The organism is Bradyrhizobium sp. CCBAU 53415 (assembly GCF_028128735.1).
GTDB lineage: Bacteria > Pseudomonadota > Alphaproteobacteria > Rhizobiales > Xanthobacteraceae > Bradyrhizobium.
The window spans coordinates 168,556-226,226 of sequence record NZ_LBJF01000002.1; the positions used below are offsets into that span (position 1 = coordinate 168,556).

The window sequence follows — 57,671 nt, forward strand, 5'->3', positions numbered from 1 at the left end:
TGTTCTTCATGGAAATTCCTTGGCGTTTCTTGTGGGTGGGGCAGACACTTCAAAAAGAAAAGCGCCCGCGAGGGGCGCTTCGATCAGGCACTGGCGACCTTCTTGTCGACTTCGGAAGCCACCGAGAACTCCTTGCGCAGGGTCGGTTTGTGGATCTTGCCGGTGGCGTTGCGCGGTAGCGCTTCGACGAAGCGGATTTGGCGCGGGCATTTGAAACGCGCCAGATTGGCCGCGCAATGGGCGAAGACCTGTGTCTCCGTCAGCTTTTGTCCGGGCTTGACCGCAACGATGGCAAGGCCCACCTCGCCCCATTTCGGATCGGGAATGCCGATCACGGCAGCCTCCGCGATGGCCGTGAGCTGGTGCAGGACGTTCTCGACCTCGGCCGGGTAGACGTTCTCGCCACCTGAAATGTACATGTCCTTCCAGCGATCGACGATGTAGTAGAAGCCTTCTTCGTCGACGCGGGTCGCATCGCCGGTGTGCAGCCAGCCGTCGGTGAAGGAGATCCTGTTCGCTTCCGGCCTGTTCCAGTAGCCCGGCGTGATGTTGGGTCCCTTGACCCAGAGCTCACCGAGCTCGCCGACATCGGCATCGCTGCCGTCGGGACGCACGATGCGCACTTCGGTATGCAGCACCGGCTTGCCGGCGGAGCCGGCCTTGCGCGCCGCATCCTCGCGATCGAGCACCAGCACCGCCGGCGAGGTCTCGGTCATGCCGTAGCCCTGCTGAAGCGCCACGCCGCGCGCCTCCCACACCTTGAGCAGGGGCACCGGCATCGGAGCACCGCCGACACCGCCGACGATCAGCCGGCTGAGATCGGTCGTTGCGAAGGCGGGATGCTGCGCCATGAACTGGTAGATCGCGGGTACGCCGAAGAACACGTTGATGCCCTGCGCGGGATCGTTGATCAGCCCGAGCGCCGTGCCGGGATCGAAGGCGCGCATGATCATCGCGGTGCCGCCGGCATGCAACACCGGGTTGGTGTAGCAATTGAGCCCGCCGGTGTGGAACAGAGGCAGCACGGTAAGCAGCACCGAGGATGGTCCGATGCAGGCGGGGCCGCCGAGATTGACGCAATTCCAGAACGTCATGCCATGGGTGATAGTCGCGCCCTTGGGATGCCCGGTCGTGCCCGACGTGTACATGATGGTCGAGACGTCATCGAGCGTGACTTCCTCGGCTCGGTCGAGCGGCTTTGCGGCCGCGGTGCCGGCTTCGTAGGTGCCGCCGGGGCCGAGCAGCAGGCTCGTCGTGACGCCGCAGAGCTTTGCAACGGCAAGCGCCGTCTCGGCGAGATCGTTGTCGTGGATCATTACCTTCGGCGCGCAATCGCTGGTGATGAACTGAAGCTCCGGAACGGTCAGCCGGGTGTTCAGCGGTACGAAGATCGCACCCAGGCGGCCGCAGGCGAACTGCACCTCCAGCGTATCGGTCGTGTTCAGCGCCAGCACCGCGACGCGGTCGCCGCGGGAAACGTTCAGGGAGTGACGCAGGAAGGAGGCGAGGCGCGAGACGCGGGCATCGAGCTGCGAATAAGTAAACCGGCGCTCGCTCGCGAGGTCGATCAGCGCGACCTTGTTCGGCGTGCGTCGGCCATGATGGGCGATCCAATCGTAGTAACGAACGGCCAAGAATTCCTCCCTCGACGGTCTGTGCCGCCCTCCTTCTTGCTGCCCGTGCACCATGCCCGGCGGCGCACTGGCGCCAGCCGGAGTCTGTGCAGCAACGTCTTTTTGAGCCAGAGTTAGCCTGTGTGGGACGAAAATCGTCTTGCGTGGAGTTGCTAGGCCATAGGCTGCGGTGGAGCGGCTCCTATGGTCAGCCACTCTGCGCAAGTGAATCGCAATTGTTCCAGCCATGGTGGACGAGCGAATCCGCCAACAGGGCGAGACTAATGAAGAGCCCGTTCTATACCGCCGAGCATGACGCCTTCCGGGACGTCATGCGCCGTTTCGTCGAGAAGGAGATCACGCCGTTCGCCCATGAGTGGGACGAGGCCGGTGAATTCCCGCGCGCGCTCTATCGCAAGGCGGCCGAGATCGGCCTCCTGGGGCTCGGTTTCCCCGAGGAATATGGCGGGATCGCCGCCGACCAGTTCATGAAGATCGTGGCCAGCCAAGAGCTGGCGCGCGCCGGCGCCGGGGGCGTCAGTGCCAGCCTGATGAGCCACACCATCGGATTGCCGCCGATCGTGCGCGCGGCTCGGCCCGAGGTGAAGGCGCGCGTGCTGCCGCAGGTGCTGTCGGGCGAGAAGATCTCCGCGCTCGCGATCACAGAGCCGGGCGGCGGCTCCGATGTCGCGAACTTGAGCACCCGGGCCCGGCGCGACGGCGATCACTACGTCGTGAGCGGCGAGAAGACTTTCATCACCTCGGGCATGCGCGCCGACTATCTGACCGTTGCAGTGCGCACTGGCGGCGAGGGTGCCGGCGGGGTCAGTCTGCTCCTGATCGAAGGCGACACGCCCGGCCTGTCGCGGACCAGGCTGAAGAAGATGGGTTGGTGGGCCTCGGACACCGCGACGCTGCATTTCGACCAATGCCGCGTGCCGGCAGAAAACCTGATCGGTGAGGAGGGTCAGGGGTTCAAGATCATCATGCAGAACTTCAACAGCGAGCGCATGGGCATGGCGGCAAGCTGCACCGCCTTCGCCCGGGTCTGCCTCGACGAGGCGATTGCCTATGCCAGGGAGCGCAAGACCTTCGGCAAGCCGCTGGCCCAGCACCAGGTGATCCGCCACAAGATCGTCGACATGGCGCAGAAGGTCGCAGCCTCGCAGGCGATGCTGGAGATGCTGGCCTGGCGGCTCGAGCAGGGCGAAAGCCCGGTCGCGGAAATCTGCATGATGAAGAACCAGGCGACGCAGACCATGGCCTTCTGCGCCTCGGAAGCCGTGCAGATCTTCGGCGGCGCCGGCTTCATGCGCGGCATCAAGGCCGAGCGCATCTACCGCGAGGTCAAGGTCAACGCCATCGGCGGCGGCACCGAAGAGATCATGAAGGATCTGGCCTCAAGGCAGATGGGGTTGTGAGAATACATGCGTCGTCCCGGGGCGCGCGCAGCGTGAACCCGGGACCTGGAGCTGAGTCCCAGACATATCGAGGTTCTCAGGTGCGGAATTGCGCACCATAGTTCGACGCTGCGCGCCGCCCCGGAACGACAGGAAAGAACATGCTGTTCACCGCCGACCATGACGACATTCGCCGTAGCTTGCAAAAGTTCATCGCGAACGAGATCAATCCTCATGTCGATGAATGGGAGAAGGCTGACATCTTCCCGGCGCACGAGCTGTTCAAGAAGATGGGTAGCCTCGGCTTTCTCGGCCTGAACAAGCCGGTCGAATTCGGCGGCTCTGGTCTCGATTATTCCTACGCGCTGATGATGGCGGAGGAGTTAGGGGCCATCACCTGCGGTGGCGTGCCGATGGCGATCGGGGTGCAGACCGACATGGCGACGCCGGCGCTGGCACGATTCGGCTCCGACGAGGTGCGTCGCGAATTTCTGGCGCCCTCGATTGCCGGAGATTACGTCGCCTGCATCGGCGTGTCCGAGCCCGGCGCGGGCTCCGACGTCGCCTCGATCAAGACCCAGGCGCGCTCCGACGGCGACGATTACGTCATCAACGGCGGCAAGATGTGGATCACCAACGGCACGCAGGCCGACTGGATCTGCCTGCTCGCCAACACCGGCGACGGGCCGGTTCACCGCAACAAGTCGCTGATCTGCGTGCCCATGAAGAGCAAGGGTGTCACCGTCGCGCGCAAGCTCGACAAGATGGGCATGCGCTCCTCCGACACCGCGCAAATCTTCTTCGACAACGTCCGCGTGCCCAGGCGCAACCGGATCGGCGAGGAGGGCAAGGGTTTCACCTACCAGATGATCCAGTTCCAGGAGGAGCGCCTGTGGGGCGCGGCCGCCTGCCTCAAGGCGCACGAATACATCATCAACGAGACGATCGAGTACACCCGCAACCGCAAGGCCTTTGGCCAGAGCATCCTCGACAACCAGGTCGTGCACTTCAAGCTTGCGGAGATGCAGACCGAGGTCGAGCTGCTGCGCGCGCTGATCTATCGTGCCGCGGAACAGCTGGTGGCGGGCGAGGACGTGACGCGGCTTGCGACCATGGCCAAGCTGAAGGCCGGCCGCCTCGGCCGCGAGCTCACCGACGCCTGCTTGCAATATTGGGGCGGAATGGGCTTTACCAACGAGACGCCGGTCAGCCGCGCCTATCGCGACAGCCGCCTGACCTCGATCGGCGGCGGTGCCGACGAGGTCATGCTGATGGTCCTGTGCAAGATGATGGGCACGCTGCCCGGCAGCAAGGGAAAGTCCTGATGATCACGCTCTATCACTGCGACGCCGCGCGCTCGTTCCGCCCGCTCTGGATGCTGGAGGAGATGGGGCTGCCCTATGAGCTGAAGATGCTGCCGTTCCCGCCGCGCGTCTTCGCCAAGGAATATCTTGCGCTCAATCCGCTGGGCACGATTCCCTTCATGGTCGACGGTGAGACCAAGATGACCGAATCCTCCGGCATCTGCCACTATCTCGGCGTCAAATACGGGCCGACGCCGTTGATGGTTGGACCTGAGGATCCCGCCTATGGCGCCTTTCTGAACTGGATGTATTTCAGCGATGCCACGTTAACCTTCCCGCAGACGCTGGTGCTCCGATACACCCAGCTCGAACCGGAGGAGCGCCGCAACCCGCAAGTCGCCACCGATTACGCAAAATGGTTCTTGGGGAGACTGCGCGCCGTCGAGGCAGCGACGGCGAATGCCGAAACATTGTGCGCGGGCCGCTTCACCGCCGCTGACATTGTCATCGGTTACGCGCTGCGCCTCGCGAGCGACATTGGGCTTGCCAAGGATTTTGGGCCAAATGTCGCAGCCTATTGGGCGCGCCTGCAGCAGCGCGACGGTTTCAAGCGTGCCGTCGCTGCGGAACGGAAGGCCGGCGCCGAGCAGGATGTTGCGCCGAGGGTGAGGGCGTAAGGGAGGCCGTCATTCCGGGGCGATGCGCAGCATCGAGCTCCGGTGCGCCCTTGCGCACCTGAGAATCTCGAGGTTCCCGGCTCGGTCCTGCCGACCGCCCCGGAACGACCGTGCGTGTTTCCATGACAGCGCTATCCCATCGTGACAGCGCCCAAATTTCCGCTAAGGTGACCTCCGTCCGCAGCGGCCAGAGAGCCGCGCGAGGAGGATCCCAATGGAAGATAAAGGTCGCGAATCCGACCATCTGATGCTGATCACGCCGGAGCGGGTGTTTTATGCCGGTTTGCTTGGCCGCCCCCGCAAGAGGACCCCCGGTTGCTGCCACGTCTATGTCGCGGTGAAGGGCAATTTGCACCTGACGATCGACGACGTCCTCGCCATCGGTGAGCTGTTCGTCACCCTGCCGAACCAGCGGCATTCCATCGCCAGCGACTATCGCACCGTCATCAGCGTGACGCTGGAGCCGGAAAGCATGCCGGATGGCGTGATCGAGGCCCTGGCCGAGCGGCTGCGCGGACCGGACAAGGCCGCCTATGCCCGCAACATCCTCGCCGCCTACGCGCTGCTGCGCCAGCGTCGCTATGGTGACATCACCACCGCCGAGTTCGACGAGATGTGCTTCGGCGAGGCGCTTCCGCGCCGCGTGCTCGATCCGCGTGTGACCCGCGCCGTCGCCCGCATCGAGCGCTTCTCCGGCGAACCGGTGACGGCAGATGCCTGCGCGGCTGAAGCAGGGCTGTCGGCTTCGCGCTTCCTGCACCTGTTCAAGGAGGAGACCGGCATCTCGTTCCGCTCCTTCCGCGCCTGGAAGCGCGCGCGGCATTTGCTGCACTTCGCCAATCAGGACCTCAACCTCGCCCATCTCGCGCAGGACATCGGCTATCCCGACTCGACCCATTTCAGCCACTCGATCCGCCGCTTCTATGGATTGAAGCCGCGCGCGATCTTCGTCGGCTCGCGCGATCTTGCTATCTACCGCAGCACCGAGACGGTGCGGGAGCTTGCGGAGGCGAGCTAGCACTGCTCCCGTAGGGTGGTTAGCTGGCGGCTGCGCGAAGCGCAGTCCGCCAGCGTAACCCACCACTGACCATCCGCGGTGAGGAAAGTTGGTGGGTTACGCCTGCGGCTAACCCACCTACGATTCGTCGTTTTTCCCAGCTTCTCCGCGCAAGAAGCCGCATGCCCCGCATCACATGATCGCAAGCGTTGAATTCTCAACGTGCGAGATATTTTTGGCATGAGCGACAAGGCCGTCATCACCTGCGCGCTGAACGGCGTGCTCACCGACCCCAAGCAGCACAACGTGCCCGTGACGCCCGAGCAGATGGCGCGCGAGGCCAAGGCTGCGTTCGATGCCGGCGCGTCCATCATGCACATCCATCTGCGCCAGCAGGCGCCGGGCAAGGGACATCTGCCGTCCTGGGAGGTCGCTGTCAGCAAGGAGATCCAGCAGGCAATCCGCGAAGCCTGCCCTGGCGTCATCATCAACCACACCTCGGGCGTGTCTGGGCCGAACTACTCTGGCGCGCTCGACTGTATCCGCGAGACCAAGCCGGAGATCGCTGCCTGCAACGCCGGCTCGCTGAACTACCTGAAGGTGAAGGCCGACAACAGCTGGGCCTGGCCGCCGATGATGTTCGACAACGCGGTCGAGAAGGTGAAGGACTATCTCGACGTCATGAATGCGGTCGGCACCATCCCCGAGTTCGAGTGCTTCGACGTCGGCATCGTCCGTTGCGTCGGCATGTATCGCCAGGTCGGCATGTACAAGGGCCCGCTCGAATATAACTTCGTGATGGGCGTGGCGTCCGGCATGCCCGCTGATTCCGAGCTGCTGCCGATCCTGATCAAGCTGAAGCGCCCCGAGGCGCATTGGCAGGTCACCGCGATCGGCCGCGAGGAGATCTGGCCGCTGCACCAGCGCTGCGCCGAGCTCGGCGGTCACTTGCGCACCGGTCTCGAGGACACCTTCTATCTCGCCGACGGCAGGAAAGTGACGTCGAACGGCCAGCTGATCGAGGCCGTCGCCGCCTGCGCAAGGCGTGCGGGCCGCGAGATCGCGAGCCCCGCCGAGGCGCGGAAGATCTTTGGGACGAATCGCTGAACGCAGTTTCACCCGTCATTGCGAGCGAAGCGTAGCAATCCAGAATCTTTCCGCGGAGGCAGTCTGGATTGCTTCGTCGCTTCGTTCCTCGCAATGACGAGCAGGATAGACTCATGTCCATTCTCGAAAACACCATTTCCCCCGGCAGCGCGGCCTACCACGCCAACCGCGACGGCATGCTCGCGCTGATCGACCGCATGCGGGCGCTGGAAGAGCGCACGCGTGCGGCATCGGCGGCAGCGAAGGATCGTTTCCACAAGCGCGGCCAGCTGCTGCCGCGCGAGCGCGTCGCGCTGGTGCTCGATCCCGGTGCGCCGTTCATCGAGCTGTCGACGCTCGCCGGCTACATGTTCGACGTATCAGATCCCGCCAAGAGCGTGCCGGGTGGCGGTGTCATCGCCGGCATCGGCTTCGTCTCGGGCATCCGCTGCATGGTGAGCGCCAGTGATTCCGGCATCGATGCCGGCGCGCTGCAGCCTTTCGGCCTCGACAAGACGCTGCGGGTGCAGGAGCTCGCGCTGGAGAACAAGCTGCCTTACGTCCAGCTCGTCGAAAGCGCCGGCGCCAACCTGCTGCGCTACCGCGTCGAGGACTTCGTCCGCGGCGGCAACATCTTTCGCAATCTCGCGCGGCTTTCGGCCGCGGGACTCCCGGTCGTCACCGTCACGCACGGCTCCTCGACCGCCGGCGGGGCCTATCAGACCGGCCTCTCCGACTACATCGTCATGGTCCGCGGCCGCACCCGCGCGTTTCTCGCTGGTCCCCCATTGCTGAAAGCGGCGACCGGCGAGATCGCGACCGAGGAGGAGCTCGGCGGCGCCGAGATGCACACGCAAGTGTCGGGCCTCGGCGACTACCTCGCCGAAGACGACCGCGACGCGCTGCGCATCGCGCGCGAGATCATGGCGGCGTTGGAATGGGAACGGCCGGGCAAGACGGTCGCTCAATTCAGGCCGCCGCGCTACGACCAGGACGAGCTGCTCGGCATCATGCCGATGGACCACAAGCGCCCTGTGGACATGAAGCAGGTGATCGCCCGTATCGTCGATGATTCCGACTTCACGGAGATGGCGCCGAATTACGGCCCGGCCACCGTCTGCGGCCATGCGCGTATCGAGGGCGGGGCCATCGGCATCATCACCAACAACGGCCCGCTCGACCCGGCCGGCGCCAACAAGGCGACGCATTTCATCCAGGCCTGCTGCCAGACCCGCACGCCGATCCTCTATCTGAACAACACCACCGGCTACATGGTCGGCAAGGCCTACGAAGAGGCCGGCATGATCAAGCACGGCTCGAAGATGATTCAGGCGGTGACCTCGGCGACGGTGCCGCAGATCACCCTCTACTGCGGCGCGTCCTTCGGCGCCGGCAATTACGGCATGTGCGGGCGCGGCTTTCATCCGCGCTTCTGCTTCTCCTGGCCCAATGCCAAGACGGCGGTGATGGGCGGCGAGCAGGCCGCCGAGACCATGGCGATCGTGACGGAAGCGGCCGCCGCGCGCCGCGGCAAGCCGATCGAGAAGCACAAGCTGGACGCCATGAAGGCTGAGATCATCGGCGTGTTCGACGGCCAGATGGACGTGTTCTCGACCAGCGCCCGCGTGCTCGACGACGGCGTGATCGATCCGCGCGACACCCGCGCGGTGCTGTCCGAAGTGCTCGCGGTCTGCCGCGAGGGCGATGCGCGCACACCGCAGCGTATGCAGTTTTCGGTGGCCCGCCCATGAGGAACGGATCAGCGCAGCACCGGCCGTTTTTCAAGGTCCTGATCGCAAATCGTGGCGAGATCGCGCTGCGCGTGATGCGCAGCACGCGGCGGCTCGGCCTCGGCGTCGTCGCGGTCTATTCGGACGCCGATCGCGATGCCCTCCACGTGCGGCAGGCCGACCAGGCCGTGCGCATCGGCGAGGCGCTGCCCGCGCAATCCTATCTCAACATCCCCGCGATCATTGCCGCGGCGAAGGCCAGCGGCGCGGATGCGGTGCATCCCGGCTACGGCTTCCTCGCGGAGAACGAAGACTTCGCGCAAGCCTGCCGGGATGCCGGCCTCGTCTTCATCGGCCCGTCGCCGCAGGCGATCGAGGCGATGGGCAACAAGGCCGGCGCCAAGGAGATCATGAAAAAGGCCGGTGTCCCCATCGTGCCCGGCTATCAAGGCGCCGATCAAGGCGATGAGGTCATGCTGGGGGAAGCCAAAAAGATCGGCTTTCCCGTGATGATCAAGGCGGTGGCCGGCGGCGGCGGCCGTGGCATGCGGCTCGTCACCGATGCGGGCTCCTTTCCCGATGCTCTCCGCAGTGCGCGGTCGGAGGCAAAGGCGGCGTTCGGCGATGCCACGGTCATTCTCGAACGCGCCATCCAGAATCCCCGCCACATCGAGATCCAGGTGTTCGGTGACAGCCACGGCAACGCCATCCATCTCGGCGAGCGCGACTGCTCGGTGCAACGGCGGCACCAGAAGCTGATCGAGGAGGCGCCGTCCCCCGCGGTCACGCCGGAGCTGCGCGCGAAGATGGGGGAGGTCGCGGTCGCGGCGGTGAAGGCGCTGCGCTACGAAGGGGCGGGCACGCTGGAATTCCTGCTCGATGCGCGCGGCGGGTTCTACTTCATGGAGATGAACACGCGTCTCCAGGTCGAGCATTCCGTGACCGAGGCGATCACCGGGCTCGATCTCGTCGAACTGCAACTCCGCATCGCGCGCGGCGAGCCGTTGCCGGTGAAGCAGCACGATGTCCGCTTCGAGGGCCACGCCATCGAGGTACGGCTCTGCTCGGAAGACGCCGCGCATGATTTCATGCCGCAGTCCGGCCGCATGGCGCGCTGGCAGGTGCCCGACGGCATCCGCGTCGAGCACGCGTTGCAGTCAGGCTCGGAAATTCCGGCGTTTTACGACTCCATGATCGCCAAAATGATCAGCCATGGCGCGACGCGCGAGGAGGCGAGGGGGCGGCTGATCGTCGGCCTCGAGCAGCTCACGGCGTTCGGCGTGACCACCAATCAGGCGTTCCTGATCTCCTGCCTGCGCCATCCCGGCTTCGCCAAAGGCGAGGCGACGACGGCCTTCATCGGCGCGCATCGCGACGAACTGCTGGCATCGCGCGCGGACGCGGCATTCGACATTGCGCTGGCGGGCCTCTTGCTCTACGTCACGAACCCGCGCGCGCCGTCTTGGCAGAGTGGCCGCAGCCTGTCGGCAGCATTCCCGCTGCCTGCGAAGATCGAGATCGCCGGACACGCGCACGAACTTGAAATCACTCGCGAGCACGATGGCGGCTACACTGTCGCCGCCGAAGGCCGCAAGGACAAGTTCGAGATCGAGCAGCTCGATGCCAACGCGATCCGCTTCCGCCACGACGGTCTCATGGACAGCGCCAAGTTCCTGCGCGACGGCGACCGGCTCTACCTCCAGCATCGCGGCGTTCCGTTCGCCGTCACCGATCTCACCCTCGCCGCGCCGAAAGCGGCGGCAACGAATGGCGGCGACGGAAAGGTCCGCGCCGCCATGAATGGCCGCGTCGTCGCCGTACTGGTCAAGCCGGGCGACCGCGTCACCGCAGGCCAGCCGGTGCTGACGCTGGAGGCGATGAAGATGGAGCACGTCCACAAGGCCGGCCTCGACGGCGTCATCGCGGCGATCGACGTTGCAGAGGGTGAGCAGGTGACGACGGGCAGGATCGTGGCGGAGATCGAGGTGGGGTAGCGCTCGCGTCGTTGCGAGGAGCGACGCGACGAAGCAATCTGCATCCGGGGAAAGATTCTCGATTGCTTCGCTGCGCTCGCATGACGACAGGCGGAATTATCGACCTCGCCCCGTCCCCTCATTCAACAAACACGCCACTCGGTGCCCGTCGCCCGCATCCACCAGCGCCGGCCGCTCCGTCCTGCATCGTTCCATCGCAAACCGGCAGCGGGTGTGAAATGCACATCCCGATGGCGGATTGACCGGGCTCGGCACGTCGCCGTCGACCAGCGGCGCGAGCTTTTTCGCCAGCGGATTGGCGATCGGCACCGAGGCGAGCAGGGCCTGCGTGTAGGGATGACGTGGGTTGCGGAACAGCTCGTCCTTGTCGGCGATCTCGACGATGCGGCCGAGATACATCACGGCGACGCGGTGGCTGATATGGGCGACCACGGCGAGGTCGTGCGCGATGAAGAGGTAGGAGAAGCCGTGCCGGCGCTGCAGGTCGATCAGCAGGTTGATCACCTGCGCCTGGATCGAGACGTCGAGCGCGGATACCGGCTCGTCGCAGACGATCAGACGCGGCTCCAGCGCGAGCGCGCGTGCGATGCAGATACGCTGGCGCTGGCCACCCGAAAACTGATGCGGGAAGTTGCGCATCTGGTCGGGTCGCAATCCGACCTGCTCGAACAGTCTTGCGACCCGTGCCTCCAGTTCCTTGCCGGTTGCAAGCCCATGCACGGCGAGCGGCTCGCCGACGATGTCGCCCGCCGTCATGCGCGGATTGAGTGAGGCAAACGGGTCCTGGAACACGATCTGCATCGAACGGCGGTGCGGACGCAGTGCCGTCTTGGAAAGGTGGGTGATGTCCTCGCCATCGAGACGAATTTGGCCCGAGGTCGGCTCGACCAGCCGCAGCACGCTCCGCGCCACCGTCGACTTGCCGCAGCCGGATTCGCCGACGAGGCCGAGTGTCTCGCCGGCATGAAGGGAGAACGAGACGCCGTCGACCGAGTGCACGGTGCCGACCTGTCGTCGCAGCACGCCGGCGCGCACCGGGTAATATTTCTTGAGGTCGGTGACTTCGAGCAGCGCCTCGGTCATGCCACCTCCGCGACTTCTTCCGCGCGCCAGCAGGCGGCGAGATGGCCGCCGCCCCAGTCCGCGAGCGGAGGATATTCTGCCTCGCAGCGCTTGATCGCGAGCTTGCAGCGCGGCGCGAAGGCGCAGCCCTTCGGCAGTCGCACCAGCGAGGGGACGGTGCCCGGAATTTCGTTTAAGCGCGCCTGTGCCGGTGCGCCGGATGCAGGAACGGCCGGGATCGAGGCCATCAGCCCGCGCGTGTAGGGATGTTTCGGCGTGGCGAACAGCGCCTCGACGCCGGCTTCCTCGACCTTTCGCCCCGCATACATCACGATCACGCGCTGCGCCGTCTGCGCAACGACGCCGAGATCGTGCGTGATGAGGACGAGACCGGTGCCGAGCTCCTTCTGGAGATCGAGGATCAGCGCCAGAATCTGCGCCTGGATGGTGACGTCCAGCGCGGTGGTCGGCTCGTCCGCGATCAGCAGCGCGGGCCGGCACGCCAGCGCCATCGCGATCATCGCGCGCTGGCGCATGCCGCCGGACAGCTGATGCGGATATTCGCGCGCGCGTCGCGCCGGCTCGGGGATGCGCACCAGGCGCAGCATCTCGACGGCGATGTCGTGTGCTTCCTTCGACGAGATGTTCCGGTGCAGCCGCACGGCCTCGACGATCTGGTCGCCGATCCGCACCACCGGATTGAGCGAGGTCATCGGCTCCTGGAAGATCATGGAGATGCGGTTGCCCCTGACCGCGCGCATCTCCGTTTCATGCAGCGCCAGCAGGTCGGTGCCTTCGAGCGACACGGAGCCGCCGACGATGCGGCCGGGCGGATCGGGCACGAGCCGCATCAGCGAGAGCGCGGTCACGCTCTTGCCGCAGCCGGATTCGCCGACGATCGCCAGCGTCTCGCCGCGCTTCACGCTGAAGGAGAGGTCGTCGACAGCCTTGAAGAGGCCGGAATTGGTGAAGAACACCGTCTTCAGGTTCCTCACGTCGAGCACGAGATCGGATTTGTCCGCCATCAGCCGCGTTGCCTCGGGTCCAGGATGTCGCGCAGAGCGTCGCCGAACAGATTGGCGCCAAACACGGCGAGGCTGATGGCGATGCCCGGGAAGATCACGAGCCAGGGCGCGGTGCGGACATATTCGGCGGCTGATTCGGATAGCATGCGGCCCCACGACGGATAAGGCTCGGGAATGCCGAGGCCGAGGAAGGAGAGCGAGGCCTCTGTGAGGATGGTCGAGCCGAGCTGGGCCGTTGCGAGCACGATCAGCGGGGCCAGCGTGTTCGGCAGCACGTGGCGCAGCGCGATGCGCACCTCGCTCATGCCGATCGACTTGGCGGCCTCGACGAAAGGCTGCTCGCGTAGCGCCAGCGTGTTGGCGCGGATCACGCGCGACACGGTCGGGATCAGCGGAATGGAGATGGCGATGATGACGTTCGGCAAGGAAGGGCCGAGTGCTGCCGTCATGATGAGGGCGAGCACCAACAGCGGCAGCGCCTGAAGAACATCGGAAACGCGCTGGAATACGAGATCGACCCAGCCGGACAAATAGCCTGACGTGAGCCCGACGATGACGCCGATCGTGCCGCCGAGCGCGGTCGAGCCGATGCCGACAGCGAGCGAGATCCGCGCACCGTGGATGATGCGGCTGAACACGTCGCGACCGAACGAATCCGTTCCCATCCAGTGGGCCCAGCTCGGGCGCGCGAGCGCGCGCGCGGAATCGACCGTGAGGGGATCGTAGCGGGCGATGAAGTCGGCAAAGATCGCGGTGAGCACGAACACCGTCATGATAATGAGCCCCGCCGCGCCCAACACGTGCCGCTGCGCCAGAAACAGCACGCGCCGCCAGCCACCGGTGGCATGCGCGCCGGCTCGCCTCAGTTCAACGTCGAAGTCGATCGCGGCCAAGCTGATCTCCTAATCCGTGTACCTGATCCGCGGGTCGAACACCGCGTAGAGCATGTCGACGGTGAAATTGGCGAATACCACGACGACCGCGATGAACATCACGAGGTTCTGCACGATCGGATAGTCTCGCCAGCGGATCGCCTCCACCAGGAAGCGCGCGACGCCCGGAATGTTGAACACCGTCTCGGTGACGATCAGGCCGCCGATCAGGAAAGCCGCCTCGATGCCGATCACGGTGATGACGGGCAGGATCGCGTTCTTCAGCGCATGGTGATAGTTCACCGCGGCATCGGAGGCGCCCTTGGCGCGAGCCGTGCGGATATAGTCCTGCCTCAGCACCTCCAGCATCGAGGAGCGGGTGATGCGCATGGTCAGCGCGGCGCTGCGGAAGCCGACGGCTGCGGCCGGCACGGCGTAGGTCGCGAACGCCTCGAGCCAGGTCTGCGGATTCGGATTGAAGATCGGCATCTGGCCGAACATCGCCACCGACGCGGTGAGGATCAAAAGTCCGAGCCAGAACGAGGGCAGGGACAATCCGCTGAGGCTGACGACGCGGAGCGCGTAGTCGAGCTTCGTCCCCTGCTTCACCGCGCTGATGACGCCGAGCGGAATGCCGATCGAGGCAGAGAACAGCAGCGCAAGGCCGGCGAGCCGCGCCGTGATCGGAATCCGCGGCAATATTTCCTGCAGCGCCGGCTTCTCGGAGACGTAGGAGTAGCCGAGATCACCGCGCAGGAAGCCGCTGATCCAGTGCCAATATTGCACGATCAGCGGCTGGTCGATGCCGAGCTCCTTCTCCAGATTGGCCTTGTCGGCGGGATCGACGTAGCCGGCGGCCGCGAACAGGATGTCGACGATGTTGCCGGGCACGATGCGCAGCAGGAGGAAGATGACGACCGAGATCCCGAACAGGGTCACGAGCATCAGGAACAGGCGTCGCACCAGATAGGCAAACATCCTTCGCCCTCCGCGAGCCGCTAGTCTTCAGCCTGACGTGCTACTTGTCGAGCCACACATCCTCATAGCGAAAGCCGTTATAGGAGCTGTTCGACATGATCGTGACGCCCTTGACGTAGGGCTGCCAGCAAGTGCCGGCCCGTGCATGGAAGATGATCGGGCGGGCGACGTCCTCCTGCAGCTTCTTGTCGATATCCCAAACCAGCGGCTTGCGCTTGGCTGTGTCGGTCTCCTGCGATTGCACGTCGAACAGCTTCTCGATCTCCTTGTTGCAGTAATTGGTGTAGTTCCGTTCCGAGCCGCAGGAATAATTCTCGTAGAACGACTGGTCGGGATCGTCGACGGAGTTGCCGGTGAGGTTGAGGCCGAGCATGTAGTCCTTGCGCGCGACTTTCGGGAACCAGTTCGCGGTCTCCACGACGTCGAGCTCGCCGTCGATATAGATGCTCTTGAGCTGGTCGATCAGGATGACGGCCGGATCGCGATATTCCGCGAGGTTGCGCGTGGAGATCTTCACCGCGAGATGCTTGTCGGGGCCGTAGCCCGCCTTTTGCATCAGCTTCTTCGCCTCCTCGCGGTTCGCATTCACGTTCGGACCGTAGCCCGGAATGGTCTCGAGCTTGTCCTTGGGCATGCCCCAGATGCCTTGCGGCGGCGGCAGCATGGTGCCGCCGATATCGGCCTGGCCTTCGAACAGGATGTCGACGAAGGCCTTGCGGTCGAGCGCAAGTGCCACCGCCCGGCGGATATCGATGTTGTCGAACGGCGCTGAGGTCGAATTGACGATGATGTTGGTCGAAACGTTGGTCGGCTCGACCACGCAGATCGCGTTCGGCGCCTGCGACTTGATGTCCTTCAGCAGCGGGATCGTGATGTGCGTCGGGAAGGTCATGTCGAACTTGCCGGCGACGAAGGCGAGAATCGCGGTCGAGCGGTTCGGGATGATCGTGTACTCGATGCCGTCAAGATGGGGCAGGCCCTTCTTCCAATAGTCCGGATTCCGGGTCAGCTTGATCGATTCATTGGCCTTGAACTCGACGAATTTGAACGGTCCGGTCCCGATCGGATGGGTGCGCATGTCCGCCGGCGAGACGTGACAGGGATAGATCGGCGTATAGCCGGACGCGAGCATCGCCAGCAGCGAGGGTTGCGGCCGCTTCAGGTCGAAGGAGACCTCGAAATCGCCGTTCGTCGTGATGCCGTTGACTTCGTTGTACCAGGCCTTGCGTGGATTCTGCCGCAGCTTCTGCTGCGATTTACCCATCAGGAGATCGAAGGTGCATTTGACATCGGCCGACGTGAACGGCTTGCCGTCGTGCCACTTGACGCCTTGGTGCAGCTTGAACGTCAGCTTCTTGTTGTCGCTGCTCCAGGACCAGCTTTCGGCCAGTTCGGGCCTGAGGGTATCAGGGCTGTTCTGCGCAATGTGCTGATCGTAGATGACGAGATTGTTGAAAACCCCCATGAACGGCACGTTGACCGAATAGGTCGCGCCTTCGAGGATCGACGCGTTTGCCGGACTGTCACGATGATACATCCGCAGGACACCGCCCTGCTTGGGCTCGCCGGCGAGCGTGTTGGTTGAGGCCGTCAGCACAGATAGCGCCGCCATTGCGGCGAGCGCCCACACGCTCCGCATGCTCATCCTCCCTGGACATCGGCCTTTTGCGGCCTGTTGTCGTAACGATAGCACGCAAGTTGAGGGAGGCAACCGGTAAGGCCGCTTGCAGCCTCGACAATTCGGATGACGCAAGGCTGCAGGGCCTTCCTGGTCTCACATGTATGAGTGCAGGTGCGAAGAGGTGCGGAACTGAAGTGTCCCGCTGCTCATCAAGCACTCCGCCGTCGTCCCGGACAAGCGAAGCGCAGATCCGGAACCCATATCCAGGGAGGAATTTGCGAGGACTCGGAGTGATCTGCTCGCGCGACAACCGCTCCCTGTGGTTATGGGTCCGGGTTCGCGACTTCGTCGCGCCCCGGGACGACACCTTTTGTCTGGTCACGTCTCGCGCATGAGTGGACAGAAAGTCTCACACGATCCTTGACGCCTTATTCCCCCAATACCTGTCCCTGAGAAGCCGCTTGTACAGCTTCCCCGTCGGCAGTCGCGGCAACTCCTTCTCGAAATCGACAGAGCGCGGCACCTTCTGCCGCGACAGCGATCTTGCGCAGAACGCGATCAGCTCTTCGGCGAGAGCCGGCCCTGGCACCACGCCCGGCATTGGCTGCACCACCGCCTTCACCTCTTCGCCGAGATCGGCATTGGGCACGCCGAACACGGCGGCATCGGCGACCTTCGGATGGGTGATCAGCAAGTTCTCGCATTCCTGCGGATAGATGTTCACTCCGCCGGAGATGATCATGAAGGTCGCGCGATCGGTCAGGTACAGGAAGCGGTCGGCGTCGACATAGCCGACGTCGCCGACCGTGCTCATGCTGCCGTCGGGCGAGCGCGCTTCCCTGGTCTTCTCGGGATCGCTGAAATATTCGAAGGGCGTTGCCGTCTTGAACCAAACCTGACCTGGCGTGCCGGTCGGGCACTCCCGCATGTTCTCGTCGAGAATGTGGAGGTCGCCGAGCAGCACCTTGCCGACGGTGCCGCGGTGGCTGAGCCATTCCTCGCTGTTGCAGGCGGTGAAGCCGAGGCCCTCGGTCGCGCCGTAATATTCGTGGATGATCGGTCCCCACCATTTGATCATGTCGTCCTTGACCAGGGCCGGGCAGGGCGCGGCGGCGTGGATCGCGATCTCCAGCGAGGAAAGGTCGTAGCGGCACCGCACCTCCTCCGGCAACTTCAGCATGCGCGAGAACATCGTCGGCACCAGCTGCGTGTGGGTGATGCCCCATTGCTCGACGAGCTGGAGGTAGCGCTCGGGATCGAAACTCTCCATGATGATCACGGTGCCGCCGATGCGGATCGTGAGGTTCACGGCGGCTTGCGGAGCGGAGTGATAGAGCGGTGCGGGCGACAGATAGACCATGCCTTCCCGGTAGTGCCAGAGCTTCGTCAGAAAATCGAACAGCGGCAGATTGTGCTTCGGCGGCTCTTCGGGCAGGGGCCGCAAAATGCCCTTCGGCCGTCCCGTCGTGCCGGACGAATAGAGCATGGCAGTACCGAGCCACTCATCCCCGATCGGTGTTGTCGGCATGTCTGCGGCCACCTCCGCAAGCCCGACGATGCGTTCGCTCTCACCCGGGCCATCGGCGACGATGCAGAGCTTGACGTCGGGGCAGGCCTGGATCGCCTCGCGCGCGATGCCGAGCTTGGCAACGGACGTGATCAGGATCTTCGACCGGCTGTTGACGAGGAGATAGGCGAGCTCGCCCGGCGTCAGGAAGGAGTTGATGCAGGTGTAGTAGAGCCCGGAGCGTTCACCCGCGCCGCAGGCTTCCAGATAGCGCGAATTGTTCTCCATGAAGATCGAGTAGTGATCGAGCCGCCTCAAGCCGTGCCTGCGGAACAGATGCGCCAGCCGATTGCTGCGTACCTCGAGCTCGCGATAGGTGACGGCCTCGCCGGTCGCCGCCATGATGAAGGCGGGCTGCAGCGGGCGCAGGCGGGCATGCATACCAGTATACATCGATCCTCCGGCTTTCAATTATGCGGCGAGAAGCAGGATTTCGCGCACGTCGGCGGGGCCATCGATCCTGCGTGGATTGCGCGGAATCCAGTTCGTACGCATCGCCTGCTCGGCGATGGCATCGAAATGCTCCGGCGACACGCGCACCTCGGCGAGGCTGCGCGGCATGCCGAGCGAACGGATGAAGGCATCGAGCACGTCGGCGGCGTTGTGGCCGGGATAGCCCATCGCGGCCGCGACGATCATCTGGCGTTCGGCATTGTCGCGTGCATTCCAGCGCATCACCGCCGGCAGCATGATGCAGGAAGTGTAGCCGTGCGGCACGGCGAAGGCCGCGCCCAGGACGTAGCCGATGCCGTGGCTCGCACCCATCGGCACGCCGGCCGAAAGCGCGCCCATCGAGAGCCAGGTGCCGATCTGCGCGTCCATGCGGGCGTCGAGATCGGCAGCATCGGCCTTCACCCGCGGCAACGCGTCGGCGAGCATGGCGAGGCCCTTCACCGATTGCGCATCGGCATAGGGATGCGTCTCGCGCGAACAGATCGCCTCGACGCAATGATCGACGGCGCGGATGCCGGTGGACAGGAACAGCCATTCCGGCGTGTGCACGGTGATGGCCGGATCGAGGATGGTCGCGCGCGGCACCGTGAGCGGATGCCGCAGCATCTGCTTGACATGCGCGGCTCGGTCGGTGACGCCCGCGATCGCGCTGAACTCGCCGCCGGCGATCGTGGTCGGCACGCTGATCTGCCGCACGATCGGTGCGTTCATCTCCGGCGCGATGCCCTTGTGGACGCGAATGCGATCGATGCCTTCGATATCGTCGATGCCGTTGGCAAGGCAGAGCTGCACCGCCTTGGCGCCGTCGGTGATCGAGCCGCCGCCCACGGTGACGATCAGGTCGGCGTCCGCCTCGCGCGCCGCCCGGGTCGCGGCGATCACCGCCTCGCGCGGCGTATGTGCCGGCATCGTGTCGAACAGGCCGGCGCAACGCGGGCCAAGCGCCTCCCTGATCTTCGTGATCTCGTCGGTCTTCCGGTTGAGCGTACCCGAAACCATCAGGAACGCGCGGCGTGCTCCCAGCCGGTCCATCTGGGCGACGATGGCGCCGGCTGCAGGATGGCCGAACACGACCTCCTCGATCGCGCCGAAAACGACACGTCCCTGATGCACGCCTGTCCTCCCAGGACAATTCGTCTTGTTTTTGGTGGGACAATCTAGCCGACCCCGTCGCGCCCGTCATGTGCGAAGACGCTGGCGCCCTTTCGTCTCTTCTCCTCGCCTGCGACAGGGCAACGGCATGAGGCGATGGGCATACCGAAGTTTCCACGGCGTCAGGGCCGGGCCTGTCCCGGCCATCCACGCCCTTGCCACGAGGCAGGAAGATCGTGGGATGCCCGGGACAGGCCTGCGCAGGCCCGGGCTGACGACCCGAGAAGCGACAGGCTGGGACTCAATCCCCGAGCACGGCGGTCCACGCTGCCCTCGCGCGCGCCTGTCAACCCGCCATCCGGCCAGGCAAACTTCGAAGCGTTGCGCATGCTTTGGTCTTGCAGAGTTCATCTTGGCCACCCATCTTGTGGCGCCCGCAGGTAGAGGCGTACCCTGCTTTTTTCCGCGGTTTTTGTGCGAGGACCTGGGATGAGCGGACCGGACGGAAGCGAGCCATTTGTCAAAACGCACGATTTCGTTCGGCTCAGCGCGATCGGTGGGCTTCTCGCCGCGGCGTTCGCCCTGTCCGGCTGCGACAAGCCGGCTTCGCAGGCTGCGGCGCCGCCACCTGCGCCGGTGACCGTCGCCCAGCCCGTCAAGCGCACCGTCACCGACTGGGACGAGTTCACCGGCCGCTTCGAGGCGGTCGAAGAGGTGCAGGTACGCCCGCGCGTCGGCGGTTTCGTCAACTCGGTCGAGTTCCAGGACGGCGCGATCGTGCGCCAGGGCGATCTGCTCTACGTGATCGATCCGCGACCGTTCGAGGCGGTGGCCACGCAGGCGGAGGGCCAGCTGTCGGATGCACGGGCCAAAGTGGAGCTTGCCAAGCGCGAGCTCGACCGTGGCCTCAACCTGGTGCAGACCAGCGCGGTCTCGGAGCAGGTCGTCGATCAGCGCCGCCAGGCCTTGCAGGCCGCACACGCCGCCGAGATGCAGGCCGAAGGCGCGCTGAAGGCCGCCAAACTCAACATCGAATTCACGCATGTGACGGCGCCGCTGACGGGCCGCGTCAGCCGTCATCTCGTCAGCCCCGGCAATCTCGTGCAGGGCAGCGATAACGGATCGTCGACGTTGCTGACCTCCATCGTGACACTCGATCCGATCTACATCTATTTCGACATGGATGAGGCGACCTTCATCAAATACAGCAAGCTGTGGTTCGAGGGACGGCGGCCAAGCTCGCGCGATACGGCGAACCCGGTGCAAGTGACACTCGCCGGCGAGACCAAGCCGTCTCACGAGGGTACCATCAACTTCCTCGACAATCGCCTGGACGTCTCGACGGGAACGCTGCGCAGCCGCGCGGTGATCAAGAACACCGATCTGTCGATTCTGCCCGGCCAGTTCGGCCGCGTCCGCCTGATTGGCAGCGCGCCCTACGAAGCGCTGCTGCTTCCGGACGCCGCGATCGCGACCGATCAGTCCCGCAAGATCGTTTTCGTGGTGAAGCCTGATGACACGGTCGAAGCGCGCCCCGTGGTGCTCGGGCCGCTCGACGAGGGCCTGCGCGTGATCCGCGAGGGGCTGAAGGCAGACGATCGCGTCATCGTCAACGGCATCCAGCGCGCCCGCGTCGGAGCCAAGGTTGCCCCGCAAACGGCGCAAGCCCCGGCCGGTGGCAAGTCATGAATCTCGGCCGTCTTTCCATCAACCAGCCCATCCTGGCGATGGTGCTGTCGATCGTGCTCCTGATTGTCGGCGCGCTGGCCTACACCACGCTGCCGGTCTCCGAATATCCGCAAGTGGTGCCGCCGACCGTCGTCGTCACCACGCAATATCCCGGTGCTTCCGCGCAGACCGTGTCCGACACGGTGGCAGCTCCCATTGAGCAGGAGATCAACGGCGTCGAGGACATGCTGTATCTCTACAGCCAGGCGACCTCGAACGGCCAGCTCACCATCACCGTCACCTTCAAGCTCGGAACCGATCTCGACAAGGCCCAGGTGCTGGTGCAGAACCGCGTCGCCATCGCGCAGCCGCGCCTGCCCGAGGAAGTTCAGCGCAACGGCGTCACCACGCGCAAGAACTCGCCCGACATCCTGATGGTCGTGTTCATGCTGTCGCCCGACGACACATTCGACCAGCTCTACATCTCGAATTACGCGCTGCTCCAGGTCCGCGACCAGCTCTTGCGCATCGACGGCGTCGGCGACATCCAGATCTTCGGCGCGCGCGACTATTCGATGCGATTGTGGCTCGATCCTGACCGCATCGCCAATCTCGGCCTGACCTCGACCGAGGTGCTGGCCGCGATCCGCGCCCAGAACGTGCAGATCGCGGGCGGCCAGATCGCCGAGCCGCCGATCGCCGACCGCGCCTTCCAGCCGAACCTCACCTTCACCGGGCGCCTGAAAGATCAGAAGCAGTTCGAGGACATCCTGATCAAGGCCGGCTCCGATGGCCGCACCGTGCGCCTGCGCGACGTCGCCCGCATCGAGCTCGGCGCGCTCTCCTACACCACCAACAGCTTCCTGCTGCGCAAATCGGCGGTCGCCATGCTGGTGACGCAGCGGCCCGGGTCAAATGCGCTCGCGACGGCCAAGAACATCTCCGACACCATGACGAGGCTCAAGCAGAGCTTCCCGAAAGGCCTCGACTACAATATCGGCTACAACCCGACCGAGTTCATCGCGCAGTCCGTCCATGAGCTGATCAAGACCATTTATGAAGCCATGCTGCTGGTGGTCGTCGTGGTGCTGGTGTTCCTGCAGGGCTGGCGGCCTGCGATCATCCCGATCATCGCGATCCCGGTGTCGCTGGTCGGCACCTTCGCGGTGATGGCGGCGCTGGGCTTCTCCATCAACAATCTCACTTTGTTCGGCCTCGTCCTTGCCGTCGGAATCGTGGTCGACGATGCCATCGTGGTGGTCGAGAACGTCGAACGCCATCTCGAGCACGGTTTGAGCCGGCGCGATGCGGCGCTCAAGACCATGGAGGAGGTCGGCGGCGCGCTGGTCTCGATTGCGCTGGTGCTGTGCGCGGTGTTCGTGCCGACCGCGTTTCTCGGCGGTATCTCCGGGCAGTTCTTCCAGCAATTCGCCGTCACCATCGCGGTCGCGACCGCGATCTCCTGCTTCTGCTCGCTGACGCTGTCGCCGGCGCTGGCCTCGCTGATCCTCACGCCGCACGAGGAGAAGCGGCCGCCGGCCGCCTGGAATCTCATCGCGCGCGGTTGGAATGCCTTCACCGGCGTGTTCAACCGCGTGTTCGATCGGCTCTCGCACGGCTATGCCGGTCTTGCCAATTTCGTGATCCGGCATTCGGTGATCATGCTCCTGATCTATGTCGTGCTGATCGGCAGCGCCGGTTGGCTGATCGGGACTACGTCGCAGGGCTTCATTCCGGCGCAGGACCGCGGCTATGTCATCATCTCCGTGCAATTGCCGGGGGCGGCCTCGCTGGCGCGTACGACGGAGATCGTGCGCGAGGTCGAGCGAATCTCGCTGGATACGCCGGGTATCATCCGCGTTGCCGCCTTCGCCGGCTTCTCCGGCGCGACGCGCACGCAGGCCGGCAACGCGGCCGCACTGTTCCCGGTGTTCGATGAACCCGAGGTGCGCCTGAAGAAGGGGCTGACCGCGAACGCCATCACGGCCGAGCTGCGCAAGCGGCTCGCCGCGATCCAGGGCGCGTTCATCATCGTCATTCCGCCGCCCGCCGTGCCCGGCATCGGCACCGGCGGCGGTTTCACCATCCGCATCCAGGACCGCCAGGGCCGCGGGCCGGAGCTGCTCGCCGCGGCCACCGACGAACTTGTCGCCGCGGCGCGCAAATCGCCCTCGCTGCTCGCTCCCTCGGTGTTCTCGCCGTTCTCGGCCAATACGCCGCAGCTGTTCGTCGACATCGACCGCACCAAGGCGCAGAAGCTCGGCGTGCCCATCGCCAACATCAACGACACGATCCAGACCTATTTCGGGTCGACCTATGTCAACGACTTCAACCTGTTCGGCCGCACCTACCACGTTACCGCGCAGGCCGACTTCCCGTTCCGGAAGGAGCCAAGCGACCTCTCGCGGCTGCGCACGCGGAACGCTTCGGGTGACATGGTGATGCTTGGCAGCGTGGTCGAGTTCAAGGACGTCTCCGGTCCTGATCGCGTCGCGCGCTACAATCTCTACGCAGCGTCCGAACTCCAGGGCGAGCCGGCGCCGGGCACCAGCTCGACTACCGCGCTCAACGCCATCAAAAAGCTCGCCGACGACACACTGCCGAGCGGCTTCACCTTCGAATGGACCGACCTGTCCTATCAGCAGATCACCGGCGGCAATGCGGGCCTCTACGTGTTCCCGATCTGCGTCCTGTTCGTCTATCTCGTGCTCGCCGCGCAATATGGCAGCTGGACGCTGCCGTTCGCGGTGATCCTGATCGTGCCGATGTGCCTGCTGGCCGCCACCATCGGTGTGCGCATCATGGGCCAGGACGTCAACATCCTCACCCAGATCGGCTTTGTCGTGCTGGTGGGACTGGCGGCGAAGAACGCGATCCTGATCGTCGAGTTCGCGCGCGACATCGAGAACGAGGGCAAGCCGCGGCTGGAGGCCGTGATCGAGGCCTGCCGGCTGCGCCTGCGGCCGATCCTGATGACATCCTTCGCCTTCATCCTTGGCGTGCTGCCGCTGGTGATCTCGAGCGGCTCCGGCTCGGAGATGCGACAGGCCGTCGGCGTCGCCGTGTTCTTCGGCATGATCGGCGTCACCCTGTTCGGGCTTCTGTTCACGCCGATCTTCTACGTGGTGGTGCGGAACCTCGCGGAAGGGCGGCGGGACAAGAAGCCGGAGGTGGCGGCTTCTTGAACGGGGGTGGTTGCCACCGGCATCTCCACACTCCGCGCCGTCGTCCCCGCGAACGCGGGGATCCATAACCACATGGATGAGTTTGACGAAGGCTGGCAACTCCCAGCTCGCGCCAAACTTCTCCCTGTGGCTGGTCCCGGATCAGCGCTCCGCTCCGCTTCGCTTGTCCGGGACGACAGCGGCTATTTGGCGCGCAGAATCCCATACCAACGACCAACACGAAATCGATGGGCACGCGCGGGGTTCTTCACTAGTATCCGCGCGATTTCACAACAGAAGACTGCTGGGAGTTAACATATGAAGTCAGCCTGTTTGGCCGCTGTCGCAGCCTCTGCCGTATTGCTCGCCGCGCCGGCCTCCGCGCAAGGCGTCAAGATCGGCATTCTCAACGATCAGTCCGGCGTCTATGCCGACTACGGCGGCAAATGGTCGGTTGAAGCGGCCAGGATGGCGATCGAGGATTTCGGCGGCGAGGTGCTCGGCCAAAAGATCGAACTCGTCACCGCCGACCATCAGAACAAGCCGGATCTCGCCAGCTCGATCGCACGGCGCTGGTACGACGTCGAGAACGTCGACATGATCACGGAGCTGACGACCTCTTCGGTCGCGCTCGCGATCCACGAGCTCTCCAAGGAAAAGAAGAAGATCGATATCGTCGTCGGCGCTGCAACCTCGCGTCTCACCGGCGACGCATGCCAACCCTATGGCTTCCACTGGGCCTACGACACCCGCGCGCTCGCCGTCGGCACCGGCGGTGCGCTGACCAAGGCCGGTGGTGACACCTGGTTCTTCCTCACCGCGGACTATGCCTTCGGCTACGCGCTGGAAAAGGACACCAGCGAGATCGTCACCGCCAATGGCGGCAAGGTGGTCGGCTCGGTGCGCGTGCCGCTCAACTCCTCGGACTTCTCCTCCTTCCTGCTGCAGGCGCAGAGCTCGAAGGCGAAGATCGTGGGCCTCGCCAATGCCGGCCTCGACACCACCAACTCGATCAAGCAGGCGTCCGAGTTCGGCATCGTCTCCGGCGGCCAGAAGCTCGCGGGCCTCCTGATGACGCTCGCCGAGGTCAACGGCCTCGGCCTTCAGGCCGCGCAAGGCCTGGTGCTCACCGAGGGCTATTACTGGGATCTCAACGACAAGACGCGCAATCTCGGCGAACGCTTCTTCAAGCGCACCGGGCGGATGCCGAGCATGATCCACGCCGGCACCTATTCGGCGACGCTGAGCTACCTGAAGGCCGTCAAGGCCGCCGGCACCAAGGATCCGGATGCCGTCGCCAAGAAGCTGAAGGAGCTGCCGGTCAACGACGACTTTGCGCAGGGCGGCAAGGTGCTCGAGAACGGCCGCATGGTCCACGACATGTACCTGTTCGAGGTCAAGAAGCCCTCGGAATCGAAGAAGCCGTGGGACTATTACAAGCTGCTGGCTACCGTCCCCGGCGACAAGGCCTTCTTTACCGCCAAGGAAAGCGGCTGCCCGCTGACGAAGTAAGGGAAGAGGCACAGCGAGCGCCACACACTCGGTGTCGTCCCCGCGAACGCGGGGATCCATAACCCCAGGGAGACGTGTGGCGCGAGATCCCCACTCCGAGTCTTCGCAAAACGACTTCCTGTGGGTATGGGTCCCGGATCTTCGCTGCGCTCGTCCGGGACGACAGCGGAATGTATGGCGGCGGATTGCCTCACACCAACCGCCACATCACCGCTCCCAGCGCCCCAACCCACAGCGCAAAGGCAGCGAGAATCTGCATCGCGAAGCCCGGGCCGCGCTTGGCCGCCGCCTCCGAATAGCCGATGAAATAGACGATGCGGCCGATGATCCAGACCACGCCCAGCCCTGCTGCGATCGCGTCGCTGATATAGATCGCGAACAGCCACAGCGCCGGGAGGAAGATCGGCATCCATTCCAGCGTGTTCATCTGGATGCGGAAGGCCCGTTCGAAATCCGGATGACCCGACATCGCAGGCACCTTGACGCCCGTCTTGGTACGAGAGCGCGAGACATTGATGCTGGTGAAGAAATAAAATGCGATCGCCAGCAGCGTGACGAGGGCGGTGAGATGATACATCGCGAATCCCCTTGACGAGACCGCGCTTCAATACCCGGTCAGCTCGAGATAGCCAACGCCGTCATGCGTCCCGGAAAAGCTGATCGGCCCTTCCCAATAGGAAAAGCCGGTCCCCATCCAGGCCCTGCGATTGAGTGGCTTGCACAGGATCGAGAATGATCGCGAGGGGATTGCGATCTGCCATTCCACCGGCAGCTTGCGCCCCGCGACATCCGCAGTGGCCCTCGGCATCATCTGGATGTCGCCTCCCGCAATCATCTGCGTCTCGCCTGTGGCGCTGATCCAGTTGCCGAACGGATAATCCTTGCCGTCCTTCTGCCGCAGCCGGTACAGCATCAGCTTGTCGCCGGATGCGAGATGCAGTGAGAGCCAGTCCCAGCCGGTCTGGTCGGCATCGAGCGGCTGGCTGCTCCACTCCCTGTCCATCCAGGCCTGGCCCGAGACGTCGACCGGCCTGTCGTCGATGGTGAGCGTACCGCGCGCGCGATAGAACGGCTGGCTGTAATAGTAGGACGCCTGCCCGCGCTCGGACTTGCGGCTGTAGCCGCCATCGCCCTGCAACACCACCGGACGATCGGCCTCTAACGTCAATGCGTAGCTGAAATCGCTGCTGGACGCCTTCAGTGTCAGCGGTGCCAGCGTGCGATCGTCGGTGCGTTCCGAGCCCTTCATCCCCCAGTCGTCGATCCAGGCGTCGAACGGCTTGGCCGTCACGCCGGCCTGCCCTACGCCACCGCGCGAAAACGTCTCGTTGAAGCGGTGGGTGTCGGCCCGTGTCACCGCCGCATGCGCCATCCACACCTGCTGATTGGCCCAGCCTTCGCCTTGCGGGCCCGGCCGCGCGGCCTGGCGGAACAGCGTCCATTGCAGGCCGCACGCCGCGCCGCTGCCATCGACCAGGTTCGCCGTGAGATACCACCACTCGATACGAAACGCGGGGTGCGGCCCGTGATCGGCCGGAAAGCTGAACGGCTTTCCCGGCGTCACCTTCGCAAAACCGTCGGCGGTCTCGCCGAGCCCGGCATAGCCCTGCGCGCTGGCACGGCTCGCGAGAGCGAGGGCGGCAATGCCGCCGGCGAAGGTGCGCCGCGAGATTGCTTCAACGCTCATTGGCAAACACCTTGACGAGAGTCGCCGGCTGCATCCGCGCCAGCCGCGCCACCGGCAGCAGCGCCGCGAGCAGAGAGGCCAGCAGCGCCACCGCGACCAGCTCGACCAATTGCAGCGGAAACACGTGGAACGGCAGCCGCCAGCCGAATGCCTTCACATTGACGATCGCGATCAGGCACCACGCCACCAGGAGGCCGAGCGGCACCGCCAGCAGGGACGTGAACAGTGCGACCGAGAGCGTCTTGGTCAGCTCGATCGCGGCAAGGCGCGGCCGCGTGATGCCGATCGCCCACAGCGGCGCGAGCTGCGGCAGGCGGGAGTTCGCCAGCGTCAGCAGGCTGGTCAGCAGCGCGATACCGGCGACGCCGAGCGTGAAGGCGTTCAGCGCCGAGGTCACCGCGAAGGTGCGGTTGAAGATGCGGATCGATTCCGCTTTCACCGTCGCCTGGTCGGCGATCCTGCGGTCGTCGAGCGCGAACTGCGTCTGCAAGGCCGCGATCAGGCTGGGAATATTCTCCTTTGCGACGATCAGGCCCATCCGCGTCTGCGGCGTCTGCGGAAACCGCCGGATCAGTGCGGCGACGTTCACGGCGAGCTGCCCCTTGGGATTGCCGTAATCGGCATAGATGCCGACGATGTCGAGCTCCCAGCTGCCGCCCGGCGCCGGCACCTCGACGACGTCACCAATCCGCACGTTCAGCCGGCGGCTCAATTGCTCGCTGATGAAGGCGGCGTTGCCCGGCACCAGCCGGGGCCAGGCGCGCGGCGCGGCCTGTAACAGCGGCCACCGCTCGCGATAGAGCGCGTGATCGGGCAGGCCGAGCAATTCGACCGGCTGGCCCTGGATTTGCGCCTCGGCGCGTCCGCCCGAGAGGATGGCCTGAACATCGCCGCGATCCTTCAGCCAGTTTCGAATCGCGACGCCTTGCGCGTTGTCGGACGCGCTGATGTAGACGTCGGCGGCGAGCCGCCCGTTGAGCCAGCCGATGAAGGTGCGGCTGAAGGTTTCCACCATGGTGGACACCCCGACATTGACGGCGAGAGCGAGCAGCAGCGCCATCAGCGCAAGCGACAGCCCGGAAAGCTGTTGCCGGCTGTCCGCCCAGAACCACAGCGCCAGCGGTCCTCGCGCAACGCGCTGGCCAGCGAGCAGGATGATTTCGAGCAAGGCCGGCAGGACCAGCGCCGCACCCAACATCAGGGCCGCAAGCACGCCAAAGCCCGCGATCAGCGATTGTCCGTAGTGGAGCAGCAGCAGCGCGACCGCGAACACGGCGCAGGCCGCACAGCTCTGCAGGAGCAGCCAGCGGTGTTGCCGCTGCTGCCAGGCGCGCGGCTGCGCCGTCGCCAGCACCGGCATCCTGATCGCCTTGATCAGGCTGGTTGCGGCGGCCACCAGCGCGCCGGCAACGCTGATGCCGATGCCTGCAAGCCACCATTCGGGTCGTAACGTGAGCTGCCCCGGGATCTGCGCGCCATAGAGCCCGCGCAGCGAGGCCGCGACGTCGGGCAGCAGGGCAGCCGCGATGAAATAGCCGCAAGCGAGCCCGATCATTCCGGCGATCAGTGCCAGTGCCACGAGCTCGATCACCAGCACCGTGTTGACCAGCCGGGCCGAGGCGCCGCAGGCCCGCAGCGTGCGCAGCATCGGCAGTCGCTGCTCGAATGCGAGGCCGACGGCGGAGTTGACGATGAACAGGCCGACGAAGAACGACAGCAGGCCGAACGCGGTGAGGTTGAGATGGAAGCTGTCGGTGAGGCGCTCCAGCTCCGTCTCCGCATCCGGCTCGACCCGCTGCAGCCGATCGCCGACGACGCTGGCCAGCGGCGCTGGCTTGCCCTTCGGCTTGCCGATCAAGAGCCGCGAGACCTGATCCGGCTTGTTGAGCAGAAGCTGCGCCACGCCGATATCGACCACGAGCACATCGGGCACGAGCTGCGGCAGCACGCGCAGCGGCGGCAGCTTTGTGCCATTGCTGATCGCTGGCGCCGCGCCTTCCGGCTCCTGCAAGTCGGTCAGCGTCTCCCGCGCCACCAGCGTCTGGCCGGGCGGCGCGACGAAGCTGCTCAGATCCGCAGCGCCGAGACGCGGCGCGTCGCCGACATCGACCGGCAGTGTCACCGGCTCGATGCCGAGCAGCCGCACCGAGCGCCCGTTGATCTGGACCCGTCCCTCCAGCACCGGCGAGACTGGCCAGCCCGCGCGGCGGAGCATTATGAACAGCTCCTGCGGAAAGGTTGCCGTATTTGGCGCCACCAGCATCGCCGTGCGCACGCCACCGAACGTCGCCGCGGCGCGGTCATAGGCATGGCGGGCCTGCTGGTTGATCGCCTGCACGCCGCTCCACAGCGCGGTCGCCGCGATCAGTCCGATCAGGAGCGTCGCGAACTGCATCTTGTGACGCCGCCAATGGCTGAGCAGCACGGCGAGGATCCACAGCGCGCGCCTCATGCAATGCGCCCCGCATGCAAGGTGAGGTGACGGTCGAGGGTCGCAGCCAGATGCAGGCTGTGCGTCACCATCAGGAAGCCGCAGCCGGTGCGCGCGACGAGGTCGCGCGTCAGCGCCAGCACGTCCTCTGCGGTGGCTTCGTCCAGATTGCCGGTCGGCTCGTCCGCTAGCAGCAGCGAGGGCCTTGTCGCCAGCGCCCGGCCGATCGCGACCCGTTGTTGCTGGCCGCCCGACAATTGCTCGGGATAGCGCTTCAGAAGAGCGCCGAGTCCAAGCCGTTCGACCAGCTCTTTGATCCAGGCCGCGTCGTGGCGGGCGGCGATCCGCGCCTGGAAGGCGAGATTGTCCGCGACCGACAGGCTCGGAATCAGGTTGAACTGCTGAAAAACCAGGCCGATCCGGTCGCACCGCAAGCCGGCGCGCCCCGCATCGGACAATTTCGTGACCTCGATCTCCTCCAGCCGGATCGTGCCGCCGTCAGCGGTATCGAGCCCCGCGATCAGGTGCAGCAGCGTGCTCTTGCCGCTGCCGGATTCCCCGGTGAGTGCGACGCGCTCGCCGGCCTTGAGGTCAAGGTCGACGCCGCGCAGCACATGGACCGGTTCGCCGGCCGACGTGAAGGTCTTGGAGAGATTTCGGATGCTCAGCACGATGAATGGCGCCGGACGGAATTGACGGAAATGCTGCGTAGCACACTTGCTCCGGAAATGCCGGGGTTGCGTTGGCCTCGAAGCCGTTGTTAGCTTCCAGGACGGCCAAATCAAAAAAGTGCCGAATAAAGACAAACGGGGAGAATTATGAGCGCTCAGGGAACGCCCAATGCGGCGGTCAAGACGGCAGGGGAATCCAAGTCAACGCCAAAGGGCGCCTGGACCGTCACGTTTCTCCTCTTTCTCTTCATGGTGGTGAACTTCGCCGACAAGATCGTCGTCGGTCTCGCCGGCGTGCCGATCATGACCGACATGAAGCTCGACGCCGAGCAATTCGGCCTGCTCGGGTCCTCGTTCTTCTTCCTGTTCTCGATCTCGGCCATCGTGGTCGGCTTCATCGTCAACAAGGTGCCGACGCGCTGGGTGCTGCTGACGCTGGCGGTGATCTGGGCGCTGGCGCAATTTCCGATGGTCGGCACCGTCTCCTTCACCACGCTCCTGATTTGCCGCATCGTGCTGGGCGCGGGCGAAGGCCCGGCCTTCTCCGTCGCCGCGCACGCGATCTACAAGTGGTTCCCCGACGAGAAGCGCACGCTGCCGACCGCGATCCTGTCGCAGGGCTCGGCCTTCGGCGTCATCCTGGCGGTGCCGGCGCTGAACTGGGTCATCGTCAATCACTCCTGGCACTACGCCTTCGGCGCGCTCGGAATCGTCGGCCTGATCTGGGTTTGTGCCTGGCTCGCGCTCGGCAAGGAGGGGCCGCTCGAGGACACCCAGGTTCTCGCCGTCACCGAACCGAAAATTCCCTACATTCAGCTCCTGACCTCGCGCACCTTCCTCGGCTGCGTGATCGCGACCTTCGGCGCCTATTGGGCGCTGTCGCTGGGCCTCACCTGGTTCACGCCCTTCATCGTCAAGGGGCTCGGCTTCTCGCAGAGCCAGGCCGGCTTCATTTCGATCCTGCCCTGGGTGTTCGGCGCCACGGTCGTCATCCTCACCGGCTGGATCTCGCAGGTGATGATGGCGCGCGGCTACACCACGCGCATATCGCGCGGCGTGCTCGGCTCGGTTCCGCTGATCGCCGGCGGCCTGATCCTCGCCATGATGCCGCATGCGCAAGGTGCCGGTCTGCAGATCGCGCTGCTCGTCGTCGGATCCGGCCTGTGCGGTGCGATCTACGTGGTCTGCCCGCCGATGCTCGGCGAGTTCACTCCGGCCTCGCAGCGCGGCGCGGTCATCGCGATCTACGGCGCGCTCTATACGCTCTCCGGCATCATCGCGCCGAGCGTGATGGGCACCGTGATCCAGCGCGCCGGCAGCATGCTCGACGGCTACATGACCGGCTTCACCATCAACGCCGTGGTCATGGCCGGCTCCGGCGTCATCGGCCTGCTGCTGCTCTGGCCGAACACCGAAAAGGCGAGGCTGACGCGCGGTACGGCCGCGCAAGCAGCAGCGCTGAAGGGGGCGGTGTCGCCGACATAAGGGGGGCACTTTCTTACCCTCCCCTGGAGGGGTCCGGGACGAGCGCAGCTCGCCCGTGGGTCGCTGCGCGTGTAGCGAAGCGGAATGCGTAGCGGGGTGGGGTGACGGTCTCTTCCCGTCCAACAGTGCGCGAGTGGAGAGATCACCCCACCCCGTTCGCGCTACGCGCGATCGACCCTCCCCCTCCAGGGGAGGGTAAGCGGCAGCCTCCCCCTAATTCACCCCTGCGCGCCCCGAATCAGCTTCCCCGGCCGGCGTCCCGTGGCCTCGCCCTGCCGCCGCGTCACCACGCCCGACACGATCGTCGCCTCATAGCCGTCGACATCCTGCAGCAACCTCCGCCCGCCGACCGGCAGATCGTAATGCACCTTCGGCGGATGCAGATGCAGACGGTCGTAGTCGATCACGTTGACGTCAGCTTTATAGCCCGGAGCAATGAGTCCGCGGTCGGTGAGGCCGACCGAGAGCGCGGTCTTTCGTGATTGCGCCGCGACCACGAACGGGATCGTGAGCTTCTCGCCGCGCCTGCGATCGCGCGTCCAGTGCGTCAGCAGATAGGTCGGGAAGCTCGCATCGCAGATGATGCCGCAATGCGCGCCGCCGTCGGACAGGCCTGGCACGGATTGCGGGTCGAGCAGCATCTCGCGTGTCGCATCGAGATTGCCGTCGGAATAGTTCAGGAAGGGCACGTAGAGCATGCCGTGGCCCTGGTCCGACAGCATGGCGTCATAGGCGAGCTCCTCCGGCTGACGCCCCTGCCTGCGCGCCTGCGGTCCCAGTGCGTTCTCCGGCGGCTGCTCGTAATCGGGGGGATCGCCGAGCAGGAACATCTTGTCGTAATCGGGCCGGAAGAACAGCGGATCGTCGGTCGCGGTCGCCGTCTCGCTCAGGATCGCTTCGCGCACGTCCGCTCGACGCAGGCGCTCCAGCCGCTCCCGCAGTGGCAGATATGCGATCGCCTTGTAGCTCGGATGGGTCTGGAACGGATTGCGCGAGAGCTCGAGTCCGAGCAGGAGGCCGACGGGGCGCGCCGCGATCTGCGCGGTGATGGAGAGGCCGCGCCTGGCCGCCGCATTGATCTCGTGCAGCGTCTGGCGCCAGCGCTGCGGGGCCTTGTCGTTCTGCGTGATCGAGAACGAGATCGGGCATTTCGTGCGGTCCGCGACCCGCAGCATCATCGGCAGGTCTTCGTGGATCGTCGAGAGATCGAGCACGAATTGCAGCACGCTGCGACCCTCCCGATGCATCGCGCCGGCAATCGCGGTGAGCTCGTCCTCGCCCGCCTTCAAGGTCGGCGTGAAATCGCCGGTCGAGGTGCGGTGATTGAGCGTGCGCGAGGTCGAGAATCCGAGCGCGCCCGAGCGTACCGCCTCGCCCGCGAGCTTTGCCATCGCCGCATTGTCCTCCGCGGTCGAGGGGTCGCGGCGCGCGCCGCGCTCGCCCATGACATAGACGCGCAACGCCGCATGCGGCAATTGCGCGCCGATGTCGATGTCGAAATTACGCTTCGAGAGCCAGTCCATGTAGTCCGGAAAGCTCTCCCAGGCCCAGGGAATGCCGGCGCTCAGCACCGGCTCCGGAATGTCCTCGACGCCCTCCATGAGCTGGATCAGGCGGGTGTGGTCCTCAGGCTTGCACGGCGCAAAGCCGACGCCGCAATTGCCCATGATCGCCGTGGTGACGCCGTTCTGCGAGGACGGCGTGATGTCCTGGCTCCAGGTGACCTGGCCGTCGTAATGGGTGTGCACGTCGACGAAGCCGGGGGTCACGAGCTTGCCGCGCGCGTCGATCTCTTCGCGGCCCTTCGACGCGACCTTGCCGACCTCGCTGATCCTGCCGCCGACGATGGCGACATCCGCCTCGAACAGCGCGCCACCGCTTCCATCTGCGACAGTGCCGCCGCGGATCACGAGATCAGGATTGTTCATGGTGCTTCTTCCCGTTTTACTTTGTTGTTGTACGCGTCTCTTTCTTCCGTCGTTCCGGACTAGCGAAGCACAGATCCGGGACCCAACCACAGGGAGCTGTTTGGCGAAGACTTGGAGTTGTCAGTCGCGCGCGACGACTTCTCCCCTTGGTTCTGGGTCCCTGCGCCCCGTGCGCAATTGCGCACCAGGCAGGGACGACAGCCGAATTTGTAGCGATACCGACCGCTCAATTGGTCTTCATCGGCTTCCGTTCCGTGAACGGCGACAGCACCACCGTTGCCAGCATGAAGATCACGGACGCGCCGAACACCCAATGTGGCGCGCTCCGGTCCATGATCCAGCCGAACAGCAGCGGGCTGACGATGCCGCCGAGATTGAAGCCGGTCGAGACGATGCCGAAGGCGCGCCCGGCGGCGCCCGCCGGCGCCGCATTGCGCACCAGCATGTCGCGCGAGGGCGCGATCACGCCGGAGAGAAAACCCGCGGCCGTCATCGCCGCGGTCAGGGCCCAGCCCGGCAGCGTCACCAGCGCGATCAACAGCACGATCGCCGCATTGGCCGCAAAGCAGGCCGCCGCAACATAGCCGTGGTGCTCGGTGTGGTCGGCGAGGAAGCCGCCCGCGAGCACGCCCGCGGCGCTGGCGGCGAGGAATGCGGTCAATGCGACGTTTGCGATCGAATAAGAGGCGCCATACCCGCTCATCAGCGCGACCACGCCGAAATTGTTGATGCCTGCGACCGACAGGCTGAGCAGCATGAACAGCGCGGTCAACGTGATCAGCGCCGGCGTGATCACCGCCTGCTTCGGCGCGCTTTCGCCACCCGGCTTCTTCTTGTGCGCGCCGGCCTCGGGAATGCCCATGGCGACCAGCAGCAACGCCACCAGGATCGCGATCGCGCCCGACGCGATCAGCGCGCCGGCGCCGCCGGACAGGGTGACCAGCGCGGCAACGATCGCCGGCGTCACCGCGCCGCCGAGATAGCCGGCAAAGGTGTGCACCGAGAAGGCGCGGCCCATCCGCGCTTCGTCCATGTGCTCGGCCAGGATCGCGTAATCGGCGGGATGATAGACGCTGTTGGCGAGGCCCAGCAGCACGGCGCAGGCGATCAGCGAGGCGTAGCTGAGGTGCAGGCCGAGCAGGATCAGTGCGAGCCCGCCGAGCGTCAGCCCGACCAGCAGGATTTTGCGCGCGCCAAAATGGTCGACGAGATAGCCGGTCGGCGCCTGTGTCAGGCCCGAGACGACGGCAAGCGTGGTCAGCGCGAAGCCGAGCTCGACATAGCCGACGCCGAGCCTTTCCTTCAGGAACGGAAACAGCATCGGCAGGACCAGCAGATGGAAATGGCTGACCCAATGCGCGATCGAGATTCCGGTCAGCGTGCGCAGCGCGTTGTCCGCCTTGCCTTGCTGCGGTGCGGCGAGAACGTCGACCATTGCAGTTCCGTTTCACTCCCGATGGACGCGCAAACTATCGGGGAGGGCGGTTATTTGTCCATGAACGCAGGCGCATGGCAGCTAGCGCGGGCGAGGACGCTGCAATCTCGATGATTGCTTGGCGGTGCAGTGTGGCACACTGCGCACCCTCCCCCGCAAGGGGGGAGGGAACGCACCGTTCGCGAGGCAGCTTCATGCCCTCACAACGGCTCGTCGTCCGGACCATAGCGGTCGCGTTTCGGCGTGGCGATGTCGCCGTCCTCGTAGTCGTCGTCATCGGTGGCGCGCGGAGGCGGAGGCTTCTTCGCCTTGTCGTCCGCTTGCTTGGGCTCCTCGCTCGGCTTGCCGATCTTGGCCATGGCTGTTCCCGGATGGTGATGCTGCATCCGACTCTAGCCCGGAACATATGTCCAGGTTCTGACCTCTGGCAAGTCAGTGCATGACGGGTCCGCCCGCCTTCTTCCAGGCATCGATGCCGCCGGCGATATGGGCGGTGTTGAGAAGCCCCGCTTCCTTCGCAGCCGCCACCGCCATCGCCGAGCGTTCGCCGAAGGCGCAGAAGAACACCACGCGGCGGCCGGTGGCGGCCGCGACCTCGCGCAGCATGCCGCCGGGCTTGAGGCTCTCCTCGACGGACGGATAGGGCGTGTGCAGCGCGCCTTCGAGCGTGCCGTGCTTCAGCCGCTCGTTGGTCTCGCGCAGATCGACCAGCAGGATGTCGGGCCGGCCGAGGATGCGGATCGCCTCGATTGCACTGAGCGCGCGCCCCTCCTTCTCGAGCTCCTCCTGATGCAGGCCGACGTGCATGTTGGCGGGCACCGCGACGTCCATCATCTTCGGATTAGGCAGCTTCAGGTTCGCCATCAGCTCGATATATTCGTCGACCGAGCGCACCTGGAGCCTGGGATTGTAGCGCTTCTCCTCGCCGATGGTGGAGACGGTGTCGCCCTTGTAGTCGTGGGCCGGGAACACCATCGTCTCGTCCGGCAGCTTGAGCAGGCGATTGAAGATCGAATCGTATTGCGCGCGCGCCGAGCCGTTCTGGAAATCGGTGCGGCCGGTGCCGCGGATCAGAAGCGTGTCGCCGGTGAAGACGCGGTCGCCCATCAGATAGGAATAGGAATCGTCGGTGTGGCCCGGCGTGTACATCACGTCGAGCGACAGGCCCTCGATCGTCACCTTGTCGCCGTCGGCCACCCGCATCGCCACCACGTCGGCCTTGGTCTGGTCGCCCATCACGGTCATGCAATGGGTGCGGTCGCGCAGCTCGCCGAGCCCGGTGACGTGGTCGGCATGCAGATGGGTGTCGACCGCTTTGACCAGCTTGAGGTCGAGCTCGCGCAGCAATTGGCAGTAGCGGTCGACCTTTTCCAGCACAGGATCGAGGATCAGTGCCTCACCGCCGGGGCGGCTGGCCAAGAGGTAGCTGTAGGTGCCTGAAACGCTGTCGAAGAGCTGGCGGAAGATCATGGCAGGAAGTCCGGCGTGAGGTGATTTCGACGATTCTACTACGCCAGCGGTCAAAAAGAGAAGCAATTCACTGTGCAAGCAGGAAGATTTAGAAGATCTTTATTGCGGTGCGAGTGTGGGAGTGGTGGCCATGCCGTCGCCCCACCCACAGCTGTCATCGCCCGCGACGGCGGGCGATCCAGTATTCCAGAGGCAGTGGTGGGATACGGAGGGGCCGCGGCGTACTGGATTCCCCGCTTTCGCGGGGGAATGACACCGCGTGTGTGGCGACGCTGTGCCCAAAAAACTCAGGGCCTCACCGCTGTGTACCCGTTCTCCGCCAGGAACAGGATCTGCCCGACCCCGACCTGCACCGGCGTGGCCGCCTGGATGAACTCCGGCCGCCTGCCCGTCTCCCGCTCGATCGTATCGACGGTGTTGAGGCAGATGTCGAAGCGCACGCCTTGCGCGATCAGGCTCTCGACCTGTTTGCGCCGCTCGTTGCCGGCGAGAAGCAGGTCGATGCCGGGACCGAACACCACCACTTCGATCGCGATCTTGTCGGGATCGTAGGCCTTCAGCAGGTTGTTGGCGACGCTCAGCACCAGCGCCTGCTTCTTCGCATCGCCATCGGAGAGTTGCAGCACAATCCTGTGCTCGGCGAACGGCTTGTCCTGGAGCGGCACCTGTTGCGCAAAAGCGGGGGGGACCGCCGCCTGGACGAGCAGTGCCAGCATCATCGCGGCTGAGAGCTGCGACCGCATCATCCCTGTCCCGCAATGCCCGGATTGCCCTCGACCCCCTTCAGCGTCACGCCGGAGCCGAGTCGCTCCGGCAACATCCGGCCCGAGCGCAGATATTTGCCGACGACGTCCCACACTGGCGCGCCTTGCTGGCCGTTGACTGAAGCCCAGCCCGCGACCTTGTAGCGGTGGCTGGCTCTGAGCGCCTTGCCGTTGCTGAGCTTCAGCTCCGAGATGCGGCTGCCGATCGCACCGTCCGGCGTGCAGGTGTAGCTGAGCCCGCCGGCGCGCACCATGTCGCCGCCCTGCTGGTAATAGGGATCGGCATTGAAGAGATTGTCGCAGATGTCTTCCAGGACGACCTTGATCTGTGCGCCGGTCATCTCCTGCACATAGGTCTCGGCATAGGTGATCGCGGTTTCCGCGAGCAGATCCTCCATGGTCAGCGCCTGACCGGACAGCGCGGTGACGCCCCAGCGGAAGCCCGGCGACAGCGCGATCTCGGCATCGAGCTCGGTGCGCAGCGCGGTGCAGATCAGCTCGTCGACGGGCCCGGAGAAATTGTCGCGGCGGTAGAGCAGGCGATCCGGCGTCGCGATCTTCTCCGACCAGTCGCTCACATGCGGCGCGCGCAGCCGGCCGATCAGCTCGGCCATGGCAGGATCTGGCTTCAGCAGCTCGGAATAGACCGGCAGCAGATGATAGCGGATGTCGCTGACCTTGCCCTTATCGAGTGCAAGATCGAGCACGGCCAGGAATTTCCCGTTGGAGCCGGCATTGGTGACGAGCGTGGTGCCACCCGCATTCTTGACGGCAATCGGCTGCGGCACGGCATCATGGGTGTGGCCGCCGAGGATGACGTCGATGCCGGTGACCCGGCTTGCGAGCTTGAGGTCGACATCCATGCCGTTATGCGACAGCAGGATGACGGCATCGACCTTGTCGGCGCCGCGCAGGGCATCGACATGCTTCTGCAGCTCCTCCTCGCGGATGCCAAAGGTCCAGTCCGGCGTGAACCGCTTGGGATGCGCGATCGGCACGTAGGGGAAGGCCTGGCCGACGATCGCGACGCGATGTCCGCCGAGCTCCTTGATCATCGAGGGCCTGAACACGCGTCCCGTGGCCTTGTCGAAGGCGAGGGCGTCGTTGAACGCGGCTTCCTCGGTCAGGAAGACGTTCTGCGCCAGAAATTCGCCCTTGAAGCGCTCGAGATTGTCTCGCAGCACCTGCTCGCCATAGGTGAATTCCCAATGGCCGGTCATCGCCCCGATGCCGAGCAGATTGGCGACCTCGACCATGTCGCGGCCCTGCATGACATTGGCAAGGCCGGTGCCCTGCCAGAGATCGCCGCCGTCGACGAGCAGCGAGCGTTTCTCGCCGACATCGGCGCGCAAGCGATCTACCAGCGTCTTCAGATGGGCGAAGCCGCCGAGCTTGCCGAATCGCCCTGCGGACCTTTCGAACTCCAGGCAGGTGAATGCATAGGCATCCGCGCTGTCGGGCCGGATGCCGAACCGCTCCAGGAAGGCGCGGCCGACCAGATGCGGCGGCCGTCCCGCCATCTCACCGATGCCGATATTGACACTGGGCTCGCGGAAATAGACCGGATTGAGCTGCGCATGCGTGTCGGTGATGTGCAGGATGCGCGCATTGCCGAACCGCTCGAGGTCATAGATGCCAGCGGTCTCGGTGCCGCGGGCCAGCCGCGGCAGGCCGAGCGTTGCGGCGGCAAGGCCTGCACGTTTGAGGAAATCGCGGCGGCGGATCGCCATTCAGAAATTCTCCGCGCCTCTCGTGATCGCGCTGGACTGTTCCACTCGGGAGCAGTCTAGCGGATTTCCATTGCCTTCCAGGCGTCTTTTTCGGATGTCGCCTGGAAGATCGACGCCTTCGCCAGCGCCTCGGCCTCCTTGGCTGCGGCAACCGCACGGTCGAAATCGCCGCCGTCGGCCGCCTTCTTCGCTGCCGCCAGCGCAGATACGGTCACGGTCCACTGATTGCGCATGCCGGCCGCCTCCTTGGAGGCGGCTTCGGCGGCGGCATACGCCGCCTTGTAGTCCGCCTCGTTTGCCGCGCGCGCGGGTGGCGCAAGGCTCGAGGCGAGCAACATGGCGAGAGCAAGTGACCGCTTCATGGCCGTGCTCCCGGTCCCGAGATCGGCAGGCCGTTGGCGACGTAGGACAGGAAATATTCGACGTCGCGATATTCGTCCGATTGCGGCTCCAGCGGAACCGCGCGGGTCTGGCTGTTGCAGGTGACGAAGCGGCGGCTGATGGTGCCCATGCCGCTCCATTCGGAGCGGTAGATCGGCATCGCATTGAGGATGCCGAGCGCCGGTGCCAGGGTCTCGGCGCGAATGCGCTCGCCCGGGCTCTGCACGTGGCAGCTCGCACAGGAGAAGTTCATCTGGCCGCGCCGCGTGTAGAAATAGCGCTTGCCATTCTCAAACGCCGCCAGCGCGCGGGGATCGTCGGGGATCTTGATGTCCATCGGCTTGCCGCGCGAGGTAAAGGCCATGTAGGCGGTGAGCGAAGCCATCTCGTCCTTGACGTAGGAATAGGGCGCCTCGCCATTGGCCTCGCGGCAGCGGTTGAGTGCGAGCTCCAGCGTGACGACCTTGCCCTCCTTCTCGTCGAAATAGGGATAGTTCTGGCGAATGCCGATGCCGCCGTTCGGGAAGCAGTCGGCGTAGGTCTTGCCGTTCTTGAACGGGGTCGAGAACATCTCCTTGCCGGCATCGAGCGAGAACTCGTAAGGCGGGAATTCCTCCTTCTCCCGCCACTGCCGCTTCATGTCCTCGTTCATCGAATATGGACCGTTGACGAAATCCTCGTGCTTCACGGTCGGAAACTTCTGGAAGAAGAAGTTCTGGAATGCCTTGGCGTCGGCGGCGGGATCGACTGTGTCGGCTGCGACGACGCGCGTCGCGGCGAAGACAAGCGCCGCGAGTGCGCCGAGCGCCGAGCCGAGCAGAACCGTAGCGCGCTGTTTCATCACGAGATCTTCGCGGTGGTCGTATCCGACGCACCCTTGTTGTCGGTCCAGGAGATCTTGAGGTCGTCGCCCTTCTTGGCGCCCTTGAAGCTGAACTTGACGTAGGGGTCCTTGGAGACCGCAGTCCCCCAATTGGCGACGAAGACGTCCTTGCCGTTACATTCGAACTTCAGCTCCTGGATGAAGTGCGCCGGGATCAGTTCGCCCTTGGGATCCTTGACGAGGCCGGTGTCCATGGGGTGCTGGATCAGCGCCTGCACCTCGGTGATGTCGCCGTTGGCGGTGGCGCGTACGCGAATGCTGGATGCCATCTCGAACTCCTCCGCTCAACCGCCGCAGCCGCCGACGGTGACCTTCACTTCCTTGGTCGCGCTGTAGAGCTTGCCGTCGGCTTCCACGATCGCGGTCAATTTGGTGGTCTTGGCCATCTTCAGCCGGTTGGCGACAGCGGGGATCGTGCCGTCGGGAATCTTGTAGCTGGCTGCGAGCGCGAACGGGTTCTCGGCCACGAAGAACGAGATCGAGGTCACCTTGTCGAGCGAGGTCGTCACCGAGATCGGCACCACGCCGCCATTCTCGGCGATCTCCGGCGCGTCGAGCTTGACCTTGTCGGACGGCTCGGCGGTCTTGCCATAGAGTGTCCTGATCGCGTCGGCTTCGTTCTTCTGCTTGAACGCCTGTTCCGGATATTTGTCGTTGGCTGCGGAGCGTGCAGGCGCGAACGGCAGATTGCCGAGGCCAAGCAGCGCGACGGAGGCTGCGCCCTGAAGGATCAGGCGCCGCGTCGGACGAAGGCCAGTGGTCGTGGTCATTCAAATCTCCTGGGCCGCCGGCCGTTACAGGGTCTGCAGGAAATCAACGATCGCGTTGATCTCCTGTCCGGTCAAAATCCGGTTCCGGCCGAATGGCGGCATCATGGTCTGCGGATTGCGCTTGGTCTCGTCGAAGATGATCGCAATCAGCTCGTCCCGATCGGGATATTTTGACTTGATGTCCTTCAGCTCCGGCCCGATCGTTCCCGGCAGGTCGCCGCCCTTGATGACGTGGCAGGTCAGGCAATTGCCCTTGCTGCGGTCGAAAGCGAGTTTCCGGCCCTCGGTCACGGCGGACTGCGCCCGCGCAGGGGCCACGGTCGCGCCGGCGAGGAGGGCCAGCGCAACCAGCAGGGCGGGCTTGCAAGGAAGGGCGGTCAAGGCATCGTCCCGGAGCGTTATGTCGATGATCTCGTTTGCGGAATTGTTCAAAAGCACAAAGGGCATCGCCTGACAATCAAGACTATGCACGCGGCAAAATGGAGTTAATATCCTCCGCATTGCAACCGATGAGATAGTTCGTTCATCAGATGGGCTGGGATTAGCAAATTATTCTCGGGGCGTTTCGGCCCTCAAAGACCGTGTTTTCCGTTTCACATTTCAGGGGACGTCACTTGGCTGAATATGTCGTCGAATTTGGTAGGGACGGCGGACGGGTCGAGCCCGATGGGCGGCTCGATGCGCCGGCCTTCCATCGCAATCACGAACCGATCTGGGCGGCGCTGGAAAAGCATCTCGCCGGCGCGACCGGCGACGTGGTGGAACTCGGTAGTGGAACCGGTCAGCACGTGGTTCACTTCGCGAGCCACACGCCCGGCCTGATCTGGTGGCCGAGTGACCTCAACCAGCGCCACCTCAAGAGCATCGAAGCCTGGCGCGTGCATGCGGGCCTGCCAAACATCCGCAGCCCCCTGCGGATCGACCTCACCGATCCCGACTGGTGTCCGGAAATGAAAAGCGGTCAGGGGCCGACAAGCCTTGCCGCCGTGTTCTGCGCCAATGTCATTCACATCGCGCCCTGGGCCGTGGCCGAAGGCCTGTTCGCCGGTGCCGGCCGCTATCTGCGCGCCGACGGCAAGCTGTTCCTCTATGGCCCCTTCAAGCGCGACGGCAAGCACACTGCGCTCAGCAATGCGGTGTTCGACACCTCCTTGCGTGAAGGCAATCCTGAATGGGGCGTGCGCGACATCGGCGACGTCGAGATGCTGGCGAAGGCCGCGGGCCTTGGCCTCGTCGATGCGCTCGACATGCCCGCCAACAATCTCACGCTGGTGTTTGCGAGGGGCTAGGAGGTCGTCATGCCCGGGCTTGTCCCGGGCATCCACGTTCTTTGGGCACCAAGCCAAGGCGTGGATGGCCGGGTCAAGCCCGGCCATGACGATGTGGAGACGTCAGCGCATCCAACTCTAGCCTTCGTCCTTCCATCCGATCCTCTCCTTCAGAAACCTGAAGCCGAGCACCTCGAAGCCGGCGCGCTCCTTGTTGTCCTTGCCGTAGCCATGGCCGCCGGCGGCCGGTTCGTAGAACCAGGCTTCAAAGCCCATCACCTGGAGTTTCGCGGCCATCTTGCGGGCATGGCCTGGATGGACGCGGTCGTCACGCCGCGTGGTGGCGATCAGGATCGGCGGATAGGCCTGGCCGGCCGTCACGTTGTGATAGGCCGAGTAGGTCTTCAGCCACTCCCATTCCTCCGGCTTGTCGGGGTCGCCATATTCCGCGATCCAGCTCGCGCCCGCGAGCAGCCTGGTGTAGCGGCGCATGTCGATCAGCGGGATGGTGCAGAACAGAGCGCCGAAGCGCTCGGGGTAACGCACCAGCATGTTGGTGATGAGGATGCCGCCGTTCGATCCGCCCTGCGCCGCGATGCGTTTCGGCCGCGTCACGCCGCGGCGGACGAGATCGGCCGCCACTGCGGCGAAATCGTCGTGCGAGAGCTTCTTGCCGGCGAGCCGTCCGGCATCGTGCCAGCGCGTGCCGAATTCGCCGCCGCCGCGCAAGTTCGCCTGCACCGTCGTGCCGCCGCGCTCGAGCCACAGCTTGCCGAGCGAGGCGTTGTAATACGGCTTCACCGAGACTCCGAAGCCGCCATAGGCGCTCATATAAACCGGCGCATCGCCGGTCTCTCCGGCCGGCCCGGTCTGCACATAGGGAATACGCTCGCCGTCGACCGAGATCGCTTCGTGCTGGGTCACCACGAGGCCGTCGGCCGTGAACGTCCTTGGCGCCTGCTTCAATACGGTCGGGCTGGCCACGCCGCGTTCGATCAGCAGCAGCGACGGCGGTGTGAGCGGATCCTGCGCATTGGCGAGCAGGTCGCCGTTGCTCTCCGATGCATGCCGATCGAGCGGCCAGACGTCGACGACGCCGATCTGCGGCAGGCCGGGAAGCATCTCACGGCTCCAGCCCGTAGCGGATGGCGTGCAGATCTCGAACCTCGGCTTCAGTTCGTCGAGGATCGACAGCACCAGCTTGCCGGCGGTCCAGAACAACCCTTGCAGCGCGCGCCGCGGAGCCGGCTCGAACAGGATTGCAAAATCGCGGCTGCCTTTCAGGAAAGCCGAAAGCGAGATGCCGAGCACGGCATCGGTGACGTAGGTCCGGCCCTGGACCGTCCAGTCCTTGCGCAGCTTCATCGCGAACCAGTCGCGATGCGCCTGCATCCAGACCCCGGTCGGCAGATCGAGCTTCGTCGTGCTGCCGGCCGCATCGCGCAGCCAGATCGCATGATTGAAGAAGTCGATCTGGTCGACGATCCAGACCCGCGGCGTCGCACCGGTGTCGTCGGCGCTGCCATGGATCATCATATGATCGGCCGCGGTCTCGATGATCATTTGCGCCTGATCGACAGGCTGGCCACGTCGCCACAGCCGAACCGTCCGCGCATATCCCGAGCTCGTTGCCATGCCCTCGCCATGGGCGCTCGACAGCAGCAGCGTGTCGGCATCGAGCCAGTCGACGCCGCCCTTGGCTTCCGGCAGCGTGAAGCCGTCCGCCACGAAGCTCTTCGTTCCGAGGTCGAACTCGCGAAGAGTGACGGCGTCGCTGCCGCCGCGCGACAGGCTCAGGATCGCTCGCGAGCTTCCCGGCATCGTGGCGATACCGCTGAGCAGCCAGTCCTCGCCTTCGCTCGCTGCGAGCTGGTCGATATCCAGCATGGTCTCCCATGCCGGATCGGCTTTGCGAAATTCCGCCAGCGTCGTCCGCCGCCACAGGCCGCGCGGGTTGCCGGCGTCCTTCCAGAGGTTGTGGAGATCGTTGCCGCGACGTCCCACATAGGGAATGTTGTCGGGCCGGTCGTAGATCGCCGCAAGGATGTCGCGGTCGCGCGCGAAAGCCGATCCGCCAAATGCTGCGAGCGTCAGGCTGTTCTGCCGCTCCACGAAATCGAGCGCCTGCTTGCCCTCGATCTCTTCCAGCCACAGCCAGGGGTCGTCGTCGGGAGCGCTGAGGGTAGGCCTGTCGTCGACGGACATGAACGAAACTCCGGAAAATCGCGGCGGATAGGATTTGATCGAGCGCAAGCCGTCAAGGGCGCGGCCCGTTATCATTCGCGCGATTGCGTCAGAGACATGGCCTGCGCCCGATTGCGCCGGTTGCCCACCTTCCCACGCCCCTCCATAGTGCCGGGAATCAACAGAGCCCTCGTGAGCCCTTGAAAGTCCCTTGGGGCGGAAATGCCGATGCTGGACGTGACTGCAGTCAATGAGATCGCCGACGACGCCCGCGTGCGTGCCAATGTGGTGCGCCTTGCCGCCGCGCAGGCGCTGACGGGTGCCAACTCGGCGGTGATCTTCGCCACCGGCGCGATCGTCGGCGCCACGCTCGCACCCGACATGTCGTTCGCGACCGTGCCGATCTCGATGTATGTGGTGGGGCTCGCTGCGGGCACGCTGCCGACCGGCGCGATCTCGCGCCGCTTCGGCCGCCGCGCAGCCTTCGTCATCGGCACGGGCCTCGGCACGCTGACCGGCCTGCTCGGCTCGTTCGCGATCCTGCACGGCTCGTTCGCTCTGTTCTGCGTCGCGACCTTCCTCGGCGGCCTCTACGGCGCCGTGGCGCAGTCCTATCGCTTTGCCGCCGCCGACGGCGCCAGCGCGGCCTACCGCCCGAAGGCGGTGTCCTGGGTGATGGCGGGCGGCGTGTTCGCCGGCGTGCTCGGTCCGCAGCTCGTGCAATGGACCATGGACGTCTGGCAGCCCAATCTGTTCGCCTTCAGCTTCCTGGTGCAGGCCGCCGTCGCGCTGGTCGCGATGGGCATCGTCGCCGGCGTCGATATGCCGAAGCCCGCGCCGGCCGATCTGCACGGCGGCCGGCCGTTGCTCACGATCGTGACTCAGCCGCGCTTCATCGCGGCGGCGCTGTGCGGCGTGATCGCCTATCCCATGATGAATCTGGTGATGACCTCGGCGCCGCTCGCCATGAAGATGTGCGGCCTGTCCGTGTCCGATTCCAATTTCGGCCTGCAATGGCACATCGTCGCGATGTACGGACCGAGCTTCTTCACGGGCACGTTGATCGCCCGCTTCGGCGCCCCGAAGGTCGTGGCCGCCGGCCTGCTGCTGGAAGCCGGCGCCGCCGGAATCGGCCTCTCCGGACTCACCGCAATGCATTTCTGGGCCACCCTGATCGTGCTCGGGGTGGGCTGGAATTTCTCCTTCATCGGCGCCTCTGCGCTGGTGCTGGAGACGCACCGCCCGCAGGAGCGCAACAAGGTGCAGGCGTTCAACGACTTCCTGGTGTTCGGCATGATGGCAATCGGCTCGTTCTCCTCGGGCCAGTTGCTCGCCAGCTACGGCTGGTCGGCGGTGAACCTCGTGGTGTTCCCGCCGGTGGTGCTGGGCCTTGTCGTGCTCTCGCTGGTCTCCTGGGCTCGTCGCCGCAAGGCGCGGCTGGATGCGGCCATGGGCGAGTTTCCGGATGCGGTCTGATGGCAGGAGGCTGTCAGCAGCGTTGATGCTTCGATCGCCGTCGAAGTGATTTTCGGGACTAGTGACGTTACATGATGCTCGTCATGGACAGACGAGCGCGCAGCAAGGCGCTCGCGGGGGATGCGAAGGAGAAGCGCAAATGCTCGACAACCCCCACCACGCGGCCCCCGTCGACGAATCCTCCCTCCGCTACGAAGGCTGGCGCATCGTCGCGGTCTGCTTTTTGCTCGCGACCTTCGGCTGGGGCCTCGGCTTCTACGGCCAGAGCGTCTATGTCGCCGAGCTCCAGCGGGCGCGGGGCTGGCCCACCACGCTGATCTCCGCAGGGACGACGTTCTTCTATCTGTTCGGCGCGCTGCTGGTCGTTTTCGTCGGCGAAGCCGTGCGGAAATACGGACCGCGCCTCTGCCTGATCGCCGGCACGCTGGCGATGGCGGCAGCTAGCGTTGCGATCGGCGCGGTGCGCGAGCCCTGGCAGCTTTATCTCGCCGATGCCGTGCTCGCCTTCGGCTGGGCCGGCACCAGTCTCGCCATGGTCACCAACACGATCAGCCTGTGGTTCGACCGCAAGCGCGGCATGGCGATCAGCCTGGCGCTGAACGGCGCGAGCTTCGGCGGCATCGTCGGCGTGCCGCTGCTGGTGACGCTGATCGGCCATGTCGGCTTCGCCAGCGCGATGTATGTCGCCGCCGGCGCCATGCTGGTGCTGCTGGTGCCGGTCATTCTCGTTCTCGTCGGCCGCCCGCCCGATCGGCATGGCCGGCACGCGACGGCGAGGGCAAAACCGCAATCGGCGACGCAAATCCGCGCATGGGCGCTGCGTGACGTCGGCTTCCTCACGGTGACCATTGCTTTTGCTCTGGTGCTGTTCGCCCAGGTCGGCTTCATCGTGCACCTGATCTCGTTCCTCGATCCCGTGATCGGCCGTGAGCGCGCGGCGGTCGCCGTCGCGGTGCTGACCGCGATGGCGGTGGTCGGCCGCGTGCTGTTCTCGCTGGTGATCGACCGCTTCAACCAGCGGCTGGCTTCCGCGCTGTCGTTCCTGAGCCAGGCGGCGGCGCTGTGCGTCGTCATCAATCTGCACAATGATTACGTGCTGATCGCCGCCTGCGCATTGTTCGGCTTCTCGGTCGGCAATCTCATCACGCTGCCGTCGCTGATCGTGCAGCAGGAGTTCGATTCGGCCGCGTTCGGCGTGCTGATCAGCCTCAACACCGCGATCAACCAGGTGACTTATGCGTTCGGCCCCGGCGTGGTCGGGGCTTTGCGCGATTGGTCCGGCGGCTACGCGCTGCCGTTCTATCTCTGCATCGCGCTGGAGGTGGCGGCCGCGGCGTTGATCATGGTGCGCGGTGCGAGCCACAGGAAAATTTCGTAGGGTCGCGACGGCGCTTCAACATGCTCCGTCATTGCGAGGAGCTCTTGTGACGAAGCAATCCAGACTGTCTCCGCGGAAAGATTCTGGATTGCTGCGCTTCGCTCGCGATGACGTGGAGAGACAGCAAGGCTTATGCCTCCCGCTGCCGCAGCAGCGCCTCCACATCCAGCCGCTTGGTGAACATCGCGAGCTTCCCGTCCGGCGCGAACGGCCATTGCTCCCGCGGCTTGTCCCAGTACAGCTCCACGCCGTTCTGATCGGGATCGCGCAGATACAGCGCCTCGCTGACGCCGTGGTCGCTGGCGCCGTCCAGCGCAATGCCTGCCGCGAGCACCCGGTGCAGCGCATCCGCCAGCGCGGGGCGCGTCGGATACAGGATCGCGGTGTGGAACAGCCCGGTCGCATCCGGCGGCGGCGGCGAGCCGCCCTTGCTCTCCCAGGTGTTGAGCCCGATATGGTGATGATAGCCGCCGGCCGAGATGAAGGCCGCGCCGGAGCCCATCCGCTGCATCAGCTCGAAGCCGAGCACGCCGCAATAGAAGCCGAGCGCGCGATCGAGATCGGCGACCTTGAGATGAACGTGGCCGATCCGGGTGCCGGCATGAACGGGGCTTTGCGACATGTGAATGCTCCAGCGAAAACACGCACATAAGGCTGGCTCCGGGAGGGCGCCACGGCCGATCCCGAAACCCAGCGTTTCCGGATCGGAAACTAATTCTACTGCGTCATAAATTGTTGTCGCGATCGCATTTTGGTTTGTCGGCAACACGGGCATCGCGGCAAGGTTCTGGCGATGGCATTGGCCAGGCGGATGCGCATGGTTGCGATCGAGTTCGGGATATGACGTTCAGGCCGCAACGGCAGTTCCTCTGGGTCGGTAACCGTCGGGAATGGCAAGTTGCGGGAGGATCGTCGCGGAGTGCGTTGCTGAGGGGGGAATCCTCTCCCTTTCGGAGATGAGGAATCCGTAAGCCGCGATGCAGAGCGTTGCGTGATGGTGGAAGCCACGCCACCCGCGACCTTCAAAATGCCCAAGGCCGACTTCCTGCTTGAGTTCCAGGTAGTCGCGCTCGATGCGCCAACGCAACTTGGTGAAGCAGACCAGACGGTTGAAGGTGATGTCTTGGGGAAGTGTCGACAAAAAGTATTTGGTCGGCTCGACCTCACCCTTGGGCCACTCGATCAAGAGCCATTCTTCCGGGTGCATCTGATGGAGCCGCTCGTCACGCCGCGCGACACGCACTTGCACCCGTGCAAAGCGTGAGGACAGCGTCTCTGCCGAACCTTCTCGCCATTCGATCGTACGCCAGGCGCGTCTGGGCAGGCTGAGCGCAAGCTCTTTAACCGAGACCGGCCAATGCTTGTCGTCGCGCCTCAGCCGATTGGGTGGGCGTCCGCGGCCCGACCACTTCTTCGCCGGCAGTGGCTCTGTGCCCGGTGCCCATACCGTGGTGTTCGATTGGATGCCGGCGACGTAAGACAGCCCCAGCGCCCTAATGTCGGCACGCAAATCGCTATTGTTGCCGTAGCCGGCGTCCATCAACACCACACCGCGCGGCAGTCCGGCCGCGCAGGCCCAGCCTAGCTGCTCAAGCGCGATCTCATGCTTGGTCTTGAAGGCGATATCCTCAGGAACTCCTGCCTTGCTCAGACGCTCGCGATCCTGCGTCCACTCTTGCGGCAGATACAGACGATAAGCCACCGGCAGGCTGGCATGTGCATTGGCAATCGACAGCGATACCGCGACCTGGCAGTTCTCCTCTTTGCCGAGTTGACCACAATACTGATGCGCAACACCGACCGAATGCCGCCCCTTCTTTGGCAGCCCGGTATCGTCGATAATCCAGGCTTCAATCGGGCCGTGACGCTCAATCTCAGGCAAGACCATCTCGCGGACCTTGGCCAAAACCCGCTCGTCCGACCAGCGCCCTTCGCCGACAAAATGCAGAAGCGATTGGTGCTGAGCCGCCACCCGCGCCGGGGCCGTCACGGCTGCAATCGGTTCGACGCTCTTGCGCTCACCTTGCAGCATCAATCCGGCGCAATAGTCGCGCAGCGGTTGCTTGCGGTCCTGGTGCCCGATCACGCCCGCAAGCCCCTCGACATACGCCGCAAATCGCGATTCACTGCTCCCAAGCTCTCGGCGATCCATCATCAGCTCTGCTCCCGCTGTGAATCTCGCCGATACCTGATTCCTCGATTACCTGTAGCGCGACTTTCTGACTCAGTAGAACTAAAGCATGATCCGGAAAAGTGCGCAGCGGTTTTCCGAAAAGATCATGCTTAAACAACAACCTAAAGCGCGATGACGATTCATCCTAATCGCATCGCGCTTTAGGCCAGTTCCGACACCTCGCCCTCGGGCAGGCCGAACTCGAACGTGTTCAGCGTCATCGACACCAGCGTGTAATAGCCGCACAGGCCGATCACCTCGACCACGCCGCGCTCGCTGAGCAGCTTCACCGCCTCGTCGTAGAGGCCCTTCTCGACGCCGTGGCCTTCATGCAGCGACTTCGCGACGTCGTAGATCATCTTCCCCCTGGGATCGTCGAACTCAGGCGTGCGGCGGTCGCGGATCGCCTCGATGACTGTTGGATCCATGCCGCCGGCAAGCGCCAGGCGCTTGTGCGCATACCATTCGTAATGCGCGGTCCAGTGCCGCGCCGTCACCAGGATCGCGATCTCCGAGAGCTTTGCCGGGAAGATCGTGTCGAAGCGCAGCACCTCGCCGAGCCGCGTTGCGTGGCGCGCCATCTCCGGACTGTTGAGCCAGGCCATCATCGGCGCCGGCGGCTTGCCGCGCTTGCCGGCAATCGACTCGTCGTAGGTCTGCCGCTGGCTCTCGTTCATTTCGCCAGGCGAAAGAAGTTTCAGGCGCATTCTCGTTTCCTCTTTGTTTTCAAGCACCGTCGTGGCCGCGACTATAGCCGAATGCGGCTGCGGAAGTGGTTGAATTCCACGGGGCGATGGCTCAGAGTCGCGCCCAACACGTCGATCTTGATTGATGGAAACGACCCATGACTGACTCCATGACCGGCGATTCCGAAACGGCCGAGCTCGAAACATTCCGCAACGAGACGCGCGCCTGGCTGGAAGCCAACTGCCCGCCGGAGATGCGCAAGCCCGCGACATCCGACGCCGACGTGTTCTGGGGCGGGCGCAACGCGAAATTCTCCTCCGAGCCGCAGCGCATCTGGTTCGAGCGCATGCGCGACAAGGGCTGGACCGTGCCGGACTGGCCTAGGGAATTCGGCGGCGGAGGCCTCAGCGCCGCCGAGCACAAGGTGCTGCGCGCCGAGATGGCGAAGATGGGCGCCCGTCCGCCGCTGTCGAGCTTCGGCATCTGGATGCTCGGACCGGCGCTTTTGAAATACGGAAATGAGGCGCAGAAGAAGGAGCATCTGCCGAAGATCGCGGCGGGCGAGATCCGCTGGTGCCAGGGCTATTCCGAGCCGAACGCCGGCTCCGATCTCGCCTCGCTCCAGACCCGCGCCGAGAGCGACGGCGACGACTTCGTCATCACGGGCTCGAAGATCTGGACCTCCTACGCCAACTACGCCGACTGGATCTTCTGCCTTGTGCGCACCGATCCCGCCGCGAAGAAGCATGACGGCATCAGCTTCATCCTGTTCGACATGACCTCCAAGGGCGTCTCGACCAAGCCGATCCTGTTGATCTCCGGCTATTCGCCGTTCTGCGAGACCTTCTTCGACAATGTCCGGGTGCCGAAGTCGCATGTGGTCGGTACGGTCAACCGTGGCTGGGACGTCGCAAAGTATCTGCTCCAGCACGAGCGCGCGATGATCTCGGGCATGGGCGAGCGCGGCGTCGGCCGTCCGCTCGGCCAGATCGCGGCTGACTCCGTCGGCACCGATGCGCTGGGCAAGCTCGACGATGCGATGCTGCGCGGCCGGATCGCGACCTTCGACGTCGATGAGGCCGCGCTCGCGGCCTGTGCCGAGCGCGCGGTCGATCTCGCCAAGGCCGGGCAGGCGCATCCGGCCTTCTCCTCCGCAATGAAATACTACGGCACCGAGCTCAACAAGCGCCGCTACGAGATCCTGATGTCGGCCGGCGGCGTCGATGCGCTGGAATGGGAGAGCGAGCGCTCCAGGCAGGGCGCCCGTCCGCGCGCCTGGCTGCGCACCAAGGCCAACTCGATCGAGGGCGGCACGTCCGAGGTCATGCTCGGCATCGTCGCCAAGCGCATCCTGGATTTGCCGGGGGCGTAACTCCACCGTCGTTCCGGGGCGCGCGAAGCGCGAACCCGGAACGTCGAATTGCGCACCATAGTTCACGCTTCGCGTGCCCCGGAATGACAGCAACAAACATGCATTCCGCCAGACGTTAGAGACTTAAGCCATGGCCCTCGTCCTCACCGAAGAACAATCGATGCTCCGCGACTCTGCGCGCGGGCTGATCAGCGACAAGGCGCCGGTGTCGCACCTGCGTCACTTGCGCGACTCCAAGGATCCCACCGGCTTCTCGAAAGAGTTGTGGCACTCCTTCGCCGAGATGGGCTTTGCCGGCCTCCTGGTGCCGGAAGAATTCGGCGGCAGCGGTCTCGGCTTCATGGAAGCCGGCGTCGTCATGGAGGAGATCGGCCGCACCTTGATGCCGTCGCCCTTCCTCGCCACCTCAGTGGTCGCGGCCTCCGCGCTGAACCGCGGCGGCAATGCCGCGCAGAAATCGGAATATCTGCCAAAGATCGCGAGCGGCTCGCTGCTCGCAACGCTCGCGATTGACGAGGGCGCCAAGCATCGTCCGCTCCAGACCGGTCTTCAGGCCGTGCGTGCCGGCAATGGCTTCAAGCTCTCCGGCGCCAAGGCGCTGGTGGTCGACGGTCACGTCGCCGATCTCCTGATCGTGGCGGCCCGCACCGCCGGCTCCTCCGGCGAACGCGATGGACTGACGCTGTTTCTGGTGAACCCCAAGGCCAAGGGCGTCGCGATCGAGCGCACCATCATGGTCGATGCGCACAATGCGGCGCGGATCGAGTTCGCCGACGTCGAGGTCAATGCCGACAGCGTGCTCGGCGAGGTCGATCAGGCGGCCGGCCTGCTCGATGGCGTGCTCGATATCGGCCGCGGCGGGGTCGCGGCCGAAATGGTCGGCCTCAGCGACGAGGTCTTCGGCCGCACGGTCGAGTACCTCAAGAGCAGAAAGCAGTTCGGCAAGCTGATCGGCGAATTCCAGGCGCTGCAGCACCGTGCCGCCGAGCTCTATGTCGACATCGAGATCACCCGCGCCGCCACCATGAAGGCGCTGCAGGCGCTGGATGCCGACCTCGCCAAGGCCGCGTCAGCCGTCGCGGTCGCCAAGGCCCGCGCCGGCACCACCGCCACGCGCGCGGTGCAGGAAGGCGTGCAGATGCATGGCGGCATGGGCATGACCGACCAGTTCGACATCGGCTTCTTCATGAAGCGCGCACGTGTGTGCGAGGAGCTGTTCGGCGACGCCAATTACCACACCGAGCAGCTGGCGCGGGCGCGGGGATATTGAGGCGCTACTCGTGCAACACGGCACCCTGCGCTCCCTCCCCCCTTGCGGGGAAGGCGGCGGAGAGGGGTAGCTCAGGAAAAGGTCTGTCCGTTGCGAGAGAATCGCGCGCCTCACGTGGAGTGCGAACGATAGAGTGTGCCGTGTGGCACCCCTCTCCCTAACCCTCCCCCGCAAGGGGGGAGGGAACGCAGCGTACGCTTGGCAACACCGTCAACGCAATGACGGCGGAACGATCCGCCGCCTACCGCATCGGCGGCGCGTACTGCACGCCGCCGGCGTTCCACAGCTGGTTCATGCCACGCGGAATCTTCAGCTTCGACTTCTCGCCGATGTTGCGGTCATACATCTCGCCGTAGTTGCCGACGTGGCGGATGATGCGCGCGGCCCAGTCCTTGGTGAGGCCGAGCTGCTCGCCGTAATTGCCTTCGGTGCCGACCAGGCGCATCACTTCCGGCTTCTTCGACTTCAGCGCCTCGTCGATGTTCTCCGAGGTGACGCCGAGCTCCTCGGCGTTGATCATGGCGTAGAGCGTCCACTTCACGATCATCATCCAGTCGTCGTCGCGCTGGCGCACGACGGGGGCGAGCGGCTCCTTGGAGATCATGTCCGGCAGGATCATGTTGTCGCCGGGCTTCGACAGATTCAGACGCAGTGCATAGAGCTGCGAGACGTCGGCGGAGAGCGTGTCGCACTTGCCGGTGTCGTAGGCCTTCACGACGTCATCCAGCTTGTCGAACTTCATCTCTTCGTACTTCATGTTGTTGACACGGAAGTAATCGGCGACGTTGAGCGCCGTCGTGGTCCCGGACTGAACGCAGACCTTGCTGCCGGTCAGGTCCAGCGAAGTCTCCTTGTTGCGCGAGCGCGGCAGCATGAAGCCTGCGCCGTCGTAATAGGCGACCGCCGGGAAATAGAGGTCGTAGTCGAGTTCGCGCTTCATGCTCCAGGTCGAGTTGCGCGAGAGGATGTCGACCTTCCGGCTCTGCAATTCCTTGAAGCGCTCGCTGGCGTCGAGCGGCACGAACTTGGCCTTGCCCGGATCGTTGAAGATCGCAGCCGCCACCGCCCGGCAGAAATCCACGTCGAAGCCGCTCCAATTGCCCTTGTCGTCGGGGATCGAGAAGCCCGGCAGGCCCTTGTTGACGCCGCACAGCACCTCGCCGCGGCGCACGGTGCGCTTCAGGGTGCGGGTGTCGTAGAACTCGTAGATGGTGGCCAGAACGGCGACCAGCACGGCGACCGCGAGCCCGATCAGCAGGCCGCCACGAAAAGTGCGCATCATGTTGCTCTCTCGAAAAATCGGGAAAAAGGAATTTGGAGGAGGGTGCAGAGCATGATCCGGAAAGATCATGCTCGAATCATAGCCCCTAGAGTTCGGGCTTCTGTCGGATGATCACCTTGGTGCCGACCGGGACGCGATCGTAGAGATCGGCGACGTCATTGTTGACGAGACGGAAGCAGCCCGAGGACACCTTGGTGCCAATCGTGTCGGGACGGTTGGTGCCGTGGATGCGGTAGACGGTGGTGCCAAGATACATCGCGCGGGCGCCGAGCGGATTGCCGGGGCCGCCGGCCATGAAGCGCGGCAGATAGGGCTGGCGCTGGATCATCTCCGCCGGCGGCGTCCAATCCGGCCACTCCTTCTTGTTGGTGATGGTCACCAGCCCCTGCCACTGGAAACCGTCGCGGCCGACGCCGATGCCGTAGCGGATCGCGCGCCCGCCGGGCTGCACCAGATAGAGGTGCCGCTCGGCGGTCGAGACGATGATCGTGCCCGGCGCTTCGGTGGTGCGGAAGTAGACGACCTGCTTCTGCCATTCCGGATCGAGCTGGTAGCCGTCATCGGCAATCAGGCCCGGCTCGTCGCCGCGGTCAGGTTGCTGGGCGAAGGCCTGCGGCGCCGACAGGATCATGCCCATCGCAGCCATGAAAATCCCGGTCAGGCGACGAAAATCCGTCATTTCAAGCTCTCCCCGCTGCCGCAGCGCAAATCATTCGGAATCATCAAACCTGATGGGCAAGTTCATGGCAAGTTGATGGCGCGCCACCCTGGCATGTCACGAGAATGCTTTGGTTTTTTGACGGGCCCCGGGCAATGCCACAAACGGGGGATGGCGCGAAAAGCAGTGATCGTGGCGGCTGGGCTCGATGCGCTCCTCCCCCGCCTGCGGGGAAGGGAGCTCGCATAGGGCTTCTTGGCGGCGGCCGGAGCGCACGCCTCGTCCTTCGAGACGCCCGTTGGCCAGCTGCCAGGTCCCAGCTAAATCTTGTTGCTCTCCGCTGTGATCCCCAATCGCCGCGCGATTTCCGTCCCGACCGCGCGCGCCTCCAGCCTCGACCCGATGCGGGGGCTGCGAAATCGCCGCCCCGAGTGCAACCGGATCGCGACGATGCAGTGCTCGTCCTCGGAGCGGCCGCGACGCTCAACCATGATCGTCTTCACGTCGCGCCCCTCGATATGGTCGGCGCGCAGGCTGCCGTCGCCCCACAGGCGCTCGACGCGAATGTCGGTCGGCCGGATGATCCAGAACGCGCCCGCCACGAGGTTGGCATATCTGTGCACGGCGAATGCAGCGATCGCGCCGATGGGCAGCAGCAGGATGTCGACATGGCTGGGCGGCAGCCCGCGCCAGAGCTTGTAGGCATAGGGAACAGCGGACAGGGCGACGGCGATCAACCCAACGATCCGGATGTCTCGCGCGGGAAACGGCTCGAGGGGCTCGCCGAGCCGCATCTCGGGATTGCTGGCGTCGAGCGGATTGCTAGGTGCCTCGACGTCGGGAACGCCGAACTGCGTGGCGATCCGGGCCACCGTGTCACGGACATGGGTGACGTCGGAAATCGGCGGGGATGTCAGGCGCTCCCCGGAGGCCAGCGTGAAGGCCAGCTGGAAGCGGGCTTTCACCCTCCTGCTGCCGGGGACCTGCAATCCGCTGATGTCGTCTTTCGGGACGACCCGCGTGCGGAGCTTTCCAAACGGACGCTGTTGGCCGATCAGAATCTCGTTCGACGTGATGATCCACACCACCGCCGGCGCCATCATGATGCCGGCGACGAACCCTGCGCCGACGAGCAGCGCGACCACGGAGATGATGATCTCCATGGTGTCGTGCGTGAACAGGCCGGGCGTGAAGCAGAGCGCAACGGCGGCCGCAAAGCCGGACATCACCAGCCGCTGCGCGATCGAGGAGCCTTCACGGAGGCGAATGTCGTTGCTGGTGGTCGTGTCGTCCATCGCGGGCGGCTGATTGCGTCGCCTGCGAAACTCCACGGACGGGTCCGTGGAGTCAAGCAACAAGGGCGACAACTGAAACCCGCCGCGCGATGGTCGTGTGGTCTCAGCTGTTCACGTTCAGCAGCCTGGCCACCGTGCGGTCGATTTCGTCGTAGCGGCCTTCGCCGGCGTGCTGGAACACGATCCTGCCGCTCTGGTCGATGATGTATTGCGCCGGCCAATACTGGTTGCGGTAGGCGTTCCAGGTCTTCGAATCATTGTCCTGCGCCACCGGATAGGTGATGCCGTGGCGCTTCAGCGCGGCCTGCACGTTGGAGGCCGAGCGCTCGAACGGGAATTCCGGCGTGTGCACGCCGACCACGACGAGGCCCTTGTCCTTGTATTTGGCGTAGAGGTCGGTGACGTGCGGCAGCGTGTTGACGCAGTTGACGCAGCCATAGGTCCAGAAGTCGACCAGCACGACCTTGCCGCGCAGGTCGGCGATGCTTAGCGGCCTGGAGTTGAACCAGTTGTTGATGCCGGCGAAGTCGGGTGCGGACTGCTGGTTCGCGGCGACTCGGACTGGTGCTGCGCGGGACACCTCGTCGCAGAGGCCGGGGATGACGGCACCGGTCACGGTGAAGCCGATCAGGGCGGCGGAAACGGCGAGCAGTCTGAAAGTCATGGAAGCGTCCTCCGGGTGAAGTTTTCGATGGTTACAGGCCGATCTGGCCGGTCGGGTAGAAGCCGGTGAGCCACGCCACGATCAGCGTGTCGTATTGGAAATAGGCCGCGACCGCGAAGGCGATCACGATGACGCCAAAGCCCTGCTGCAGCCGCGGCGAGATCCGCGCGAGGCTGCGCACGCGCGTGGTCGCGGCCTGCCCGCCATAGGCTATTCCCAGCATCGGGATCGCCGCGCCGATCGCGTAGGCGACCAGCAGCGTGCCGGCCCAGCCGAGATTCTTCGAGGTCGCAACCAGCGTCAGGATCGAGCCGAGCACGGGCCCTGCGCAGGGCGTCCACACGAGGCCCAGCGTGGTGCCGAGCACGAGCCCGCCGAGTGCGCCATCGCGCTGCGCGGCGCCGGCGCTGCCGAGGTCGAGCCAGCCGTTGAGCCGGATCGACAGCCATTCGAACGGCGCCGGCCACAGCATCAACAGCCCGAAGCCGAGCAGCAGGATGGATGCGGCTTCGCG

The 57,671-nt window shown here is 65.0% G+C and carries 50 protein-coding genes (2 of these 50 only partly in view); 17 read left to right on the forward strand and 33 right to left on the reverse strand.

Translation table 11 applies throughout. The features are described from left to right. A protein-coding gene (locus XH87_RS07140) for an ABC transporter substrate-binding protein (protein WP_271586695.1) crosses the window boundary here: on the reverse strand, window positions 1-10 show its 5' end (the start). It extends 1,214 nt beyond the left edge of the window; 10 of the gene's 1,224 nt are visible here — the first part of the coding sequence; its start codon is at window positions 8-10; the stop codon falls past the left edge of the window. Window positions 11-83: 73 nt separating this feature from the next. Beyond that, window positions 84-1,634, reverse strand: a complete 1,551-nt coding sequence (locus tag XH87_RS07145) for an acyl-CoA synthetase (RefSeq protein ID WP_271586696.1) — start codon at window positions 1,632-1,634, stop codon at window positions 84-86. A gap of 263 nt (window positions 1,635-1,897) precedes the next feature. On the opposite strand from XH87_RS07145, the gene XH87_RS07150 reads away from it, so the two are divergent. The 7 genes from XH87_RS07150 (at window position 1,898) to XH87_RS07180 (ending at window position 10,801) form a co-directional block, all read left to right on the forward strand. Beyond that, complete coding sequence (locus tag XH87_RS07150) at window positions 1,898-3,034, forward strand: acyl-CoA dehydrogenase family protein (RefSeq protein WP_271586697.1); 1,137 nt, start codon at window positions 1,898-1,900, stop codon at window positions 3,032-3,034. A 140-nt stretch (window positions 3,035-3,174) separates the two neighbouring features. Beyond that, a complete protein-coding gene (locus XH87_RS07155; RefSeq protein ID WP_035716697.1) occupies window positions 3,175-4,338 on the forward strand; it encodes an acyl-CoA dehydrogenase family protein in 1,164 nt (387 codons plus the stop codon). Next, on the forward strand, window positions 4,338-4,994 hold the full coding sequence (locus tag XH87_RS07160) for a glutathione S-transferase family protein (RefSeq protein WP_271586698.1): 657 nt from the start codon (window positions 4,338-4,340) through the stop codon (window positions 4,992-4,994). The genes XH87_RS07155 and XH87_RS07160 overlap by 1 nt, the downstream gene beginning before the upstream one ends. A 214-nt stretch (window positions 4,995-5,208) precedes the next feature. Continuing rightward, entirely contained in the window at window positions 5,209-6,012 is an 804-nt protein-coding gene (locus XH87_RS07165; protein WP_271586699.1) for a helix-turn-helix domain-containing protein, read from the forward strand. A 219-nt stretch (window positions 6,013-6,231) separates the two neighbouring features. After that, on the forward strand, window positions 6,232-7,098 hold the full coding sequence (locus tag XH87_RS07170) for a 3-keto-5-aminohexanoate cleavage protein (RefSeq protein WP_271586700.1): 867 nt from the start codon (window positions 6,232-6,234) through the stop codon (window positions 7,096-7,098). Window positions 7,099-7,211: 113 nt separating this feature from the next. After that, window positions 7,212-8,828: an acyl-CoA carboxylase subunit beta gene (locus XH87_RS07175; protein ID WP_271586701.1), complete on the forward strand. Its 1,617-nt coding sequence runs from the start codon at window positions 7,212-7,214 to the stop codon at window positions 8,826-8,828. Beyond that, window positions 8,825-10,801 (forward strand): acetyl-CoA carboxylase biotin carboxylase subunit, encoded by a 1,977-nt coding sequence (locus tag XH87_RS07180; protein ID WP_271586702.1) that lies wholly within the window; start codon window positions 8,825-8,827, stop codon window positions 10,799-10,801. The genes XH87_RS07175 and XH87_RS07180 overlap by 4 nt, the downstream gene beginning before the upstream one ends. A 96-nt stretch (window positions 10,802-10,897) precedes the next feature. On the opposite strand, the gene XH87_RS07185 is transcribed toward XH87_RS07180, so the two are convergent. The 7 genes from XH87_RS07185 to XH87_RS07215 form a co-directional block, all read right to left on the reverse strand. After that, complete coding sequence (locus XH87_RS07185; RefSeq protein WP_271586703.1) at window positions 10,898-11,884, reverse strand: ABC transporter ATP-binding protein; 987 nt, start codon at window positions 11,882-11,884, stop codon at window positions 10,898-10,900. Further along, the gene (locus XH87_RS07190; RefSeq protein ID WP_271586704.1) at window positions 11,881-12,888 is read right to left on the reverse strand and encodes an ABC transporter ATP-binding protein; all 1,008 of its coding nucleotides are present in this window, start codon (window positions 12,886-12,888) and stop codon (window positions 11,881-11,883) included. Before XH87_RS07190 ends, XH87_RS07185 begins: the two co-directional genes overlap by 4 nt. Beyond that, window positions 12,888-13,781 carry an ABC transporter permease gene (locus XH87_RS07195; protein WP_271586705.1) on the reverse strand — a complete coding sequence of 298 codons (894 nt, stop codon included), beginning with the start codon at window positions 13,779-13,781 and terminating at the stop codon, window positions 12,888-12,890. The genes XH87_RS07190 and XH87_RS07195 overlap by 1 nt, the downstream gene beginning before the upstream one ends. 9 nt (window positions 13,782-13,790) lie before the next feature. Further along, entirely contained in the window at window positions 13,791-14,738 is a 948-nt protein-coding gene (locus tag XH87_RS07200) for an ABC transporter permease (protein WP_035703608.1), read from the reverse strand. A gap of 40 nt (window positions 14,739-14,778) precedes the next feature. Then, window positions 14,779-16,377, reverse strand: a complete 1,599-nt coding sequence (locus tag XH87_RS07205) for an ABC transporter substrate-binding protein (RefSeq protein ID WP_271524643.1) — start codon at window positions 16,375-16,377, stop codon at window positions 14,779-14,781. 391 nt (window positions 16,378-16,768) lie between these two features. Continuing rightward, window positions 16,769-18,319 carry an AMP-binding protein gene (locus XH87_RS07210; protein WP_271586706.1) on the reverse strand — a complete coding sequence of 517 codons (1,551 nt, stop codon included), beginning with the start codon at window positions 18,317-18,319 and terminating at the stop codon, window positions 16,769-16,771. An 18-nt stretch (window positions 18,320-18,337) separates the two neighbouring features. Next, on the reverse strand, window positions 18,338-19,492 hold the full coding sequence (locus XH87_RS07215; protein ID WP_158667594.1) for an iron-containing alcohol dehydrogenase: 1,155 nt from the start codon (window positions 19,490-19,492) through the stop codon (window positions 18,338-18,340). 468 nt (window positions 19,493-19,960) lie between these two features. On the opposite strand from XH87_RS07215, the gene XH87_RS07220 reads away from it, so the two are divergent. From XH87_RS07220 to XH87_RS07230, 3 genes are all read left to right on the forward strand, one after another. Beyond that, the gene (locus XH87_RS07220) at window positions 19,961-21,160 is read left to right on the forward strand and encodes an efflux RND transporter periplasmic adaptor subunit (RefSeq protein ID WP_271586707.1); all 1,200 of its coding nucleotides are present in this window, start codon (window positions 19,961-19,963) and stop codon (window positions 21,158-21,160) included. Further along, on the forward strand, window positions 21,157-24,324 hold the full coding sequence (locus tag XH87_RS07225) for an efflux RND transporter permease subunit (protein ID WP_271586708.1): 3,168 nt from the start codon (window positions 21,157-21,159) through the stop codon (window positions 24,322-24,324). The genes XH87_RS07220 and XH87_RS07225 overlap by 4 nt, the downstream gene beginning before the upstream one ends. A gap of 297 nt (window positions 24,325-24,621) precedes the next feature. Further along, a complete protein-coding gene (locus tag XH87_RS07230; RefSeq protein ID WP_271586709.1) occupies window positions 24,622-25,815 on the forward strand; it encodes an ABC transporter substrate-binding protein in 1,194 nt (397 codons plus the stop codon). 190 nt (window positions 25,816-26,005) lie between these two features. Here the strand turns inward: XH87_RS07230 and XH87_RS07235 are convergent, their stop codons facing one another. From XH87_RS07235 to XH87_RS07250, 4 genes are read right to left on the reverse strand one after another with little or no spacing between them, the layout of a single operon-like run. Beyond that, window positions 26,006-26,392, reverse strand: a complete 387-nt coding sequence (locus XH87_RS07235; RefSeq protein ID WP_271586710.1) for an MAPEG family protein — start codon at window positions 26,390-26,392, stop codon at window positions 26,006-26,008. Between the two features lie 27 nt (window positions 26,393-26,419). Beyond that, window positions 26,420-27,502 (reverse strand): lipocalin-like domain-containing protein, encoded by a 1,083-nt coding sequence (locus XH87_RS07240; protein ID WP_271586711.1) that lies wholly within the window; start codon window positions 27,500-27,502, stop codon window positions 26,420-26,422. Then, a complete protein-coding gene (locus XH87_RS07245; protein ID WP_271586712.1) occupies window positions 27,492-29,954 on the reverse strand; it encodes an FtsX-like permease family protein in 2,463 nt (820 codons plus the stop codon). The genes XH87_RS07240 and XH87_RS07245 overlap by 11 nt, the downstream gene beginning before the upstream one ends. Continuing rightward, window positions 29,951-30,604 (reverse strand): ABC transporter ATP-binding protein, encoded by a 654-nt coding sequence (locus tag XH87_RS07250; protein ID WP_271586713.1) that lies wholly within the window; start codon window positions 30,602-30,604, stop codon window positions 29,951-29,953. The genes XH87_RS07245 and XH87_RS07250 overlap by 4 nt, the downstream gene beginning before the upstream one ends. Window positions 30,605-30,751: 147 nt before the next feature. Here XH87_RS07250 and XH87_RS07255 point away from each other — a divergent pair, with 147 nt between their 5' ends. Next, entirely contained in the window at window positions 30,752-32,089 is a 1,338-nt protein-coding gene (locus XH87_RS07255) for an MFS transporter (protein ID WP_271586714.1), read from the forward strand. A 218-nt stretch (window positions 32,090-32,307) separates the two neighbouring features. Here the strand turns inward: XH87_RS07255 and XH87_RS07260 are convergent, their stop codons facing one another. The 11 genes from XH87_RS07260 to soxX form a co-directional block, all read right to left on the reverse strand. Further along, window positions 32,308-34,017 carry an N-acyl-D-amino-acid deacylase family protein gene (locus tag XH87_RS07260; RefSeq protein WP_271586715.1) on the reverse strand — a complete coding sequence of 570 codons (1,710 nt, stop codon included), beginning with the start codon at window positions 34,015-34,017 and terminating at the stop codon, window positions 32,308-32,310. A gap of 226 nt (window positions 34,018-34,243) precedes the next feature. Continuing rightward, entirely contained in the window at window positions 34,244-35,452 is a 1,209-nt protein-coding gene (locus tag XH87_RS07265; protein WP_271586716.1) for an MFS transporter, read from the reverse strand. A gap of 200 nt (window positions 35,453-35,652) precedes the next feature. Next, window positions 35,653-35,811 carry a hypothetical protein gene (locus tag XH87_RS07270; RefSeq protein ID WP_271586717.1) on the reverse strand — a complete coding sequence of 53 codons (159 nt, stop codon included), beginning with the start codon at window positions 35,809-35,811 and terminating at the stop codon, window positions 35,653-35,655. 73 nt (window positions 35,812-35,884) lie between these two features. Next, window positions 35,885-36,922 (reverse strand): MBL fold metallo-hydrolase, encoded by a 1,038-nt coding sequence (locus XH87_RS07275; RefSeq protein ID WP_035703571.1) that lies wholly within the window; start codon window positions 36,920-36,922, stop codon window positions 35,885-35,887. A gap of 287 nt (window positions 36,923-37,209) precedes the next feature. After that, complete coding sequence (locus XH87_RS07280; protein ID WP_271586718.1) at window positions 37,210-37,668, reverse strand: DsrE family protein; 459 nt, start codon at window positions 37,666-37,668, stop codon at window positions 37,210-37,212. Continuing rightward, window positions 37,665-39,416, reverse strand: a complete 1,752-nt coding sequence (soxB, locus tag XH87_RS07285) for a thiosulfohydrolase SoxB (protein ID WP_271586719.1) — start codon at window positions 39,414-39,416, stop codon at window positions 37,665-37,667. The genes XH87_RS07280 and soxB overlap by 4 nt, the downstream gene beginning before the upstream one ends. A gap of 56 nt (window positions 39,417-39,472) precedes the next feature. Continuing rightward, window positions 39,473-39,778: a hypothetical protein gene (locus XH87_RS07290; RefSeq protein WP_271586720.1), complete on the reverse strand. Its 306-nt coding sequence runs from the start codon at window positions 39,776-39,778 to the stop codon at window positions 39,473-39,475. After that, window positions 39,775-40,638, reverse strand: a complete 864-nt coding sequence (gene soxA / locus XH87_RS07295) for a sulfur oxidation c-type cytochrome SoxA (protein WP_035703562.1) — start codon at window positions 40,636-40,638, stop codon at window positions 39,775-39,777. Before soxA ends, XH87_RS07290 begins: the two co-directional genes overlap by 4 nt. After that, the gene (gene soxZ, locus XH87_RS07300; RefSeq protein WP_271586721.1) at window positions 40,638-40,949 is read right to left on the reverse strand and encodes a thiosulfate oxidation carrier complex protein SoxZ; all 312 of its coding nucleotides are present in this window, start codon (window positions 40,947-40,949) and stop codon (window positions 40,638-40,640) included. The genes soxA and soxZ overlap by 1 nt, the downstream gene beginning before the upstream one ends. Before the next feature lie 15 nt (window positions 40,950-40,964). After that, a complete protein-coding gene (soxY, locus tag XH87_RS07305; protein ID WP_271586722.1) occupies window positions 40,965-41,450 on the reverse strand; it encodes a thiosulfate oxidation carrier protein SoxY in 486 nt (161 codons plus the stop codon). Window positions 41,451-41,474: 24 nt separating this feature from the next. Beyond that, a complete protein-coding gene (gene soxX / locus XH87_RS07310; RefSeq protein ID WP_271586723.1) occupies window positions 41,475-41,831 on the reverse strand; it encodes a sulfur oxidation c-type cytochrome SoxX in 357 nt (118 codons plus the stop codon). Between the two features lie 233 nt (window positions 41,832-42,064). Between soxX and XH87_RS07315 the strand changes: the two genes are divergently transcribed. Continuing rightward, window positions 42,065-42,739: a DUF938 domain-containing protein gene (locus XH87_RS07315; protein ID WP_271586724.1), complete on the forward strand. Its 675-nt coding sequence runs from the start codon at window positions 42,065-42,067 to the stop codon at window positions 42,737-42,739. A 117-nt stretch (window positions 42,740-42,856) separates the two neighbouring features. Here the strand turns inward: XH87_RS07315 and XH87_RS07320 are convergent, their stop codons facing one another. After that, window positions 42,857-44,923 carry a prolyl oligopeptidase family serine peptidase gene (locus XH87_RS07320; RefSeq protein WP_271586725.1) on the reverse strand — a complete coding sequence of 689 codons (2,067 nt, stop codon included), beginning with the start codon at window positions 44,921-44,923 and terminating at the stop codon, window positions 42,857-42,859. Between the two features lie 207 nt (window positions 44,924-45,130). Here XH87_RS07320 and XH87_RS07325 point away from each other — a divergent pair, with 207 nt between their 5' ends. Together XH87_RS07325 and XH87_RS07330 are read left to right on the forward strand one after the other, a co-directional pair. Then, window positions 45,131-46,378, forward strand: coding sequence for an MFS transporter (locus XH87_RS07325; protein WP_271586726.1), 1,248 nt, complete (start codon window positions 45,131-45,133; stop codon window positions 46,376-46,378). 139 nt (window positions 46,379-46,517) lie between these two features. After that, complete coding sequence (locus XH87_RS07330) at window positions 46,518-47,756, forward strand: MFS transporter (RefSeq protein WP_271586727.1); 1,239 nt, start codon at window positions 46,518-46,520, stop codon at window positions 47,754-47,756. Between the two features lie 130 nt (window positions 47,757-47,886). Here XH87_RS07330 and XH87_RS07335 read toward each other — a convergent pair whose 3' ends face one another. The 3 genes from XH87_RS07335 to XH87_RS07345 form a co-directional block, all read right to left on the reverse strand. After that, complete coding sequence (locus tag XH87_RS07335) at window positions 47,887-48,378, reverse strand: VOC family protein (protein WP_271586728.1); 492 nt, start codon at window positions 48,376-48,378, stop codon at window positions 47,887-47,889. A gap of 225 nt (window positions 48,379-48,603) precedes the next feature. Next, the gene (locus XH87_RS07340) at window positions 48,604-49,908 is read right to left on the reverse strand and encodes an IS701 family transposase (RefSeq protein ID WP_442868244.1); all 1,305 of its coding nucleotides are present in this window, start codon (window positions 49,906-49,908) and stop codon (window positions 48,604-48,606) included. A 182-nt stretch (window positions 49,909-50,090) separates the two neighbouring features. Continuing rightward, window positions 50,091-50,636, reverse strand: a complete 546-nt coding sequence (locus XH87_RS07345; protein ID WP_271586730.1) for a carboxymuconolactone decarboxylase family protein — start codon at window positions 50,634-50,636, stop codon at window positions 50,091-50,093. A gap of 137 nt (window positions 50,637-50,773) precedes the next feature. Between XH87_RS07345 and XH87_RS07350 the strand changes: the two genes are divergently transcribed. Next, a complete protein-coding gene (locus XH87_RS07350; RefSeq protein WP_271586731.1) occupies window positions 50,774-51,988 on the forward strand; it encodes an acyl-CoA dehydrogenase family protein in 1,215 nt (404 codons plus the stop codon). A gap of 130 nt (window positions 51,989-52,118) precedes the next feature. Continuing rightward, window positions 52,119-53,258 carry an acyl-CoA dehydrogenase family protein gene (locus XH87_RS07355; protein WP_271586732.1) on the forward strand — a complete coding sequence of 380 codons (1,140 nt, stop codon included), beginning with the start codon at window positions 52,119-52,121 and terminating at the stop codon, window positions 53,256-53,258. A 241-nt stretch (window positions 53,259-53,499) separates the two neighbouring features. On the opposite strand, the gene XH87_RS07360 is transcribed toward XH87_RS07355, so the two are convergent. The 3 genes from XH87_RS07360 to XH87_RS07370 form a co-directional block, all read right to left on the reverse strand. Beyond that, window positions 53,500-54,537, reverse strand: coding sequence for an amino acid ABC transporter substrate-binding protein (locus tag XH87_RS07360; RefSeq protein WP_271586887.1), 1,038 nt, complete (start codon window positions 54,535-54,537; stop codon window positions 53,500-53,502). A gap of 88 nt (window positions 54,538-54,625) precedes the next feature. Further along, window positions 54,626-55,219, reverse strand: a complete 594-nt coding sequence (locus XH87_RS07365; RefSeq protein WP_271586733.1) for a L,D-transpeptidase — start codon at window positions 55,217-55,219, stop codon at window positions 54,626-54,628. Between the two features lie 299 nt (window positions 55,220-55,518). Then, window positions 55,519-56,361 (reverse strand): hypothetical protein, encoded by an 843-nt coding sequence (locus XH87_RS07370; RefSeq protein ID WP_271586734.1) that lies wholly within the window; start codon window positions 56,359-56,361, stop codon window positions 55,519-55,521. Here XH87_RS07370 and XH87_RS07375 point away from each other — a divergent pair. Then, a complete protein-coding gene (locus XH87_RS07375) occupies window positions 56,348-56,506 on the forward strand; it encodes a hypothetical protein (protein WP_271586735.1) in 159 nt (52 codons plus the stop codon). The genes XH87_RS07370 and XH87_RS07375 overlap by 14 nt on opposite strands. A gap of 90 nt (window positions 56,507-56,596) precedes the next feature. Here the strand turns inward: XH87_RS07375 and XH87_RS07380 are convergent, their stop codons facing one another. Both XH87_RS07380 and XH87_RS07385 read right to left on the reverse strand, forming a co-directional pair. Further along, a complete protein-coding gene (locus XH87_RS07380; RefSeq protein ID WP_271586736.1) occupies window positions 56,597-57,157 on the reverse strand; it encodes a thioredoxin family protein in 561 nt (186 codons plus the stop codon). Window positions 57,158-57,188: 31 nt separating this feature from the next. Beyond that, window positions 57,189-57,671, reverse strand: the 3' portion of a protein-coding gene (locus XH87_RS07385) for a cytochrome c biogenesis CcdA family protein (protein ID WP_271586737.1). Its footprint extends 216 nt past the window's final position; the window shows 483 of its 699 coding nt (coding positions 217-699); its start codon lies off the right edge, out of view; it ends in the stop codon at window positions 57,189-57,191.

Coding starts and splice junctions, on each gene's coding strand:
- soxY (WP_271586722.1), bottom strand. CDS start 41,450: ATGACCACGACCACTGGCCTTCGTCCGACGCGGCGCCTGATCCTTCAG.
- XH87_RS07180 (WP_271586702.1), top strand. CDS start 8,825: ATGAGGAACGGATCAGCGCAGCACCGGCCGTTTTTCAAGGTCCTGATC.
- XH87_RS07345 (WP_271586730.1), bottom strand. CDS start 50,636: ATGCGCCTGAAACTTCTTTCGCCTGGCGAAATGAACGAGAGCCAGCGG.
- XH87_RS07335 (WP_271586728.1), bottom strand. CDS start 48,378: ATGTCGCAAAGCCCCGTTCATGCCGGCACCCGGATCGGCCACGTTCAT.
- XH87_RS07325 (WP_271586726.1), top strand. CDS start 45,131: ATGCTGGACGTGACTGCAGTCAATGAGATCGCCGACGACGCCCGCGTG.
- XH87_RS07220 (WP_271586707.1), top strand. CDS start 19,961: ATGAGCGGACCGGACGGAAGCGAGCCATTTGTCAAAACGCACGATTTC.
- soxB (WP_271586719.1), bottom strand. CDS start 39,416: ATGGCGATCCGCCGCCGCGATTTCCTCAAACGTGCAGGCCTTGCCGCC.
- XH87_RS07360 (WP_271586887.1), bottom strand. CDS start 54,537: ATGCGCACTTTTCGTGGCGGCCTGCTGATCGGGCTCGCGGTCGCCGTG.
- XH87_RS07350 (WP_271586731.1), top strand. CDS start 50,774: ATGACTGACTCCATGACCGGCGATTCCGAAACGGCCGAGCTCGAAACA.
- XH87_RS07290 (WP_271586720.1), bottom strand. CDS start 39,778: ATGAAGCGGTCACTTGCTCTCGCCATGTTGCTCGCCTCGAGCCTTGCG.
- XH87_RS07245 (WP_271586712.1), bottom strand. CDS start 29,954: ATGAGGCGCGCGCTGTGGATCCTCGCCGTGCTGCTCAGCCATTGGCGG.
- XH87_RS07355 (WP_271586732.1), top strand. CDS start 52,119: ATGGCCCTCGTCCTCACCGAAGAACAATCGATGCTCCGCGACTCTGCG.
- XH87_RS07235 (WP_271586710.1), bottom strand. CDS start 26,392: ATGTATCATCTCACCGCCCTCGTCACGCTGCTGGCGATCGCATTTTAT.
- XH87_RS07340 (WP_442868244.1), bottom strand. CDS start 49,908: ATGGATCGCCGAGAGCTTGGGAGCAGTGAATCGCGATTTGCGGCGTAT.
- XH87_RS07225 (WP_271586708.1), top strand. CDS start 21,157: ATGAATCTCGGCCGTCTTTCCATCAACCAGCCCATCCTGGCGATGGTG.
- XH87_RS07155 (WP_035716697.1), top strand. CDS start 3,175: ATGCTGTTCACCGCCGACCATGACGACATTCGCCGTAGCTTGCAAAAG.
- XH87_RS07280 (WP_271586718.1), bottom strand. CDS start 37,668: ATGATGCGGTCGCAGCTCTCAGCCGCGATGATGCTGGCACTGCTCGTC.
- XH87_RS07270 (WP_271586717.1), bottom strand. CDS start 35,811: ATGGCCAAGATCGGCAAGCCGAGCGAGGAGCCCAAGCAAGCGGACGAC.
- XH87_RS07380 (WP_271586736.1), bottom strand. CDS start 57,157: ATGACTTTCAGACTGCTCGCCGTTTCCGCCGCCCTGATCGGCTTCACC.
- XH87_RS07260 (WP_271586715.1), bottom strand. CDS start 34,017: ATGAACAATCCTGATCTCGTGATCCGCGGCGGCACTGTCGCAGATGGA.
- XH87_RS07320 (WP_271586725.1), bottom strand. CDS start 44,923: ATGTCCGTCGACGACAGGCCTACCCTCAGCGCTCCCGACGACGACCCC.
- soxA (WP_035703562.1), bottom strand. CDS start 40,638: ATGAAACAGCGCGCTACGGTTCTGCTCGGCTCGGCGCTCGGCGCACTC.
- XH87_RS07255 (WP_271586714.1), top strand. CDS start 30,752: ATGAGCGCTCAGGGAACGCCCAATGCGGCGGTCAAGACGGCAGGGGAA.
- XH87_RS07190 (WP_271586704.1), bottom strand. CDS start 12,888: ATGGCGGACAAATCCGATCTCGTGCTCGACGTGAGGAACCTGAAGACG.
- XH87_RS07230 (WP_271586709.1), top strand. CDS start 24,622: ATGAAGTCAGCCTGTTTGGCCGCTGTCGCAGCCTCTGCCGTATTGCTC.
- XH87_RS07275 (WP_035703571.1), bottom strand. CDS start 36,922: ATGATCTTCCGCCAGCTCTTCGACAGCGTTTCAGGCACCTACAGCTAC.
- XH87_RS07150 (WP_271586697.1), top strand. CDS start 1,898: ATGAAGAGCCCGTTCTATACCGCCGAGCATGACGCCTTCCGGGACGTC.
- XH87_RS07265 (WP_271586716.1), bottom strand. CDS start 35,452: ATGGTCGACGTTCTCGCCGCACCGCAGCAAGGCAAGGCGGACAACGCG.
- XH87_RS07170 (WP_271586700.1), top strand. CDS start 6,232: ATGAGCGACAAGGCCGTCATCACCTGCGCGCTGAACGGCGTGCTCACC.
- XH87_RS07185 (WP_271586703.1), bottom strand. CDS start 11,884: ATGACCGAGGCGCTGCTCGAAGTCACCGACCTCAAGAAATATTACCCG.
- XH87_RS07370 (WP_271586734.1), bottom strand. CDS start 56,361: ATGGAGATCATCATCTCCGTGGTCGCGCTGCTCGTCGGCGCAGGGTTC.
- XH87_RS07200 (WP_035703608.1), bottom strand. CDS start 14,738: ATGTTTGCCTATCTGGTGCGACGCCTGTTCCTGATGCTCGTGACCCTG.
- XH87_RS07205 (WP_271524643.1), bottom strand. CDS start 16,377: ATGCGGAGCGTGTGGGCGCTCGCCGCAATGGCGGCGCTATCTGTGCTG.
- soxZ (WP_271586721.1), bottom strand. CDS start 40,949: ATGGCATCCAGCATTCGCGTACGCGCCACCGCCAACGGCGACATCACC.
- XH87_RS07160 (WP_271586698.1), top strand. CDS start 4,338: ATGATCACGCTCTATCACTGCGACGCCGCGCGCTCGTTCCGCCCGCTC.
- XH87_RS07165 (WP_271586699.1), top strand. CDS start 5,209: ATGGAAGATAAAGGTCGCGAATCCGACCATCTGATGCTGATCACGCCG.
- XH87_RS07330 (WP_271586727.1), top strand. CDS start 46,518: ATGCTCGACAACCCCCACCACGCGGCCCCCGTCGACGAATCCTCCCTC.
- XH87_RS07375 (WP_271586735.1), top strand. CDS start 56,348: ATGATGATCTCCATGGTGTCGTGCGTGAACAGGCCGGGCGTGAAGCAG.
- XH87_RS07210 (WP_271586706.1), bottom strand. CDS start 18,319: ATGTATACTGGTATGCATGCCCGCCTGCGCCCGCTGCAGCCCGCCTTC.
- XH87_RS07240 (WP_271586711.1), bottom strand. CDS start 27,502: ATGAGCGTTGAAGCAATCTCGCGGCGCACCTTCGCCGGCGGCATTGCC.
- XH87_RS07365 (WP_271586733.1), bottom strand. CDS start 55,219: ATGACGGATTTTCGTCGCCTGACCGGGATTTTCATGGCTGCGATGGGC.
- XH87_RS07175 (WP_271586701.1), top strand. CDS start 7,212: ATGTCCATTCTCGAAAACACCATTTCCCCCGGCAGCGCGGCCTACCAC.